Below are 56,528 nucleotides of genomic sequence, written 5' to 3' on the forward strand. Positions count from 1 at the left end.
GGCCCCGGTCGCACCCGACGGCGGCGTCCTGCCCTCGCCCGTGCCCGCGGGCGCGGTCACGCCGTTCTGCTCCAGACACGTGCGGAAGGCGGAGTCGTCGGACGTCGTTCCCGCGCTCGGGGTGCCCGAGCTCGCCGTCGAGCCGCTCGTCGTGGTGGTGGTTCCCGACCCGCAGGCGACCAGGCCGACGAGCGCGACGCCCGCGACCGGCAGCGCCGCGAGCCGGGTGAGCCGGCGGGAGGTGAGGGTGGACATGGTGGTCTCCGTTCCGGTCGCGGAGGGGAACGAGGGGATCGCGACCGGCGCCGACTGTGTCGGCGGCGCCTGTCCGCGGGCTGTGCGGAGGCCCGGTGGATCGTGTGACCGGAACCGCGCGTCATCACAGGAAACGCACAGGAGACCACCAGAGGAGACACAGGTGCGGGCGCGAGGCTGGCTACCATGACCGAGGTGAGCGAGCAGTCCGCACCCCTGCGCCGCGCGGACGGAAGCCCCGTGCGGGTGCTCGTCGTGGACGACGAGTCGACGCTGTCCGACCTGCTGTCCATGGCACTGCGCTACGAGGGCTGGGACGTGCGCACCGCGGCCGACGGTATCGGGGCGGTCCGGACGGCGCGGGACTTCAAGCCGGACGCGGTCGTCCTGGACATCATGCTGCCGGACCTGGACGGGCTCGAGGTGCTGCGCCGCATGCGGGCCGAGGCGTCCGAGGTGCCGGTCCTGTTCCTGACCGCGAAGGACGCCGTCGAGGACCGGGTCGCCGGGCTCACGGCGGGCGGGGACGACTACGTCACCAAGCCGTTCAGCCTGGAGGAGCTGGTCGCGCGGCTTCGCGGGCTGCTGCGCCGGGCCGGGATGGCCGCGGCGAAGCAGGGCTCGGAGCTCGTCGTCGGCGATCTCGTGCTGGACGAGGACAGCCACGAGGTCCGGCGCGGCGGCACGGACGTCGAGCTGACCGCCACCGAGTTCGAGCTGCTCCGCTTCCTGATGCGCAACCCGCGGCGCGTGCTGAGCAAGGCGCAGATCCTGGACCGCGTGTGGCACTACGACTTCGGCGGCCAGTCCAACGTCGTCGAGCTGTACGTGTCCTACCTGCGCAAGAAGATCGACGCCGGCCGCACGCCGATGATCCACACCGTCCGCGGCGCCGGGTACATGCTCAAGCCGGCCGCCGACGCGAGATGATCGCCCCCATGAGGACGACGCGCCGGTGAGCGCCCCGGGCCGACGTTTCCGGGACCGTGGGCACAGCCTGCGGGCCCGCCTCGTCGTGACCGTGCTCCTGCTGTTCGTGCTGGCCTGCGCGGTGATCGGGGTCGCGACGACGATCGCGCTGCGGCAGTTCCTCTACAACCGCCTGGACCAGGACATCCTCGGCGCCGCGGAGCGGTTCACGATGTCGCGGCAGTTCCAGGAGCGAGGCATCCCCCCGCCCCTCGGCGCCCCGGGCCGGGACGGCTTCCTCGGCCCGGCCCAGAAGCCGCGCACCCTCGGAGCCGTGATCGTCGGCGGCGTCGTCGTGCAGTCGGAGGTCACGGACCGGCGGGGCTCGTCGGCCGCTCTGCCGGCCCACGACGCCGCCACGATCGCCGCGCTGCCCGCGAACACCCGGCCGGAGAACGTGCAGCTTTCCATCGGGGAGTACCGGGTGGCGACGATCTCCGGTGCCTCCGGCGAGGTCCTGGCCCTGGGCCAGCCCGCTGACGAGGCCACCGGCATCCTCAACGGCCTCGTCGTGATCGAGCTGGTCGTGATCGGCGTGGCGCTCGGCGGTGCGGCCGTGGCGGCGACGCTCGTGGTGCGCCGCGAGCTGCGGCCCCTCGAGCAGGTCGCCTCGGTCGCGGCGAAGGTCAGCACGATGCCGCTGGACAAGGGCGAGATCGAGCTCGCCGAACGCGTCCGGGACCCGGACCCGCGCACCGAGGTCGGCCAGGTCGGCGGGGCGCTGAACCGCATGCTGGACAACATCGAGGGCGCGCTGGAGGCTCGGCAGGAGAGCGAGACCCAGCTACGCCAGTTCGTCGCGGACGCCAGCCACGAGCTGCGCACCCCGCTCGCCGCGATCCGCGGGTACGCCGAGCTGACCCGCCGCGACGGCACCGTCCTCCCGGAGAGCACCACGCACGCCCTGACCAGGATCTCCTCGCAGGCGATGCGGATGAGCACGCTCGTCGAGGACCTGCTGCTGCTCGCGCGTCTCGACGCCGGCCGCCCGCTCGAACGCGCCGAGGTGGACCTCACCCGCCTCGTCCTCGACGCCGTCGGGGACGCGCACGCCGCGGGTCCCGGGCACCGCTGGAAGCTGGATCTGCCGGACGAGCCGGTCACGGTCGTCGGCGACGCGTCGCGGCTCACCCAGGTGCTGGTGAACCTGCTGGCCAACGCCCGCACGCACACCCCGGCCGGGACCGAGGTGACCGTCGGGCTCGTCGCGGGATCGCCCGCCGAGCTCACCGTCACCGACACCGGCCCCGGCATCCCGCCCGCGTTGCTGCCGCACGTGTTCGAGCGGTTCGCGCGCGGGGAGAGGTCCCGGGTCCGGGCCGTCAACAACACGGCGAGCACGGGGCTGGGTCTCGCGATCGTCGACGCGGTTGTGTCCGCGCACGGCGGTTCGGTCTCGGTGGCGAGCGAGCCGGGCCGGACGGCGTTCACGGTCCGTCTGCCGGGCGTGCCGGCGAAGTCTCCGGTCCCGGTACCCACCCGCGTCTGACGGCCTCGCTCCGCCGGCCCCGGTCGTCGGGCCCCTCGGCGGAGCTCTGCTCTGCGTACACCGGCGCACCGCGAGAGGAACATGAGCGCGACAGTTCCATGATCGAAGGATGCTGATGTCTCTCTCACGGTGGACGAGGCGGCCGTCGGCGCGGCGGTGTGCGCAGGGCAGAGGTCGGCGGGGCAACCCCTGACCGGCGGGGCGGCGAGCCGGGCCCGCCTGCTCACAGCTCGCGCACAGGGTGGTCATCGGGCCGGCACAGGGCGCTGCCCGAGTCTCGGCGATCGTGATCCGCACCCTCACCACACGCCCCCTCGAACCCCCCGTTCACGGGGATCCCGGCGAGGCGGTGGGGCCGCCGGGCCGCTCCGGGGTGGTGGGGCGACGGATCTCGCAGGGGGTGCTGCTCGTCGGCACGGCGGTGCTCTATCTGTGGAACCTCTCCGCGTCCGGGTGGGCGAACGCGTTCTACTCGGCGGCCGCGCAGGCCGGCGGCGAGAACTGGACGGCGTGGTTCTTCGGCTCGTCCGACGCCGCCAACTCGATCACCGTGGACAAGACCCCCGCAGCCCTGTGGATCACGGGCCTGTCGGTGCGGGTCTTCGGGCTGAGCAGCTGGAGCATTCTGGTCCCGCAGGCGCTGATGGGCGTGGCGACGGTCGGCCTGCTCTACGCGACGGTCCGGCGGGTCTCCGGACACGGCGCCGGCCTGCTGGCGGGCGCGGTCCTGGCACTCACGCCGGTCGCCACGTTGATGTTCCGGTTCAACAACCCCGACGCGCTGCTCGTGCTGCTGCTCGTCGCCGCGGTCTGGGCGAGCATGCGGGGCCTGGAGAACGGCCGGACGCGCTGGCTGGTGCTGGCGGGCGTGTTCATCGGCGTCGGCTTCCTCGCGAAGATGCTGCAGGCCTTCCTGATCGTTCCGGCGCTCGCCGCGCTGTGGCTGGTCGCCTCGCCGACGACGATCCGGCACCGGGTCCGCGACCTGCTGCTCGCGGGCGTCGTGGTCGTGGTGAGCGCGGGCTGGTGGGTGTTGATCGCCGAGCTGTGGCCCGTGTCGTCGCGGCCCTACATCGGCGGCTCGCAGAACAACTCCGTGCTCGAGCTCGTGTTCGGCTACAACGGCTTCGGCCGGCTCACCGGTGACGAGACCGGCAGCGTCGGCGGTAGCGCGGGCGGCGGCTGGGGCCGGACGGGCCTCACCCGGCTGTTCAGCTCCGAGATGGCGCCCGAGGCGGGCTGGCTGATCCCGGCAGCGTTGATCCTGCTCGTCGGGCTGGTCTGGGTGACCGGACGTGCGCCCCGGACGGACCGGCTGCGCGCGGCGACGATCGCCTGGGGCGGCTGGCTGCTGGTCACCGGCCTGGTGTTCAGCTTCATGGCCGGGATCTTCCACAGCTACTACCTGGTGGCGATCGCCCCGGCGACGGCCGCGCTCGTCGGCATGGGCGCCACGGAGCTGTGGCGGCGCCGGGAGCTCGGTGGGGCGCGGGCGCTCCTCGCGGCCTCCGTCGCGGTGACGGCGATCTGGTCCTTCATGATCCTGGCCGACGACGCGAGCTGGCAGCCCTGGCTGCGCTGGGCGGTCCTGGGCGTCTGCCTGGTGGCCTCAGCGGCGCTGCTCGGCCTCACGCGGCTGCCGCGGCTCCTCGCGGTCGGCGTGGCGACGGCGGCGGTGCTGGCCTCGCTCGGCGGCACCGCCGCGTATTCGGTCGCGACGGCGGCCACGGCCCACACGGGTGCGATCCCCAGCTCCGGCCCGGCCGGCTCCGGGATGCGGGGCTCCGGCGGCCCGGGCGGTGCGATGCGCGCGGCTCCCCCGGCGGGCTTCGTCGGAACGGCACCGGGTGGCGCGGGTACAGGCGCGGCTGCGGGCGGCACCGGCACAAGCGCGACTCCCGGCGGCACGGGCACCCCACCGATCGGTACGGGCGGCACCGGAACCCGCGGCACGGGAACGTTCCCCCAGGCCGGCACCACTCCCGGCGGCGGGTTCGGCGGCCGGGGCGGCATGGGCGGCGCCGGGTCCCTGCTGAACTCGGCGGCCCCGAGCGCCGCAGTGACCGCACTCCTGCAACAGGACGCCGGGGCCTACACCTGGGTCGCCGCGGCCGTCGGCTCCAACAGCGCCGCCGGCTACCAGCTCGCCGCCGGCGCCCCGGTCATGGCCGTCGGCGGGTTCAACGGGACCGACCCGGCCCCGACGCTCGAGGAGTTCCAGGCTGACGTCGCGCAGGGGAAGATCCACTGGTTCGTCGACGGCGCCGGGTCGGACCGGGGCGGCTCGGACACGGGCGGCAGCGACGCGGCGGCGCGGATCGCCGCGTGGGTCCGGCAGACGTTCACGGCCACCGCCGTCGACGGCACGACCCTCTACGACCTGAGCACCGGGGCCACGGCATGACCGGCGCCACACCCGAGCCGGCCGCACCCACAGCCGGCCCACAGGTCGACCACAAATCCGCGACAGGCCCGGACCCGAGGGTGAGCGCCATGAGCACCGTCGTCAGCGACTTCACCGGCACCGGACTCCCGCCTGTCGGCGGCGGGCGTCACCGGCGCACCGTCCTGGACATCGTGGTCCCCGTCTACAACGAGGAGCGCGACCTCGAGTCCTCGGTCCGCCGGCTGCACGCGCACCTTCAGGGGAGCTTCCCCTACCCGTTCCGGATCACGGTGGCGGACAACGCCAGCACCGACGACACCCCGCGGATCGCGGCCCGGCTCGCCGCCGAACTGCCCGATGTGGCGAACGTCCGGCTCGAGCAGAAGGGCCGCGGGCGGGCGCTGAAGACGGTCTGGTCCTCCTCCGACGCGGCCGTGCTCGCCTACTGCGACGTCGATCTGTCCACGGATCTCAACGCCGTCCTCCCGCTCGTCGCGCCGCTGATCTCCGGACACTCGGACCTGGCGATCGGTACCCGGCTCGGGCGCGGGTCCCGGGTGGTGCGCGGGGCGAAGCGGGAGTTCATCTCCCGCTGCTACAACCTGATCCTGCGCGGCGCCCTGGCCGCCGGCTTCTCCGACGCCCAATGCGGCTTCAAGGCGATCCGGGGCGACGTCGCGCAGCGGCTGCTCCCGCTCGTCGAGGACACCGGCTGGTTCTTCGACACCGAACTGCTGGTCCTGGCCGAGCGGGCGGGCCTGCGGATCCACGAGGTCCCGGTCGACTGGGTCGACGACCCGAACTCGACCGTCGACATCGTCGCGACCGCGACGGCGGACCTGAAGGGCGTCGTGCGCGTCGGGCGGGCCCTGGCGACGGGTGCCCTGCCGATCCGGGAGATGCGGACCCAGCTCGGGCGCGAACCCCTGGAGGCCGGCGTGCCCGGAGTCCCGACCGGCATGACGTCGCAGCTGGTCCGCTTCGCCGCGATCGGGGTCGCGAGCACCCTGGCCAACCTGCTGCTCTACCTGCTGTTCCGGACGTTCATGGGGTCCCTCGCGGCCAACGTCGTCGCGCTGCTGCTGACCACGATCGCGAACACCGCGGCCAACCGGCGGCTCACGTTCGGCGTGCGCGGCCGCGACGGTGCCGCCCGCCACCAGTTCCAGGGCCTGATCGTCTTCGGTATCGGGCTCGGCCTGACGACCGGGGCGCTCGCGCTGCTCGGGGTCGTCGTGGCGAACCCGGGCACGGTCCTGGAGCTCGCGGTGATCGTCGTCGCGAACCTCGTCGCGACCGTCGTCCGGTTCGTCCTCTTCCGCTCCTGGGTGTTCCGCGGGCGGGCTCGCCCGGCGACGCCGACCACCGCCGACACCACCACCGAACTCGCCGCCTGAGCCGTACCACCCGCTCCCCGGAGGAACTCCCCCGTGACCACGACACTCCGCTCCGACCACGTCCGCCCGCCTGCGGACCCCGGCCCGGCCGAGCCGGCGACGACCGCGGGCCGGCCGCGCTGGGAACGTCCGGCGCTCGCGCTGCTGCTCGCCGGCACCGCCGCGGCCTACCTGTGGAACCTGGCGGCCTCGGGCTGGGCGAACTCCTTCTACGCGGCGGCCGTGCAGGCCGGGACGCAGAGCTGGACCGCGTTCTTCTTCGGCTCGCTGGACTCCGGCAACGCGATCACGGTGGACAAGCCGCCAGCGTCGCTGTGGGTGATGGAGCTGTCCGGGCGGATCTTCGGGTTCTCGTCGTGGAGCATGCTCGCCCCGCAGGCGCTGATGGCCGTCGCGTCCGTCGCCCTGCTGTGGGCGGCGGTGCGCCGGGTGGCGGGCCCCGGTGCGGGGCTGCTGGCCGGGCTGGTCCTGGCCCTCACCCCGGTCGCCGCGCTGATGTTCCGGTTCAACAACCCCGACGCGCTGCTCGTGCTGCTGATGGTCGCGGCCGCCTACTGCACGACGCGGGCGATCGAGAAGGCCGGCACCCGCTGGCTGCTGCTGGCCGGGCTGCTGCTCGGCCTCGGCTTCCTGACCAAGATGCTGCAGGCCTTCCTGGTGCTGCCCGGCCTGGCGGTCGCCTACTACTGGGCGGCGCCGACGACCGCGTGGCGACGCATCCGCCAGCTGGTCGCGGCGGGGGTCGCACTGGTCGTCGGGGCGGGCTGGTGGCTGCTGGCGGTCGCGCTCTGGCCCGTCGGCTCCCGGCCGTACATCGGCGGCTCGACCGACAACACCCCGTTGGAGCTGGCTTTCGGCTACAACGGCCTGGGCCGGATCTTCGGTGGCGCGGGCAACGGGGGCGCGGGCCGCACCGCGGCCGATGCCGGAGGCGGTCTTCCCGGCGGGACGGCCGGCGCGGAGGCGGCGGCCTCCGGCGGCGGGATGCCCGGCGGGGGCGGCCCCGGCGGCGGCATGTTCGGCGGCGAGACCGGGCTCTCCCGGCTGTTCAGCACGGCGTTCGGCACCCAGGTCAGCTGGCTGCTGCCGGCGGCGCTGATCCTGCTGGTCACCACGCTCCACCTCACCCGGCGCGCCCCGCGGACGGACCGGGTCCGCGCCGGCCTGCTCGTCTGGGGCGGCTGGACGCTGGTCACCGCGCTGGTCTTCAGCTTCATGAGCGGCACGATCCACCCCTACTACTCGGTCGCGCTCGCGCCGGGCATCGCGGCGCTGGTCGCGATCGGCGGCCGTGAGGCGTGGCGCGCCCGCGGCACCTGGCTCGGCCGCGGCACCCTCGCCGTGACGTCCGCGGTGACCGCGGTCTGGGCGTTCGTCATGCTGGGCTGGTCGCCCACGTTCCTGCCGTGGCTGCGCTGGGTCGTGCTCGCCGTCGGTCTGATCGCGGCGCTCGGCCTGCTGGTTCCGGCCGGACGCCGGCGCTGGGCCGGGGTCGCGGCGGGCGCGGCGGTGCTCGCGGGGCTCGCCGCCCCGACGGCGTACGCGGCGGAGACGATCGGGACCGCCCACACCGGCTCGATCCCGTCGGCCGGGCCGGCGGTCGCGGGGGCGACCGGCTTCGGCGGGGGCCCGGGCGGAGCCCGCTTCGACGGCGAGGCTCGAGGGGACGGCACCGGACAGGACGGGGCACCGGGCGGGACGGCCATGGGCGGGACAGCACCGGGCGGGAGCGCCACCACCCCCGGCGGCAGGGGCCAGGGCACTCCGTCGTTCGCCGGTGGCGGTGCGGGCGGGCCCGGCGAGGAGGTCACCGACACCGCCCTCGTCGACCTGCTCCGCAACGCCGGTGACGCCCGCTGGGCCGCCGCGACCGCCGGGTCCCAGGGCGCCGCGTCCATGGAGCTCGCCAGCGGGACGCCGGTGATGGCCATGGGTGGCTTCACCGGGTCCGACCCCTACCCCACGCTCCAGCAGTTCCAGGCCTACGTCGACGCCGGCGACATCCGGTACTTCGTCGCCGGCGGCGGCATGGGCGGTGGCGGCGGCCGTGGCGGCGCCTCCTCCGCGATCACCGTCTGGGTGCAGCAGAACTACACGCCCACGACGGTCGGCGGGCGCACGGTCTACGACCTGGCGGCGCCGGCCGGCTGACCCGCCGGGGACCCGGGCGGTGCGTCACGGCGCACCGCCCCTGCCCGGTGTCGATCTTCATCGAACGGGCAGACTGGGCCCCGTGAGCGATCTGCGCACCACGACCGGAAACGCCGTCGACGCGATCCTCGGCACCGCTCGCGCGCTGGGCGCGCTGACCCGTTCCGGGGTGGTGCGGCCGATCCGGCCGGACCGCCTGGCGGGTGTGGTGTCCGGGCTGATGCGCTACCGGCTGAGCCTCGCCGCGGGCTACGCGGTCGGGGCGGCCCGGCACCCGGACCGGCCGGCGATCGTCGACGACGACGGCACGCTGACCTACGCCGAGGTGCACGAACGCACGGACCGCCTCGCCCGCGGGCTCGCCACGCTCGGCGTGGGCGAGGGCACCCGGGTCGGGGTGCTGTGCCGCAACCACCGCGGCGCGATCGAGACGCTCGTCGGCGCCGGGAAACTCGGCGCGGACGTCGTGCTGCTCAACACCGGGCTCCCCGCGGGGCAGATGGCCGAGATCGCGGACGAGCTGCAGCTGCACACCGTCGTCGCGGACGAGGAGTTCGCCGGGGTGCTCCCGGACGGTGTGGCGGTGGTGACCTCCGGGGCCGGGGTCGACGAGCTCATGGAGCGGGGCGCCTCCGGCTCGCTCCCGTCCTCGCCGGGGCAGGGCCGCATGATCGTCCTGACGTCCGGCACCACCGGAACCCCGAAGGGCGCCAAGCGGCCCCACCTGTCCACGCTGGCGCCCGCCGCGTCGATCCTGTCGATCATCCCGTTCCGGGCCGGGGACCGAGTGCTGATCTCCGCCCCGCTGTTCCACACCTGGGGCAACGCGGGCCTGCTGATCTCGGTCCTGCACGGCGCGACCGTGGTACTGCGGCGCAGGTTCGACCCGCAGACGTTCCTGGAGACGGTCTCCCGCGAACGGTGCGACGTCGTCGTCGCCGTGCCGGTGATGATCCAGCGGCTCTGCGAGTACGCCGCCGAGAAGGACGTCTCCTGGGACGGGCACGGGCCGCGGATCGTCGCCGTCAGCGGGTCCGCGCTGCCCGCGGGGCTCGCCACGGAGTTCATGGACCGCTTCGGGGACCGCCTGTTCAACCTCTACGGCTCGACCGAGGTCTCCTGGGTGAGCATCGCGGGGCCGGCGGACCTGCGTGCCGCGCCCGGCACGGCGGGCCGTGCGCCGTCCGGCACCACGCTGATGATCCTGGACGAGAAGGACCGCCCCGTCCCGCCGGGCACCGACGGGCGGGTGTTCGTCCGCAACGACCTGCCGTTCGAGGGCTACACCCGCGAGGGCGCCGAGGTCGAGACGCTCGACGGGCTGATCGGCACCGGGGACGTCGGCCACCTCGACGACGCCGGGCGGCTGCACCTCACCGGCCGCGGCGACGACATGATCGTCTCGGGCGGGGAGAACGTCCATCCCGGACCGGTCGAGGAGATCATCGCCGCCCGGGACGAGGTGCGGGAGGTCGCGGTCGTGGGCGTCCCGGACCGGAAGTTCGGCCAGCGCCTCGCCGCCTACGTCGTGCTCGCGCCGGGGGCTTCGCTCTCCGCGGACGAGGTGAAGGCCTCGGTCAAGGAGAAGGCCGCGCGCTTCGCCGTCCCCCGGGACGTGGTCTTCCTGGAGAAGCTGCCGCGCAACGAGACCGGCAAGATCGCCACGCGGGAACTGCCCGCCACCGACGGCTGAGCCCGAGTCGCCCGATCGACTCAGCCTTACCTAATGCAAGGTCCGCCGATGGCTGGGCCACCGCACGAGACACGCTGCTCAGCGGTGTCCGCCGGGCTCGGGGAACCGTTGGCCGGCAACGCCTTCACGGACTCCCGGCTGCTCTGCGTCGAGCATCTCGGCCCCTGGCCTCGCTCCGTGGACCGGCACCCGGATCCGGCCCTGGCCGCCCTCGTCGCCCGGGCCCGGACTGCCGGGCGGCGCACGCGGCTCGTCCGCCGCCCCGGGCGGCGGCCCGGACCGGACTCCGGGCGCACCCTGCTGCTCGCCGACACCGCCCCGGGCCGGATGCGCGTCGGTGCGCTGCGGGTTCGCGGTCCCGGGGAGCTCGCCGACGTCCCGCTCGACCACGCCGGCGCCGGTGCTCCCGTCGACGCGCCGATGCTGCTCGTCTGCACGCACGGCACGCGGGACCTCTGCTGCGCGGTCGAGGCTCGCTCGCCGCGTCCGTCCTGGCCACGGAGCCCGAGGACCGGGCCGCCGGCCTCTGGGGGTGCAGCCATCTCGGCGGGCACCGGTTCGCGCCGACCGCGCTGGTCCTGCCCACCGGCTACCTCTACGGCCGGCTCGACGTGGCCACCGCCGTCGCGGCGCGGAAGGCCGCCGGGCAGGGCGAGGTCGAGACCGCGCACTGCCACGGCCGCATCGCGTGGGAGCCGGCCGGGCAGGTCGCGGAGCTGCGGATCCGCGAGGCAGAGGGCCTGCGGGCCGGGCTCGCCCGCGTCGCCCCACTCGTGGCGACCGGGGTCCGGGCGCTCGCGTAGCGTCGGGCGGGTGATCGCTCCGGCCCCCAGCCCGATCGACGCGTCCGTCGCGGACCTGTTCGCACCACCGGTCGAGGTCGCGGCGCATCCCGCGGTCGCCGCGGCCACCCGGATCTCGGACGACGTACTGGCCCCGCACGCCGCGGCGGCGGACGACCCGGCCCGCGGCGTCGAGCCCGCCCACCTCGCGGCACTGGCCGGGGCCGGGCTGCTGAGCGTCACGATCCCGGAGGCCGAGGGCGGCCTCGGGGCCGGCGCGGGGGTGGACGCCGAGTGCACCGAGCTCGTCGCCGCGGCCTGCGCGGCCACGTGGTTCGTCGTGAACCAACATCGGTCCGCCCAGCAGCTCAGCGGCGGCGGCCTGCCCGGCCTCGATCCCGCCGCCCTGGAGATCGGCCCGGCGGCCGCGCGGTACCGGGCGGGTCTGGCGTCGGCGCGGACGCGCGCGGGGATCGCGATCGCACACCTTCGCCGGCCCGGTCCGCCCGCGGTCCGAGCGGATCCGCGGCCCGACGGGAGCTGGCGGATCGACGGCACCGCGGACTGGTGCACCGGGTGGGGCCTCACCGACCTCGTCATGATCGCCGCCACCGCGCCCGGGGACCGCTACGTGTTCGTGCTGGTCCCGGCCGCGGAGGCGCCCGGGCTGCGGGCCGGGGCACCGCTGCCGCTGTCCGTGATGGGCGGGACCCGGACCGTCGCCCTGGAGCTCGACGGGTTCGTCGCCGGCCCCGGCGCCGTGCTCGCCGTCGCAGACGGTGGGCCCTACCGCGACCTCGACGCCGCCCGGACCGCGAACGTCACCCCGGCCTCGCTCGGGCTGCTCCGGCGCGTCCTGGTCGGGCTCGAGGCCGTCGGCCGGGAGCGGGACCGACCCGAGGCCGTCGAGCTGGCGTGGTCCCTGGGCGAGCACGCCGCCGCACGCCGGGCCGAGGCGTACGCGCTGGTCAGCGACATCCCGGGCACCGAGCGGATCCCGGAGCGGATCGCGCTGCGGGCCGAGCTGACGACGCTGACGGTGCGGGCGGCGTCGGCGCTGATCGCGGCGCGCTCGGGATCAGCGATGCTGCTCGACAGCCCCGAGCAGCGCTGGGCGCGCGAGGCGGCGTTCCACCTGATCCAGGCGCAGACGGGCCCGGTGCGGGCGGCCCAGCTCACGGCGTTCGGGCTCTAGAACCAGCGCTCCAGGACGAGCGCGAGGCCGTCGTCGACCACCGTGGCGGTGACCTCGTCCGCGTCCGCCTTCACCTCGGCGGGCGCCTGGCCCATCGCGACGCCGTGGCCGGCCCAGCGCAGCATCGCGCGGTCGTTGTCCCCGTCGCCGGCGGCCAGCACGTCCTCCCGGGCGATCCCGAGCTCCGCCGCGACGTCCGCGAGCGCGGAGGCCTTGGACACCCCCGCCGGGACCAGCGTCACCCAGGCCAGCTCGTGGTCGACGGTCAGCTCCGCGTCCGGGACGTTCAGCTCGACGGCCCGCTGCGCGGTCTCCGCCGGGGTGCGGCCGGGCCAGTAGGCGATGATCTTGGGGGTGGGCAGCGCGACCAGCTCCTCCTCAGGGACGACGGTCACGACGCCGGCGAGGATGCCGTCCGGGAACGGTTCGGTGACCCGCTGCCCGACACCGACGTGCTCCGAGCCCAGGTGCGCTCCCGGGAAGGTCTCGCGCAGCGCCGCGAAGGCCTTCGCCGGGTCGAACGTGCGGACGGCCTTCACCGAGCGGGTCGCGGTGTCCAGGACGACCGCACCGTTGGAGCAGACCGTCGTGCCCGAGGCGAGGCCCAACTCGTCGAGGACCGCGCCGACGCCGATCACCGTGCGCCCGGTGCAGATCATCACGACCGCCCGCTCCGCGGCGGCGCGCACGGCCGCGACGACCCGGTCCGACGGCGGGGAGTGCTGGTGGATCGTGGTGCCGTCGACGTCGAGGGCGATCAGACGCGGCTGCCATCCGGGAGGTCGCACACGTCCGACACTAACCCGGGCCTTCGCCCGGTCGGGCGGCCCGGGCGCGTCGACGGAGCGTCCTGGGCGCGGCGCGCGGCGGGGTTCGGCAGAGTGGACCCATGCACACTGCTGAGTCGGCGGGTCCGAACGTTCTCCCGCTCCGGCCGCCGGCGCATCAGGTGGACCCGCGCGCGGTCACCTGGTGGCGGCTGCGCGGGCTCGCGGTCGCACTCGTCGTCGCGCTGCCGCAACTCGTGGTCGCGCTGGTCCTCGGTGGGCCTGCCTGGCTGGTGGGGACCATGGCGGCGACGGTCGTCGCCGGGCTCGCCTACGCGGCCGTCGTCCCCGGGGTGCTGTTCCGCATCCACCGCTGGGAGGTGACCGGCGAGGCCGTCTACACCCTGTCGGGCTGGATCGTGCGGGAGTGGCGGATCGCCCCGATCTCGCGGGTGCAGACCGTGGACACCGAGCACGGGCCGCTGCAGCAGCTCCTCGGGCTGGCCAGCGTGACGGTGACAACGGCGTCGGCCCGCGGTCCCGTGACGATCCGCGGGCTGGCGGCCGGGGACGCCGCGGAGCTCGCCCGCCAGCTCACCGAGACCACGCAGGCCACGGCGGGCGACGCGACGTGACCCTGCCGGCCGCGTCCGCCGAGCCCGAGGTGGGGCGCCACGACGTGCCGTGGCGGCGGCTGGACCCGCGAATGCTGGTGGTCGGCCCGGCCGGGATGCTCCTGCGGCTGCTGCCGTTCCTGGTGATCGTCCTGGTCACCGGGCAGGGCGACACCCCGCGGCTGCTGATCACGGCCGGCATCGCGGTGCTCGTGGTGATCGGCGGCGCGATCCGCTGGCGGACCACGAAGTACCGGATCACGCCGGAGCGGGTGGAGCTGCACAGCGGGCTCGTCCGCAAGCAGCGGCGGTCCGTGCCGCGGGACCGGATCCGGACCGTCGACCTCACCTCGACGCTGCTGCACCGCGCGTTCCGGCTGTCGGTGGTCACCGTGCACGCGGCGGACTCGGCGAGCGCCGGGGAGAAGCACGGACTGGGTCTCGACGCCGTCAGCGCGGGGGAGGCGGAGCGGCTGCGGCACGAGCTGCTGGAGCGCTCGCCCGCTGCTCCCGTGGCCGACGCACCCACCGAGAAGTCCGAGTCGCTCGCCACGATGAACTGGGCGTGGCTCCGCTTCGCGCCGCTGACGTTCTCGTCGCTGGCCGGAGTGGGCGCCGTCGTCGCGGCGGGGTTCAACCTGCTCAGCGAGCTGCGTGTGGATCCGCGGAAGGTCCCGGGTGTCGACGACGCGGCCGAGCGGCTGGCGGCGGGGCCGCTGTGGATCGCCGTCGGGGTCGTCGGGGTGCTGCTCCTGGTGCTCGCCGTCGTCGGGTCGACCGCGCTGTTCACCGAACGCTGGTGGGGTTACCGGCTCACCCGGGAGTCCGACGGGACGCTGCGCGTGCACCGCGGGCTGCTCACCCGGCGTTCGCTGTCGGTGTCCGAGCACCGGCTGCGCGGGGTCGCGGTCACCGAGCCGCTGCTGCTGCGGGCCGGCCGGGGCGCCCAGACTCGGGCGCTGTCGACCGGCCTGGGCAAGGATGCGCAGGGCGGGGTCCTGCAGCCGCCGGCGCCCCGGGCGGAGGCCCACCGCGTCGCGGCCGCCGCCCTGCAGGAGGCGGCCTCGCCGACGCTGACCCCGCTGCTCCGGCATCCCCGGGTGGCGTTGCGCCGGAGGATGACCAGGGCCCTCGGTCCCGCGGCGGTGCTCGTGCTCGCGGCCTGGGTCGTCGCGGAGACGACCGGGCCCGCGCGGCTCGGGCCGCTCTCGCTGCTCCTGCTGCCCGCGGCCGCGCTGCTCGGCCGGGACCGCTTCCGCGGCCTCGGGCACGCGCTGACCCCGCGGTACCTGGTGAGCCGGCTCGGCGGGCTGAACCGCCGGACCGTCGCCCTACGCCGGGAGGGCGTGATCGGCTGGACCGTCCGGCAGAGCCCGTTCCAGCGCCGGGCCGGGGTGGTGACCCTCGAGGCGGTCACCGCCGCCGGCGAGGGCGGCTACCGCATCCTCGACGTCACCGGAGCCGACGCCGTGGCCCTCGCCGAGGCCGTCACACCGGAGGTGTGCGCCTTCGGCGCTCGTACGCGGTAATCGTCGCCAGGGCAACGCTTTTCGCGCACGGGCCGCGTCAGCGGCGGCGGGTGCCGAAGAGGCCGCGGGTGATCTCGCGGCCCAGGGAGCTCGCGGCGGAGCGTAGGAACGACTTCACCACGGGCGAGCCGAGGACCTCGGCGATCATGCCCGGCTCCTCCTTCTCCGCGCGGCGGCGCTCGGGCTCCGGCGCGGGGGCCGGGGCCTCCGGAGCCGCCTGCGGCGCGGGCTCGGCCATCTTCGCCGTCAGCTTCTCGTAGGCGGACTCGCGGTCCACGGTCTGCCCGTACTTCGGGAACAGCACCGAGCCCTTCGCCGCCTCGGTGACGGCCGGCTCCCCGATCGCCGCCATCAGCGATCGCGGCGCCCGCATCCGGGCCCAGGCGACGGGCGTCGGGGCACCCCGCTCGGAGAGCACGGTGACGATCGCCTCACCGGTCCCGAGGGAGGTCAACGCCTCCTCCAGGTCGTAGACCTTGGAGATCGGGTACGTCTTGACCGTCTTCGACAGGGCCTTCTGGTCCTCGGGGGTGAAGGCGCGCAGGGCGTGCTGGATCCGCGCGCCGAGCTGCGACAGCACGGCGTTGGGGATGTCCGTGGGCAGCTGCGTGCAGAAGAACACCCCGACGCCCTTGGACCGGACGAGCTTCACGGTCTGCTCGATGCGGGACAGGAAGGCCTTCGACGCGTCGGTGAACAGCAGGTGCGCCTCGTCGAAGAAGAAGACGAGCTTGGGCTTGTCCAGGTCCCCGGCCTCGGGGAGGTCCTCGTAGAGCTCGGCGAGCAGCCACATCAGGAAGGTCGAGAAGAGCTTCGGGTTGGCGGCCTGGTCCGCGAGCTCGAGCAGGGTGATGACGCCCTTGCCGTCGACCTGCCGGAGGAGGTCCGCCGGCTCGAACTCCGGCTCGCCGAAGAAGTCCTCGCCGCCCTGGGCCTCGAGGTTCACCAGCGCACGCAGGATCACCCCGGCCGTCGCGGGCGAGACGCCGCCGATGCCCTTGAGCTCCGCCTTGCCCTCGTCCGAGGTCAGGTGCTGGATGACGGCGCGCAGGTCCTTCGTGTCCAGCAGCGGCAGACCCTTCTGGTCCGCCCAGTGGAAGATCAGCCCGAGCGTCGACTCCTGGGTGTCGTTGAGGTCCAGGACCTTCGACAGCAGGATCGGCCCGAACTGGGTCAGCGTCGCGCGGATCGGCACGGCGGAGGACGAGCCGCCGAGGGACAGGAACTCGACGGGGAACCCGGTGGGCGTCCAGTCGTCCCCGGTGTCCTGCGCCCGGGACCGGATCCTGGGGCCGTCCTCGCCGGGCTTCGACAGCCCGGACAGGTCACCCTTGACGTCCGCGAGCAGCACCGGCACCCCGGCGTTGGAGAGCTGCTCGGCGAGCCCCTGCAGGGTCTTCGTCTTGCCCGTCCCCGTCGCGCCCGCGACCAGCCCGTGGCGGTTCAACGTGGCGAACGGGATGCGGACCTTCGCGGTCGGATCCACCTGGCCGTCGACGAGGACGGTGCCCAGCTCCAGGGCGATCCCCTCCGTGGCGTACCCGGCGGCGATCTGCTGTGCCGGATTCTCCTGGGCAGCGCTCGTGTTGTCCCCCACGCGGCGGAGCCTATTGCATCCGGCACGCGCCGAGGTCCCGGCGCGGCCGGGGCCGAGCGCTTACGCTGCAGCGATGAACGATCGTCTGGTGTGGATCGACTGCGAGATGACCGGCCTCGACCTCGTGAACGACGCGCTCATCGAGATCGCGGTGCTCGTCACGGACGGGGACCTCAACATCCTGGGCGAGGGCGTCGACGTCGTGATCCACGCCGACGAGTCCGCCTTGGCCGCGATGCCGGACGTCGTGCGGGAGATGCACGCGAAGTCCGGGCTGACCGAGGAGGTCCGGGCCTCCGAGGTGACCCTGCGCGAGGCCGAGGAGCAGGCGCTGGCCTACATCCGCGAGCACGTGCCCGACGCCGGGGCGGCCCCGCTCGCCGGGAACTCGATCGCCACGGACCGCAGCTTCCTCGCCCGGGACATGCCCGAGCTGGACAACCACCTGCACTACCGCATGATCGACGTGAGCTCGCTCAAGGAGCTGGCACGCCGCTGGTTCCCCCGGGTCTTCTACGCCAAGCCGGAGAAGGGCCTCGCCCACCGCGCGCTCGCGGACATCATCGAGTCCATCCGCGAGCTCGAGTACTACCGCAACACCCTGTTCGTCGCCCCGCCCGGACCGAGCACCGAACAGGCGCAGGCCGCGGCGGCCGCACTCCGGACCCCCGTCCCCCCTGCGGAATGACGATCACCCACCCGCCTGCAGAACCCGCTCGCGGTGGTGGTTAGACTCTCCCCAGAACGTCGGGCACGCCCGGCGGGCGATGGTGGGTGTAGCTCAGTTGGTAGAGCACCTGGTTGTGGTCCAGGGGGCCGCGGGTTCAAGTCCCGTCACTCACCCGGTGGCCAGACCCCACCGCGAGGCGCCTGAGGACGGCTGGTAAAGTTCTCCAGGCGCTGAGCGGAGGGGATCCGGTCAGCAGAGGAAAATTTCACATGCGTCGCTAGCTCAATTGGCAGAGCAGCTGACTCTTAATCAGCGGGTTCGGGGTTCAAGTCCCCGGCGACGTACCAGGTAGATCAGGCCCTCAGTCTCCGGACTGGGGGCCTGACAGCTTTCCGTGGCAGCAACGGCCCTCATAACAGCCGCTCGTCATGGTGGTTGAGCGCGGCTCGCTGTGCGTCGAGGTTCACAGGACGGCCGATGGGTCGCCGCGCCTACGTACGCCGCATGCTGGAGGAGGCGTCATGAGCGGGCGCGACCTCAGCGGCGAGGGCAGCGTCTGGGTGACGGTGTCGGGGACGCCCTTGCCGCTGGCGAGGCCGGCCTTGACGAGCTAGTAGGTGTCGGCGCGGTAGGTCTCGGCGCAGGAGAGGCAGACGACGGCGCGGCGGTTGTTGCAGGGCACGTAGATCACGCCGTCGGGCATGTCGGCGGTCGAAGTGATGGCGGTGATGCGGCCGGTCGAGGTTTCGACGGTGTGGATGTCCCCGCGCAGGCGGATGGGGTGCGGGCGGCCGGCGGCGACGCTGATGTGGTTCTGCCAGCGCTGGTGTTCCGCCGAGCCGGCCCGGCGGGCGACGGCGACGTAGGAGCAGCCCGTCTCGATGTCGCGGAGGTTGATTCCGGCGCGCGGGGGCGTTGATCGTGGGTATCAGAGGCTGGGCCGCTGGACGACGTTCTCCAGCCGCTCGACCTTCCAAGGACGGCCGGCCATAGGAGCTGAAGGTCCAGGTGGGCGATCTGCAGCCGAAGGAGCGCGCAGCTCGGCAGGCGTCGGCAGCACGGTCATGCCCAAACCCGACTCTGAACCCGCCCAGACCAAGTCCTGAGCCTTATCGATCACAAAGTCGGGGAGACGGTGCATCCGGGCTTAGCCCGCCGGTGGACGCGGTCGGCCTTTCGTCCGCACTGGTATCAGGAGACACGCCCTTTCGTCTGTTCCTGCAGACAGCCGCAGACGGTGGCGATCTCGGCGTCGCAGCGATCAGGACTGGGAGGATCCATGTCGGATACACGAATGGCTTCGGCAACCGGTGGTTCCCGGGGAGGCCCGCGTGCCGCGGCGGACGAGATCGTTGTCACCGGTCTGGGTGCCGTCACTCCACTCGGTGGAGACGTGAAGTCCTTCTGGGAGGGCCTGCTCGAGGGGCGCTCCGGGGTGGTGGCGCTCGACCATGAATGGGCGGCCGACTTCCCGGTGCGGATAGCGGCGCCGATGGCGATCGACCCGGCCGAGACCCTCTCCCGGGTACAGGCACGCCGGCTGGACCGGGCGTCGCAGGCGGCGCTGGTCGCGGCCCGGGAGGCATGGGCCGACGCGGGCTTCGTGGGGACGGCCGAGGAAACCCGCCTCGACCCGACCCGGGTGGCGGTGGTCATCGGTACCGGGATCGGCGGTGCGCGCACCATGATCAGGGAGTACGACATCCTGCATGCAAAGGGGCCGGGACGGGTGTCCCCGCTGCTCATCCCGATGACCATGGCCAACGGGCCGGCGGTGAACGTCGGTCTGGAACTGGGCGCGCAGGCGGGCGTGCACACGCCGGTGAGCGCATGCGCCTCGGGCTCGGAGGCGGTGGCCTACGGCCTGGACCTGCTGCACCTCGATCGGGCCGACGTCGTCGTGGTCGGCGGCACCGAGGCGTGCATCCACCCACTGACCATGGCCGGCTTCGCGCAGATGCGGGCGATGTCCACGCGGAACCACGAGCCCCAGCGGGCCTCGCGCCCGTGGGACAAGGGCCGCGACGGGTTCGTCATGGGCGAGGGCGCGGGAGTCCTCGTCCTGGAGCGGGCCGTCGACGCGGCCGCCCGCGGCCGAACCCCCTACGCGGTGCTCGCCGGCGCCGGGATCACCTCCGACGCCTACGACATCGTCCAGCCGGGCGGGGACGGCGGGGTGCGCGTGCTTAAGCACGCGGTCCAGCGCGCCGGCCTCTGCTTCGATGACGTCGTCCATATCAACGCACACGCCACCTCGACCCCGGTGGGCGACATGGGTGAGGCCGAGGTGATTGCCGAGTTGTTCGGCGAGGACACCGTCGTCACCGGCACCAAGTCGATGACCGGCCACCTGCTGGGCGCCGCCGGGGCGATCGAGTCGATCGCCACCGTGCTCTCCGTTCATCACGGCGTGGTGCCGCCCACGATCAACCTCGAGGACCCCGAGGACGGCCTCCGGTTCGACGTCCCCCGCGAGGCCCGGGAGATGCCGGTCGACGCCGCGATCTGCAACTCGTTCGGCTTCGGCGGACACAACGCTTCCGTGGTCTTCACCCGACTCCCGTGAGGCCCTTGACGAGAGCAACGACACCCACCGTCACCCCGGGCGGTGAACCCGGCGGGGCTCAGCGATCCCGATCCCGCGGCTCCCGACCGGAGAAGCAGCTGCACGGCGGTCGTGATGGTGCGCCACGGCGAGCAGCCCGGCGCAGCCCCCGCGCGGCCGAGGAAGCCGTCATGGCCGAACTTGACCTGACCGGCCCGCCGGTACCGCGGCTGCGGACGGGGGCCGGGCCCTGCCGGACGACGCCGACGGTGTCACGCTCACGGTGGTCCAGCCCGGAGACCGCTGACCCGCGGCCGCGGCGCGAGCCATGTGTGCCGCTGCGCCTCGGGGCGGGGCTGCTGAGAGGTCCAGGGGAGGAGTCTGCGCCGCGGCGCGGCGCCCCGCGCGTCCGGGACAGGAGGCCCACGTGCCGCGATTGAGCAAGGTCCTCGTCGCCAACCGCGGCGAGATCGCTGTCCGCGTCATCCGGGCCTGTCGCGACGCGGGGCTGGCGAGCGTGGCCGTGTACGCCGAACCCGACCGTGACGCGCCGTTCGTCCGGCTCTCCGACGAGGCGATCTCCCTCGGTGGCAGCACGGCCGCCGAGTCGTACCTGGACTTCGCGAAGGTGATCGGGGCGGCGGAGAAGACCGGCGCCGACGGGATCCACCCCGGCTACGGCTTCCTCTCCGAGAACGCCGACTTCGCCCAGGCCGTCATCGACGCGGGCATCACGTGGATCGGGCCGAGCCCGCAATCCATCCGCGACCTCGGCGATAAGGTGACCGCGCGCCACATCGCGATGCGGGTCAGCGCGCCGCTCGTCCCCGGCACGGCCGACTCGGTCTCGGGGCCGGAGGAGGTCGAGGCGTTCGCCGACGAGCACGGGCTGCCGATCGCGATCAAGGCCGCGTTCGGCGGCGGCGGGCGCGGGATGAAGGTGGTGCGGGAGCGCAAGGAGATCCGCGAGCTTTACGAGTCGGCGGTCCGCGAGGCCGTTGCGGCGTTCGGCCGCGGCGAGTGCTTCGTCGAGCGCTACCTGGACAAGCCGCGCCACGTCGAGGCGCAGGTGCTCGCCGATACCCACGGCAACGTGATCGTCGTCGGCACCCGTGACTGCTCACTGCAGCGCCGGTTCCAGAAGCTGGTGGAGGAGGCGCCGGCCCCGTTCCTCACCGATGAGCAGCGCTCCACGATCCACGAGGCGGCCAAGGCGATCTGCAAGGAGGCCGGCTACTACGGCGCCGGCACCGTGGAGTTCCTCGTCGGCCAGGACGGGCTCATCACGTTCCTCGAGGTCAACACGCGCCTGCAGGTCGAGCACCCCGTCTCGGAGGAGACGTCGGGCCTCGACCTCGTGCGCGAGCAGTTCCGCATCGCCGAGGGCGAGGTGCTCAACCTGCTGGAGGATCCGCAGCCGCGCGGGCACTCGATCGAGTTCCGCATCAACGGCGAAGACGCCGGCCGCGACTTCCTCCCGGCCCCCGGCACCGTCACGGCGATCGCCTTTCCGGCCGGGCCCGGTGTGCGGGTGGACGCGGGCGTCGAGGCAGGATCCGTGATCGGCGGCCAGTTCGATTCGCTGCTGGCCAAACTCATCGTCACCGGTTCGGACCGGGTGCAGGCGCTGGAGCGCTCCCGCCGCGCGCTGGCCGAGTTCCAGGTGGAGGGGATGGCTGCCGTGTTGCCGTTCCACCGGCTCGTCGTCGACGATCCCGCGTTCGTCGCCACCGACGCCGAGGGATTCACGGTCCACACCCGCTGGATCGAGACGGAGTGGACGGGCACCGTCGAACCGTTCCAGGGCGACGCGGCGGCCGAGGCGGACGACGACGACGCCCCGCGGCAGACCTTCGTTGTGGAGGTGAACGGGCGCCGGGTGGAGGTCTCGCTGCCCGGTGACCTTGCCCTGGGCGGCGGAGCCGGGCCGGCCCCGAAGGCGGCACCGCCGCGCAAGCGGGGCGGCAAGAGCGGGCAGAAGGCTTCCGGGGACGCCGTCACCGCCCCGATGCACGGCACGATCATCAAGGTCGCGGTCAGCGACGGCGACCAGGTTTCGACAGGCGACCTCATCGTCGTCCTCGAGGCGATGAAGATGGAGAACCCAGTCACCGCGCACAAGTACGGGACGATCACCGGTCTCACCGCCGTGCAGGGCGGCTCCGTGTCTCAGGGCAGCGTGATCTGCGAGATCAAGGACTAGCTACTTCGACCTGAAGTGGTGGCCTTTCAGGCTTCTGACCTGCGCGGATGTGACGCGCCTTCCGTGATCACGGTGGAGTGTCCGGTAGAACAGCGTCGTAGGGCCGACCACCCGCTGCGGGCCGGCGGCGGCGAACGGGCGCAACGAGGTGCTGCCGCCCATGCCAAACTGCTGCGCACGGCGCGGGTGCGCGCGGACACCACGGTGGTGGCGGCGGACGTGGAGTACCCGACCGACTCCGGACTGCTGGCCAAGGCGGTGCGGCGGATCGCCACGGCCGGGCGGCGGATCGCCACGGCCGGCGGCGACCCGCACCCGGCTGCGCGTTTGACCCCGGGTCCATCCGTCCGTCCAGTCCCTGTCGCGCGCCGCCGGCTCGACCGCCGCCCGGCTCCGGCGGGCGGTCGGCCTTTCGTCCTTCGCCGAGCACCTCGGGTTCTCGGTGTGGCTGCCGTGGAGCAGGGTCGCGGTGAGCCGCGCGTTGCGGTACATGGACAACATCCGCGATGCCGAGTCCGACTCTGCCGCCCAGGCCGCAGCGGTCCGCCGGCCCCAGACCTGGATCCTGTCGATGCTGTACATCGGTACCTTCGGCTCGTTCCTCGGCTGTGCGGCGGCGTTCCCATTGCCGATCAAGACGCAGTTCCCGCAGGTGCACGGCGCCGACTTCGCCTGGATGGCGCGCTGCTCGACTCGCTGGCCCGGCCCCTGGGCGGCTGGGCGGCCGACCGGTGGGCGGTCGTGCTGCCGGGCGGTCAGAGCGGGGTGGACCTCCAGCAGCGGCGCGATGCGCGACCAGGCGGCCGGGTTCTGATAGAGCGCGGTGAACGAGTCGATCAGGTTGTAGAAGGTGTACGCGTCGGCGACGAGATGGGAGACGAGCAGTGTCAGGTAGGTCCCGGCGGCGTTCAGCTGGAGCGCGACGACTGCCTCATGTCGCGCGGACGGCGGACGAAAGCGAGGCCCCCAGACGCGCCGGCGTGAGCTGCCCCGATCGACAGCGGGACGAACACGAGGGCCGCAGTCGGAATCTCGGCCTTCTCCACGCCGGCTTTACGAAGCTCGCGCCACGCCCACCAGGAGAAGGGCACGACGACGGTCGGAGTGGTGAGAAGACCCAGCGTGTATCCGCCTGTCACCGCCGCGGAGATGAGGTGGGGGACGACGGCGTGGGCGCCGAATCCGGTGAGGACCGCCTGGAAGAAGGGGTTGCGGCCGTTGCTGCGGTCACCTGCGACCGACGCAGCCGCGACGAGGCCGCCCATGATGCCGATGGCCAGGGAGCAGCAGCGGGTCCAGCGACAGGGAACAGACCGCGCTTACGATCATTCCCCGCGGGCTCCCGGAAGGCGCCACGTGGTGATCACGGTGACACCCGAGGGCAGCTGGGAGAATACTGATCGGAACGTCCGGCTGTCCGGTCTGCCGGAATGTCGCTTGTGGACGATACCGTGCCTTTTCGGTGCTGCGCCGAGACTAAAGTCGCCATGTCAGGCGCTCCTCGGCGAGACCGGCGGTTCTGCCGCGGCGGTGACCAGGACGGTGTTCTCCCCGAGCAGTCCTCGCAGGATGGCTTCGATGTTTTCCCGCAGGGTGCGCTCGGCGATCGGGTTGATCATGTCGGCGAGGCTGGGCATGCCCAGGTCGAACTCGGCGGTAAAGGCGACGCGGACGTCCTGGCCGGCGGGCGTCACCGTCCACTGCCCTGAGAGTTCGTCGAAGTCTCCGTCGAGCTGTTCGAACGTGATCACGCGCTGTGCGGGGTCGATGTGGTCTCGCTCGGACCAGCACAGGATTCCGTTGCGGAAGTTGACCGACCACTCCGACTCCACAACCCCGTTTCCCAGAGGACGCAGGGTGATCTCGCGGACGGCGTCGGTGTGGTGACTGTAGCTTTCGAAGTCGCTGATGCGGGCGAAGACGGTATCGGCGTCGGTGTCGGGGACGAGGGCTTGGACCTTGACCTGCGGCATGTCAGGCGCTCCTTTCCAGAGAAGTGGTGCGGTGAGTGGCGCGTCGGGCCGCCAGGGCGGTGGCGGCTTCGGTGAGGGCGTCGAGCAGCCAAGTAGTGTCCACATCGGACAGCGTGGCCGGCGGGGTGAGGCGGATGACGCGGTGGGCGTTGAGTGAGTGATTGACGAGAACGTGTCGTTCGAGCAGTTCCAGGGTGAGTTCGGCGGCGATTTCCTCGTCGCGCAGCTCGATGCCGATGAGCAGGCCAATGCCCCGTACGTCGGTCACAAGGTGGGGACAGAGCTCGGTCATGACGGCGCGGATGGCAGGCAGGATCGACTCGCCAAGTGTCTTGGCGCGCTCGACCAAGCCTTCTTCGCGGATCACCTGGACGGTAGCGGTCGCGGCTGCCATGGCTACGGGTGATGCGGCGAACGTTGAGGTGTGTAGGAACGGGTCGCGGTTGAACGGGGCGTAGGCGTGCGTGGTGGCGATCATTGCAGCCACCGGGACGACACCGCCGGAGAGGTTCTTGCCGACGAGCAGGATGTCAGGTTGGACTTCCTCGCGATCTGCTCCCCACCAGGAACCGAGCCGGCCGAGTCCAGTTTGGATCTCGTCGAGAACGAACAGTGCGCCGTGTTCACGGCACAACTGCTCGACCTTGCGCAGGTAGCCAGGCGGCGGGACGACCACGCCGCCCTCGCCCTGGACGGGTTCCACGACCACGCAATGGTTCTCGCCTTGGCTGAGCACCGCAGCCAGGGCGTCCGGGTCACCGTAAGGCACGTACTGGACGCCGGGGAGCAGCGGCTGGAATGGCTGTTGGTAGAGGGGTTTCGCGGTCAGGGTGAGGGCTCCCATGGTCTTTCCGTGGTAGCCGCCCATAGTGGAGATCAGGTTTGGTTTGCCGAGCGCTCGGGCGAGCTTGATCGCAGCTTCGGTGGCCTCAGCGCCGGAGTTGACGAAGTGCACGCGGTCGAGACCGGGTGGTGTCACCGAGGCGAGCTCGCGGGCGGCCTCGGCCGCGGTGGGTTCGAGCAAGATCCGGGTCGACAGCGGATGGCGCTGGATTTGCTCGATGACCGCCGCGGTGACCTTTGGGTGCCGGTGCCCCAGAAGGAATACCCCGTAGCCACCGCAGTTGAGGTACTCGGTGCCGTCGGCGGTGTAGATCCGGGTGCCCTGCGAGGAGATTTCCATTGCGCCGCCGGCCATTTCGGCCAGACGCGCCCGTCCACGGCTGAGATGCCGCTTGTAGAGGCCAATGATCTCAGCGCTTGTTGCCGTGCTCATGCCGCGGCCTCCTTCGAGCGCACCAGCCCGCGAGTCCGAGCCAGGTAGGACGTTGAGGTCACCAGGGCTTCAGCCAGCTCTTCCGAGGTGATCGCCGGCACGCCGAGAATACGATCCATAGTGGACGGAAAGGTTTTCGTATTGGTGAACAAGGCCGTCGTCGCGAGCAGGTCGTCGAACTGGCGACGGGCCCTCTCCGGCAATGGCTCGACGAACACGGGCCGGATCAGACGGTCGACCATCTCTGGTGCCACGAACCGGGGGGCCACGATGTCGATGCCCAGCTCCCGCCCGGCGGTGACGCCGACATCGATCATTTGCCGGGTGGTCAGCGCCGCCTCACCAGCTGTAATCCAGTGCTCGCCGCTGGTGATCCCGCCCTCGACCAGGCCGGCGATGGCACGGGCGAGAATGTCTTGGGGGATGAAGTCGATGCGGTCGGTCGGATCCAGGGGAAGCATCGGCAAGTTGTTCTTCAGCACCGACCAGGCGAGCGTGTGCAGGCCCTGGAACCGAGCGATCTCGCCGGTGGCAGAGTCCCCGATGACCACGGAGGGCCGCACGATCGTTGCCGGAACTCCGCTGTCGCGCACCAGTTGCTCGGCCGCGCGCTTGGAGTTCAGGTAGTCGGCAGGGTTCGCGGCCGCCGCCCCCAGACTGTCACGGGTCAGATCAGTGCGATCGACGAAGGCAGTGCTGATGTAGTGCAGGGACGCGTTGGCGTCCTCGGCGAATCTCAGGATGTTCGCGGTTCCGGCAAGATTCAGCGCCGCGGTCGCTTCGGTGCCCACGGTGAAGTCAGTGATTGCCGCCGCGTGGATCACGGTGTCGACCTGCTCGGCAAGGTTGTCGTAGACATCCGGGTCCATGCCCAAACCGAACTGGGTCAGGTCGCCCCGCACCTTTCGGATCTCAGCGGAAGGCGTTCTTCGATGAGTCAACGCGATCACCCGATGCCGTGCCAACTCGGGGATGAGGGCGGTACCGACGACTCCCGAAGCTCCGGTGAGCAGAATTGTCTTTTCCCGCGTGGATCTGAACATGGTGGTGTACCTCCGCAGTACAGGTCGCGGCGCGCCCTTGCGTGCGGTGGGCGCGACCGGTGCGAAATGTGGGTCAGGGCTTAGGCAATCGACAGCGGGCCGCCGGCGATGTAGCCGCACAGCGGTTCGGCCATCCGGCTGCGGGAAGGCGGGTGGAAGGCCAGGGCAGCCGAGGCGGCCGCGAGATAGGTGACGTCGTTGGAGGAGATGTAGGCCATCCCGCCGAGCGCTTCGACGCACTGGCGGACAACCAGGCTGATCGTGTCCTGGACGTGGTAGCGGCAGACGAGCGCATCGACAAGGGCTTCCTGCCCCGCGCGTTCCTGGCTGATCGCCCGGGCCACACCTTCCACGCCGCGCATCGCGGCCTCGATATCGGTGAATACTCCGGCCCGCAGCGAGGCGTTTACCTTGCCGGCAAGCAGGACCCGCTCGACCAGGGCGCTTGCCACACCGATGTAGCAGGCTGACATCAGCAACTCGAACCACACGAAACCGGCGGTCTGGAGGTCATCGAGTTGCTGGTCCGGGGTGATCTCGGTGCGGACAACGAGATCCATGGGCACCTCGACGTCGGTCAGGACCACTTCGTCGCTTTCCGCGCCGGCGAGGACGGCGTTGTTCCAGAACGGGCGCACCTGCAGGCCGGGGCTGTGCCTGCTGACTAGGGCCACTGCCATCTGCTCACCTTCGTCGGTAGGCAGGGCCACCGATGCGGTAAGCAGGTCCATGGAGTGTGCCAGGCTGCACGGCTTTTTGCTTCCGTTGATCACAACCTTGTCCCCGCGGACTTCCGCACGCATGGTCGGCGACAGAATCGCCTGCCCCGTGCGGCCTTCGGCGAAACCGGAAGCGACCAGCAAGCGCCCTTCGGCGATCGCCTGCAGCAGCATCCACTCCGGTCCCTGCACATTCACGCTGGCATCGGCCAGGCCGGCGATGGAAAAGTGGTGCATCGTGGTCCCGATTGCCAGCGACGGAGAGCGGGAGGCGATCGCCCGTTGCACCCGAACCGCGCAGACGGCGTCGGCACCGAGCCCCGAGTGCTCAACCGGAACGAGCAGCGCCGGCCCACCAGCGTCCTTGAACAGCTTCAGTCCCGGGCCACCGGCACACTCCAGATCACACAACGGCATGGCGGACAATTCAGCGTCCAAGCCCGGGAGAAACTCATTCAGGGTCGCTCGCTCTCGCTGCATGAAACGCATATCCGTTCCCCTTTCCTTTTGGGTCTGCCGTGTGTGACGGGCCGGGGTCTGCCGGAGATACATCGAAGGTTCGTGTCACAGCGGACAACCACCTGGCCGGCGTAATTTGCGCGATCGGGACGCTCGTCGGCCACGCCACCCGCTACACGATGTTGATCCACTTTCCGGCCGGGCGGAAGGCCCCGCAGTTCCGCGACGTCTTCCTCGCCGGCACCGCCGAGATCCCACCGCACCTGCGCCCGATGTTGACCTAGGGTCAGGCTCGTGAGATGGCGTTGCACGCCGAGATCGCGCGCCAACAACCGGCCGCGGATGGTCCTCGGGGATCTGACGCCCGCCCAGGCCATGAGGCGATCACTTACATCATCGACCAGTCATTGATTCGCGACCACCAGTGGAAACCGCCGGGTCTACCCGGTCATCTTCATCGACGCGATCGTGGGCAAGATTCGGGGCCTGGCGCACTCCGCGTGATCATGCCTTCGGCGTGTTTGCGCCTCCCTGATCGCGTTGTCCAGCGAGATCACCCGATGCGATCTTGCTGTGTTGTTGCCGCATCTCGGGTCGGCGGTTGATCGGCGCAGTGAACGTGGTGGCCGACGCGGACGGTCGGCCGGCAGATGGCGGGGAACACGCACGACGTTCGTGGGCAGATCCAGGTGGCTCGACGGGGAACGGCCGGGCACGTCGCCCCAACCCCAGGCCAGGGTGTTACGGGGGAAGACGTTGGCACGGCGGCGGGTTCTCCCTACCTCCGAAGTAGGGCAGGCACAGGCCCCTCCTAGGGACCGCACGGTCGTCCCCGGCGGCGATACGCAGCAGGCTGCTGCCAAGGGCAGGCATCGCAGCTGCACGAGCAGCCCGGACGAGAGAGAGTCGTATGACCATCCGCCCGACAGAGCAAGGCCGGCATAGTCACCTAGCGCACCGGCGTGAGGCCATCCGGTACCGGGAGCACCCGACGGCTGCGTCGAGGAGCCCGGAGGGTTCCGGCCGGACCAGCGACCTGACCCCGCATCCACGACAGTCGAGGCCCGCTCCCCGGCCGGGGAACGTGGCTGGACACCGGACGACCGGGCTGTCCGACACGAACTATCCGGGCCAGCGGTCCGCGGGCGCCGACGGCCGGATGACGGCCGCTGTCACCGCTCAGGCTCTCGAGGTCGGTGCGGGGACGGTCGACCCCGCTCCCCTCGCGGACGAGGATACGGCGCACCTGCTCCACCTTGCCGGACACGGGGACAAGGCGGCCCTGAGGGCCATCGTCGACCGGTTCGACGGGCTGCTGTGGTCGGTCGTCCGCGGTTTCCGGCTCGGGGACGCGCAGGCAGCCGATGCGGTACAGACGACCTGGCTGCGGCTGATCGAGAACCTCGGCACGATCCGCAACCCCGAGCGGTTGCCCGGTTGGTTGCGGACGACCGCGCGGCGGGCCTCCATCGAGACCATCCGCAGAACCCGCCGGGAATGTCAGCTGGATCTGCACGGGACGGACCTCGGCGCGCCCGAGAACCGGGACGGGGACCGGCACTACAACGAGCCGGAGGCTTCCGCCGTGCGGAAGGAGCGGGTGGCGATGGTCCGTCGCGCCGTCCAGGAGCTTTCGGAGCGGCACCAGGAGCTGCTCGGTCTGCTCGTCGCCTCTCCGCCGACGAGCTATGAGGAGATCGGCGCACGACTGGGCATGCCGGTCGGGAGTATCGGGCCAACCCGCGCTCGCCTCCTGGCGCGGCTGCGCACCGCTCTCGAGGCAACCGACATCCAGGGCCTCTGCGCGGGCTGACTTCGGCCGCGCACCTTGATCAGTCCGTCTGCGATGTCGGCCCGTGGTCCTCGGACTCGGCCGCGATGTCCGGCTCGCGGCAGGCCCCTCGTTCGGCGACCTGGACGTCCTCCTCGGAGGGCCGGAGCGGCTGCAGGGCTTCGGCCAGGAGGTCCATCAGATAGTCCTCGTCGTCGTACCAGCGGCTGTCTGGATCCCTCAACCGGCACCCCCGTCCACAGACCGAAACCCTCCTCGACCTTAGCGCCGCACCTGCGGTCGGCGTGGTCCCGGGCCGGCGCGGCGCAGGAGACCGCGGCAACAGGCGGCCCCGGACCTCCTCTGGTGACGACCGATGAAACGGCCCGGCCGGAGGCCGCTCGGCGCTCGGCGGCAGCGTCTTCTTCGACCAAGAGAAAGAGAAGGGGTGACCCCTTTGCGGATCGACCGCATCGGCCGGAAGCGGCACGGATGAGCGCGCGGCCGCCTAGCGAGCAGGAGCTCATGGACACAGTGGCCACTGTCCGTGGGGACGGCGGGGAGTCCCGCGCGGCGTCGTCCGCGACGGTGACGAGAACGGCGGCTCGTCGTGCTGATTACACCGAGGTGACGTCCGGGGTGAGAACGGCTCCGGAGCGACGCACGGCCGGCAGGAGACGGAGGAACGGTGAGAACTGAAACATGGCGCATCGCGGAGCGCGAGGGTATGGACCTTGAACCTCCTCGCCTGCACTGCGGGGAACGAGCCGGCCAGGCAGGCGGAAATTCCGTCACCCCGTTGTCCTCCCGTCGAGCGGGGCCGAGTTCGGTGAGCGCCCCGGCGCGAACCGCACCCGGATCCCTGCGGGAGGCGGCCGCCGAGGTGGCCGAACGCCGGCACCGGGCGATGAACGGGAGCGACCCCGAGGCCACGGCCCGGCAGTGGGCACTGGGCAAGCTGACGGCCAGGGAACGGATTGCCCTGCTGCTCGACGAGGGGTCCTTCGTCGAGCTCGACCCGTTCGCCCGGCACCGGGCGACCGGCTTCGGGATGGAGCACCGACGGCCGGACACCGACGGCGTCGTGACCGGATGGGGAACGGTCGAGGGCCGGCAGGTGTGCGTCTTCGCACACGATCCCCGGATCTTCGGTGGAGCGCTGGGGGAGGTCTTCGCGGCCAAGGTGCACAAGCTCATGGATTTGGCCGAGTCGACGGGCGTGCCGATCGTCGGACTCAACGACGGCGGTGGCGCGCGCATCCAGGAGGGCGTCAACGCGCTCGCGGGGTTCGGCGAGATCTTCAGGCGCAACGTGCGCGCCTCCGGTGTCCTGCCGCAGCTCTCGGTCGTCTTCGGCGCGTGCGCCGGCGGCGCCGTGTACTCGCCGGCCCTGACCGACTTCGTCTTCGCCGTGCAGGACAACGCGAAGCTGTTCATCACCGGTCCGGATGTGATCGCCGCGGTGACCGGTGAGCGGATCAGCCTGGAGGACCTCGGCGGAGCGGCGATCCACGCATCCCGTACCGGCGTGGCGACCTTCGTGGCCGAGGACGAGGCCGGCTGCCTGGAGGACGTGCGGTACCTGCTGTCCTTCCTGCCCTCGAACAACCAGGAGGAGCCGCCGACGGTGATCTCGTCGGATCCTTCCGACCGGGGTTGCGAGGCACTGCTCGATCTCGTCCCGGTCGAGCCGAACCGCTCCTACGACGTCCGTGACGTGATCACCGAGATTGTGGACGACGGGGAGTACCTCGAACTCCATGCGCGATGGGCCGGGAACATCGTCTGCGCCCTGTCCCGGCTCGGGGGGCACGTCGTGGGGATCGTCGCCAACCAGCCCTCGGTGCTCGCAGGCGTCCTGGACATCGACGCCGCCGAGAAGGCTGCCCGGTTCGTCCGGACCTGCGACGCCTTCAACATCCCGCTCGTGACGCTGGTCGACGTCCCCGGCTTCCTGCCCGGTTCCGGCCAGGAGCACGCGGGCATCATCCGACGCGGCGCCAAGCTGCTCTACGCCTACTGTGACGCGACCGTGCCCCGTATCCAGGTCATCCTGCGCAAGGCGTACGGCGGGGCCTACATCGTCATGGACTCCAAGTCCATCGGCGCCGACCTATCCTTCGCCTGGCCCTCGAACGAGGTCGCGGTCATGGGGGCGGACGCCGCAGCCAACATCATCTTCCGGAAGGAACTCGCCGCCGCTCCCGATCCGAGGGCGCGGCGAGCGGAGTTGGTGGCGGAGTACACCGAGCGGCTCATGACGCCGTACGTCGCGGCCGAGCGAGGACTCGTCGACGACGTCATCGACCCGCGCGTGACCCGGTCGGTTCTGATCCGGTCCCTCGCGCTCCTCCGCACGAAGCGGCCGGCGTTACCCCATCGCAAGCACGGCAACGTGCCCCTGTGAGGAGGAACCCGTGGTGGACCCGGTCATGATCTCCGTCCTCAAGGGCCAGCCGACCCCGGACGAGTTGGCCGCGCTCGTCATCGTGCTGTTGGCCCGGGCGCCTGAGCAGCGGGCCGCATGCGTTGCCCGCTCCCGTTGGCGCGCGTCGGGGCTCCGCGGCCGGTCCTGGCAAGCGCCGGCGACCTGGTCGGCCGGCATGCGTCAGTGGACCCATTCACGGCCGTGAACCCGCACGGGGGCGGGATCGGCACGACAACCCCGCGCACGTATCCCGGGCGCGTTCCGTCCGTCCCCAGTATCGACTCGACGTCCGCCCAGGAGGCGCAATGTTTGAACGGCTCGGCGCACTGGCGGTACGCCGACGACTGTGGATACTCGCGCTCACACTTCTCGGGGTGATTGGCGCGGGGATGATCGGTAGCGGGGTCCACGATCACCTCTCGAGCGGTGGGTACACCGACCCTGACTCGGAGTCGGCACGCGCAGCGACGATGCTCGATGAACGGTTCGGCCAGGGGCAACCGACCTTCGTCCTCATCGCCACCGTGCCGAAGGGGCAGACGGTCGCGGATCCCGCGGCCGCGCAGGCAGGGATGGAGCTCACCCGCCGACTGAGCACCGAACCGGGGGTGCTAAAGGTCCAGTCGTTCTGGAGCATGGACCAGCCCGTCTCCCTGCGCAGCAAGGACGGGCGCTCGGCACTCGCCCTGGTTCGGCTCGCCGGTGGCCCAGACGCCCGGAAACACACCGTTCAGGGCTTCATCGACCGTTACCGACAGCAGGGCGTGCTGACGCTGCTTGCGAGCGGCTCGGACGAGACCTCCCGCGAGATAACCGAGACCCTCAAAGACGACCTCGTCCAGGCCGAGAAATACGCCTTACCAATCACGGCGGTGCTCCTCGTGCTGGTCTTCGCCAGCATGGTGGCCGCCAGTCTGCCGCTCGTGATCGGCCTGGTCGCGATCGCCGGCACGCTGGCGGAACTGTGGATCCTGGCCAACCTGACCGACGTCTCGGTCTTCGCATTGAACGTGACGACCGCGCTGGGCCTCGGTCTGGGCATCGACTACAGCCTGTTCGTGGTGACCCGCTTCCGTGAGGAACTGGCGCGGGGGCTGTCCCCGGACCGTGCGGTGATCGAGACGGTGCAAACCGCCGGGCGGACCGTCGTCTACTCGGCGGCCACGGTCACGCTCTCGCTGACCGCACTGTTGGTCTTCCCGCTGTACTACCTGCGCTCGATCGCCTACGCCGGCATAGCCGTCGTCGTGCTCGCCGCCGTCAGCACGGTGGTCGTGCTGCCGGCCGTCCTCGCCCTGCTGGGCGAGCGGGTGAACAGGCTGGCGCTCTTCCGTCGCCCTCCGACGCGGCGCGCCCGGGTGCTCCCGAACTTCTGGGAACGACTGGCCAGCGCGGTCATGCGCCGCCCCGGATTGGTCGCTGTCGGCGTCGTCGCGATCCTGCTCGTGCTCGGCACTCCGTTCCTGCACGCCCAGTTCGGTCTGCCCGACGATCGCGCGCTGCCGCAGAGCGCGTCGAGCCGACAGGCCGGCGACATGCTGCGCGAGGACTTCGCGACACAGGAATCGGCACAGCTGTTCGTGGTCTCGAACCAGAGGACTGACGCCAGTACGCTGACCGGTTACGCCCTCGACCTGTCCCGGCTTCCGGGCGCCGCCCGCGTCGACGCGCTCACCGGCTCCTTTGCCAACGGTGTGCAGGTCGCCGCGCCGGACGGGTCCTCCGCCAGATTCGAGAGCGGCTCCGGTACCTGGCTCTCGATCGTCCCTGCCGCCGACCCGTCCCCGACCTCGGGGAAGGAGCTGGTGAACCGGCTGCGGTCGACCCCGGCGCCGGCCCCGGTGCTCGTCGGCGGGGAGTCGGCGGATCTCGTCGACACCTCCAACGCCATCGCCGACAATGTGCCGTGGGCTCTCGCGATCATCGCTGTGGCCGTGGGCATCCTGCTCTTCCTGTTCACCGGCAGCGTCATCGTGCCGTTGAAGGCCCTGGTGCTCAACCTGCTCAGCCTCAGCGCCACGTTCGGCGCGATGGTGTGGATCTTCCAGGAGGGGCATCTGCGCTGGCTCCTCGGGAACTTCACGGTCACCGGCCAGCTGGACGTCACCATCCCGATCCTCATGTTCTGCGTGGCGTTCGGCCTGTCGATGGACTACGAGGTCTTCCTCCTGTCGCGTATCCGCGAGGAGTGGGAGCGCACGGGGGACAACACCCTCGCCGTCGCACGAGGGCTGGGCCACACCGGACGACTGATCACCGCGACCGCCGCGATCATCGCGGTCGTGTTCCTGTCCTTCGCGACGTCCAGCGTGACCCCGCTGAAGTTGCTCGGCGTCGGCCTGGCGCTCGCGGTGCTGATGGACGCAACACTCGTCCGTGGACTGCTGGTCCCGGCGTTCATGAAGCTGACCGGGCGGATCAACTGGTGGGCGCCCCCGTGGTTGCGGCGCGTGCACACCCGCTTCGGGCTCCGGGAGGCCCCGGCGCCGTTGCCGGCTCACGCAGAGCCGCCGTTCGCGGGCCCGATATCTGAGCTGGTCTTGGTCGACCAGTACGAGCCACAGGGTTGGCGAGTGCGCCAGGACGAGCGCCTGGACCGCCTGTTGGAGGAGTGCTGTGACTGGGTGCGCCTGTACGGCCGGCCCGGCCAGCTCGCGGTGGACTCCGACGAGCTGTCGCTGACCTACGACGAGCTGGACGCCCAGGCCAACCAACTGGCCCGCTACCTGCGACTGCGCGGGGCCAATCCAGGCGACCGGATTGGACTGCTGTTCGACGAGCCGGCCCACGCCTACATCCCGATGCTGGCCGTGTTCAAGATCGGCGCCGCATACGTGCCGCTCGACACCGACTTCCCGACCGATCGGATGGCCTACATCGTCGAAGACGCCCGGGTGCGCACGGTGCTGTCGATGTCGTGGGTAGCCGGGCGCGCGGAGTGGATCGACCAGTTGAGCACCAGCGGCGCCCAACTGGTCCACCTCGACCAGGCCGCGCCGCTGATCGACGAGTTGAGCTCCCACCGGCTCACCCACATCGAGCGCGGCGCACACGCCGACCAGCTCGCCTACATCAGCTACACCACCGACCCCACCGGCCGCCCCGCCGGCGTGGCGATCGACCACCGCAGCATCTGCAACTTCATCAAGGTCGCCGCCGAGGTGTACGGCATCCGCCCCCGCGACCGTGTGTATCAAGGGCTGTCGCTCGCCTTCGACTTCTCGGTCGAAGAGATCTTGGTACCGTGGCTGTGCGGAGCCACCTTGGTGCCCAAACCGCCCGGCGTGCTCCCGTTGGGGGCTGACCTACACAAGTTCTTGGTCAGCCAGCGGGTCACCGCGATGTACTGCGTGCCGGTCCAACTCGCCACCCTCCAGGACGATCTGCCCGACCTGCGGTTCCTGCTGGTCTTCGGGCAAGTCTGCCCGCGGGATCTGATTGCGCGCTGGCACCGCCCCGGCCGGCGGATGCTCAACGTCTATGGCCCGGCCGAGGCTACGGTCACCGCCACCTGGACTGAGCTGCACCCGGACAAACCGGTCACGATCGGCGTCCCGCTGCCCACCTACAGCACGGTCGTCCTGGACGTCGAGGACCCTCACCGGGCGCTGCCGCACGGGGAAACCGGGGAGATCGGCATCGCCGGCCTCGGGCTGGCCTGCGGCTACCTCAACCGCGACGACCTGACCGACAACGCGTTCATCCCGGACTTCCTCGGCATCCCGGCTAACCCTTCCGGCCGGATCTACCGCACTGGCGACCTGGGCCGGGTCAACGAGGACGGCGAGATCGAATACCTGGGACGCATCGACCCGCGGGACAACTTTGGCGCCTACCGTATCGAGCTCGCCGAAATCGAATCAGCGCTGCTACGGCTCCCACGAGCGCCCATGCCGTGGTTGACTCCCCGACCGGCCCAAATCGTCAACCACCCACGGCGGCACTCGGGCAACGACCCCACTCCGCGCGCACTTCCCACCACGACTGCGTGATAACGACAGCCAGCCGAACGATTCGCAGGAGCATACGAGGGACCGGCAGACCCCGGGTACGTCGCGATCCGGGCCATTCCCGGGGTGGGAGGGACCTGGCCGCGGTGTTCGTAGCCGAGATCGGTGACGTGACGCGCTTCGCCCGGCCGGAGCAATTGGCCAGCTGGGCCGGGCTGACGCCCAGGCATCGCGAGTCCGACACCACCTGCCATCGTGGCCGGTTCACCAAGCAAGGCAGCCGGTTGGTGCACTGGGCCGCGGTCGAGGCCGTGCAACGGGTCCCCGCGCACCCGCCTCGGGCGGCACCGCGACCGGGTCGGCGAGCGGCGCGGCCACAACGCCGGTGTGGTCGCCGCCGGCCGGGAGGTGGTCGTGCTGGTGTTCTACGGCCTGCGCGATCACCGCATCCGCTACCTGCCCGCCCGGACCGGGGCGGCGAAGAAATGACCAGACAGCCCGCTTCCGGTGGCCTGTCTGACCGCCGGGGACCCCCGGCCGTGGGTCAGCACCAGATTCATCACCGCCGATCACAGGAGTCCCTGTCAGACACCTGATCCTCCGGCTCGAGCAGCGTGCGCCGACCGGCGAGCCCACCAATCAGCGGAGGAATCGAGAACAAATGATCAATTACGAGAACGGGGGTTGACCGGCCCCGCTCCTACAGGGGCGGGACGCACCTTCGATGTATTTCCGGCGGACCCGGTCCGTCAGAGGATCGCACATTAAAAGAGAAAGGGAACCACATGAGCAACGAAGAGATCCTCCCCGTCCTCGCCGAGATCATCGAAGAGATCGTCGGGGTGGATGCCGCCGAGGTGACACCGGAGAAGTCATTCGTCGCCGACCTCGACATCGATTCTCTGTCCATGGTCGAGATCGCGGTGCAGGCCGAGGACAAGTTCGGCATGAAGATCCCCGACGATCAGCTGGCCGAGCTGAAGACCGTCGGTGACGTGGTGGACTACATCGAGAAGAACCCCACGTCCCAGGAATTCGTCAACGAGGAGATGAGTCGGTGACGGACAGGCTGATCGGTTACACGCCTGACGGCACACCGGTGGTGATATGGATGCAGATAAACGCCTGGACCGGCCGCGAGGAGGCGTTCCTGGAAGCGGGTCGAGTCCAGATTCAGCTGGTCCACATCGCCCCTGGCCTGGAAACGGCGCTCCGCGCGTCGCTGAGGAATTCCTGATGGACCAGACGCTGAAGGGCTGCACGAGGTCATCGCCGGCGTCTTCACCGGCAAGGCTCGGATCATCCCGTTGGAATGACGGCCGGCGGGAGAGACAGCGGGTGAAGAAAATCGTCATATTGCTCGTGGTGATCACCGGCCTGCTAATTGCAGCCGATTACGGTGCCGCTGCCGTAGCTGAGCACCGGGTGGCGCAGCGGATGCGCAATACCCTCGACCTAACGAGCGACCCGATTGTCCAGATCCACGGCTTTCCGTTCCTCGCGCAGGCGGTCGCCGGTGACTACCCCGACGTTGAGGTCGCTGCGGATCGGGTCCGCTACGGCGTACTCCAGCTCTCGCTACGGGCGCACTTGCGCCATACCCGGGTGCCGGTACCGGCGCTGTTCGGTGGTGGCGCTCCGGTGATCCGAATCGACCAGGCGGAGGGGACCGTGCTCGTCGAGCCCGGCGGTCTAGGCGGGCTGCTCGGCATCCCCGACCTGCGGGTGGATCCGGTGAGCCCTGCGCAGCTGGCCAAGCTGCGGACCGACGGGGCGAGCGAACTCGTTGGCTCCGCCGCCGCAACATCGTCGGCGTCGACCGACCCGGCATCGATGGTGCAGTTGAGCGGCACGGCGCCGGGGCTGGGTGTGCCCGTGACCGTGATCGCGTCGGTGGACGTGGCCGACGGCCAGCTTCAGATCACGGGTCGCAACGTCCAGGTCGGATCCGGTGGGGCGCTCGACGATCTCCTCCCCGGATCGGTGCAGCAGACGATCCTACGGGCGTTGACCGTGAAGATTGACCCGGGCAGGCTCCCGTTCGGAGCGACACCGACGGCTGTCAGGGTCGACGGTGGAGCGCTGGCGATCTCCGGCAGCGCCCGGGACCTGACGGTGGACGGCTGAGGGCCCCGGCGGGGGCCGCGCGACAGAACGGGCCGGGACCCCGGGGTGGTGTGCGCCCCCAGACATGCAGGCAGCGAGACGCCTCCACACGGGGACGGCGAGCGTGGCGGGCGGCTTCCCGTCATCCGGCGCGGCGGCCCGCTCTGCGCGGGTGTGGGTCGAGCCGCCGCAAGCGGAGTCGGGTCGCGAACAGGAGGGCGAGGCCGAGGTTGGTGAGAAGGAGCAGGTCCGCAAGCCGGGTGGCCGCGGCGTGCTCCCACAGGGGCCCGCGGGGAGGTGACACCCGGTGGTGCTGGAGGCGCTGCGCCTCCGCGGCGTCACCGCGCGCGAGATGGAGGTCCTGCTACTCATGGCGCAGGGCCTGTCGAACCGGGAGATCGCGTACCGGCCGGTGCTGTCGAGGCGAACGATCGAGGAGCACGTCGAGCGGTTGCTCTCCAAGACCGGTTCGCCCAACCGATCGGAGCTGCGCGTGCGGACGGCGCAGAACACTGGTCATGCTGAACGGGGGGGATCGGCCGTGCATGCGGCGCCCTAGGCCAGCTCGTCGACGTGGCGCTGCGGCGGCGTTTCGAGCGCCTCCTACGAGACCGACGCCTTCCATGACGGGAGGGCACAGTCGTCGAGATCGAGGCGGGGCGGGGGCCTCGAGGTGCCTCTGTTCGTTTCTCGGGTGATCGAACCTGTCGTCGGCCCTCCCCTCGGCCCGCCACGGCCGTCCCCCGCTCGCTTTACTGCGCCGGCTCGGTGTGAATCAGGCCCTGCCTGTGGGGAAGCCCCAGGGCATGAGTGGTTGGTTCCTCAACGCGTTCCTCGTGTTGCTGTTCGTCGTGGTCGGCGGGTACTTCTCCGCGTCGGAGATCGCCCTGGTCTCGCTGCGCGAGGGGCAGGTCCGCCGCCTCGCCGAGCGGGGCAAGCGGGGCCTGGCGGTGGCGCGACTACGGGAGGACCCCGGCCGCTTCCTGTCTGCCGTGCAGATCGGTGTCACCTTCGCCGGGTTCTTCGCCGCCAGCTACGGCGGCGCGACGCTCGCGGTCGAGCTGCAGCGGGTGCTGGTGCACACGGGACTCTCCGACGGGGCGGCCGGCACGGTCGCGCTGGTGGTCGTGACACTGGCCGTGGCCTACATCTCACTGGTGCTCGGCGAGCTGGTGCCCAAGCGGCTGGCGATGCAGCGTCCCGAGGCGGTCGCACTGTTCGTGGCGCCGGTGCTGGACCGGATCGCCACGCTCTTCCGCCCGGTGATCTGGCTGCTCACCGTGTCGACCAATGCGGTGGTCCGGCTGGTGGGAATCGATCCGCACGCCAGGACCGCCCAGGTCAGCGAGGAGGAGCTGCGTGATCTGGTCGGCAGTCACGAGGAGCTCACGCCGGAGGAGCGCCGGGTGCTGGCCGATGTCTTCACCGCGACCGACCGGGTGCTGCGCGAGGTGATGATCCCGCGGACCGAGGTCGACTTCCTGCCCGGTTCGATGAGCGTCGAGGAGGCGGCGGAGTACGTCTCGGACCGGCCGCACTCCCGGTATCCGGTCAGCGGGCGCTCGTCCGACGACGTCCTCGGGGTGGCCCACGTCCGGGACGTGCTGACCGCCGCGCATCGCCGCGACCACGGCCGGCAGGCGCCCGCCACGGTGGCCGAGCTCGCCCGGGAAGCACCGGTGCTGCCCGGCAGCCTCCCCCTGATCCAGGCGCTGTCCCGGATGCGCCGCCGCGGCCACCTGGCGATCGTCGTCGAGGAGTACGGCGGCACGGACGGCATCGTGACCCTCGAGGACCTCGTCGAGGAACTGGTCGGCGACATCGAGGACGAGTACGACCCCCGAGACCGGCCCGCCCGGCGCCAGGCCGACGGCAGCATCGAGGTGGACGGCCTGCTGCACCGCGACGACGTCAAGGAATCGACCGGGATCGAGCTGCCGGAGGGCCACTACAACACCCTCGCCGGATTCGTGGTCGACCAGCTCGGCCGCGCCCCGCGGCTCGGCGACGCGATCGACGCCCTCGACCATCGGTTCACCGTGCTGGAGATGGACGGCCGCCGGGCCGCCCGCGTCCGCATCACCCCGAACGGGGATGACGCGGATGCCGAGCGGACCACCGCCGACGACCGGGACGCGGACGAGCAGCAGGCCTGAACGGGGGGCGCTCCCCGCCGGTGAGGGACGCCGTTCCCCCACCGCGGAGCGCGGTACCGGCGGGCCCGGCGGGGTCGAGATCAGGGAGCCTCTGGCGATCACCGTCGCCCGGCCTCATGCTGGAGGCGTGACGCAGACCGATCCCGGACGCCGGTAGCCATGCGCCCCGGACGCGTGATGCTCCCGGCCGCCCGCTCGACGCGCCGGGCCGCTCCCCTGCCCGAACGCGGCGATGGCGCACCGCCGCTGCGGAAGCGGCTGAGCTCGGTGCCCGCGGTGAACCCGGCGATCGCCCGGACCGAGGGGCCGGAGCGGCCGAGCGAGCGGCAGCGCCTGCAGAGCGCCCGCCTGGCCGAGCTCGGCGTCCGCAGCCCCGCCGAACTGGGCGCAGCCCCCTGGGCAGGCTCGGCGGACCTGGAACGCACGCCCGAGGTCGCGCCGCAGGACCTGGACGAGACCTAGGAGAGTGCTCTAGCCGGCGTGCCGGACGCGGTCCCGCTGCTCGGCGTACCGGACCGTCTCGTAGGCGACGAGCGCCACCAGCACCACCGCGAGCACCAGGAGTGCCACCAGCGCCGGCAGGTACGCCACCACCGGGATCAGGACGAGCAGCAGCGCCGCGACCACGATCCGTTCCACGTTCAGCGTCCCGATCACATACCGCTTGAACCCGACGTGGGCGAGCAGGTACAGCGCGGCCCCGCCGTAGAGCGCGGCGAGCGGGACACCGTAGATCGGGTCGGTCAGCGAGTGCTCCTCGCCGCCGCCGACGTAGAGCAGCACCTTCTTCAACCCGAGCGACATCATGATCACGCCGACGACCATCGGCAGGTGCAGGAACGAGTACCCGCCGCGGGCGAGCCGGATCCGGTGCTCACCCCGGGCCTCGGCCAGCGCGTGCTCGGTCAGGATCGACGTCACGTCGAAGTAGGCCCACCACAGCGCCCCCGCGACGGCCAGGCCCAGGGCCGACGCCGCGATGATCGGCCAGGAGACCGGCAGCGCGGCCACGCCGATGCCGATCGAGACGATGGACTCGCCCAGCGCGACGATCACGATCAGGCCGTGCCGCTCGGCGAAGTGCGCCGCGGAGCGCAGCCGCCAGTCCGTGCCGGCCAGGACCGTGCCGAGGTAGTCCCCGACGATCGCCGCGAACCAGAGCAGGGTCTGCACCCAGCCGGAGGTCTGCGACGCCACGAGCAGCAGCACAGTGCCGATCAGCATCGACGGCAGGAACCGGAGGACCTGTTTGCGCAGTATCGGGTCGTCCCGGCTGGCGAACCAGAACATCACGATGTGCACGGCCCGCACGAAGAAGTAGGCCGCCGCGAACACCGCCGGGCCGTAGAGGCCGCCGGGCAGGTCGTCGAAGGCCTCGGGGATCGTGATCGCGCCGACGAACACGCCCACCATCGCGACGAACATGCCGACCCGGATGACGCCCTCGTCCGCCTTCGCGACGTTCCCGATCCACGCGTACCCGACCCAGGTCCACCACATCACGGTGAGGATCAGGGCGCCGCGCACCACCGACTCGACGGTCGGGGCGTCGGCCATCCAGTCCGTGACCCGGGTGAGGGCGAACACGAACACCAGGTCGAAGAAGAGCTCCAGCGGGGTGACCGCCGCCTTCTCCGCCACCGCTTCGATCCGGCCGCGCCGGGGTGCAGTCATGCGCCGATGCTGCCAGGGCGGTGGAGACGGGACCAGCCGTTCTCCGGGGTCGCCGCAGGAGACGTGGTCAGACGGCGGGGAGGGGCTCCCGCTCGTGCCTGCGCTCCGTCACCGTCAGCACGGCCGCGACGACGCTCTGCCCGACCAGCCACGATGCGCCGACCCCGACCAGCCCCCAGGCCGGCATGAGGATCCACGAGCCCGCGATCACGATGACCGAGATCGTGGCCGGCACGACGATCAGCACGGCCATCCGCCGCTGCACCCGGGCCATGGCCAGCGCCGACGCCGTGATGATGTTCGGCAGGGCCGACAGCGCACAGAGGACGAGCGCCCAGGTGCCCGTCTCGGCGTAGTAACCGCCGAAGATCGAGAGGATCGGGTGGGCGCCGAGGGTGAGGATCGCGACCGCGGGGACCGTGAGCATCAGGGCCCGCCTGCTCGTCGCGCGGCGGGCCTCCCGGGCTCCGGCGGGATCGTTCGCGGCATGCGCGACCATCGACTGCGTCATGCCCGTGACCACGAGGTACAGGGCCATCGCCATGGTCCAGACGATCTGGTAGGTCGCGGCGTAACCGGCGCCGATCCGGCTCAGGGCCAGCAGCGGGATGCCGTAGATGGCGCACTGCCAGAAGATCGAGCCGGTGTAGTCCGCGCCGGCGAACCGTGCGATGCCCTTGATCGTGATCGGCTCGACCGCGGTCGGTTTGGCCGCGTGCCGGGGCACCAGCTTCACGAAGACCCAGCTGCTGATCGCGAGCACCGCGACGGCCGTCGCGATCACCCAGGACAGTGCGATCCCGCCGGGTATTGCGACCGAGGCGGCCAGCACGAGCAGGCCGATCTTCAGCAGCGCGAAGACCAGGTTCTCGACCGGGACGACCATCGCGCGGCCGAGGCCGGTGAGCAGGTTGTCCTGGACGTCGAAGATCGACATGAGTGGCGTCCCGATCGCGAAGAACACGACCAACGCGCCCAGCCCGGCGACCGCCACCATCTCCGGCGCCCACACCGGCGCGCCCAGGGCGAACACGATCCCGGTGAGCGCCGCCGCGGTGATCGCGGCGGCGTACGCGCCGGCGACCAGGCGTTTGGTGCCCGTGCCCGCGACGGGGACGAAGCGCAGCAGCGCGTTCTGCATGTTCAGGTGCGCGATCGCGCCCAGCATGTTCAGCGTCGCGAGCGCGGCCGAGTTCACGCCGGCGACCTCAGGGGTGAACAGCCGGGCGACCAGGACCCAGTACAGGAGCCCGATCGCCGAGCTGAGCCCGGAGCTGAGGACGAGCGCGAGGCCGTCCCGGTGCACGGGTGCGGTCCAGGCGGAGAGAGCGCCGAGGCCCTTGCGCGGCGTGCTCTCGATCTGCTGGGACAAGAGGGATCCTTCCCGGAACGCCCGCGGAGACGGCGGGTGTCCGAATTGCCACGTTCTGCGAGAAACCGCCCTCGACCAGGGCCGATGGCGTCGTCATCTCGGTAGGGGAGCGCGTTCTCCGCGTCGGTCGGAGGGTACAGAGGGCACCCGATCGGGTGACTGCGGCCCTCGCGGCCCGGGATCTCCGCAGAACTGCTGATCCTCTTCCGGGGCGCCTTTCGTGGATAGTGCATCCACGCCATCGGCGAGCTCCGCCCGGCCCCGCAACCCGTTCACCTGGTTCGCGCAGGGCGGGTGGTACTTCGCGCTGGTGCTGATCACGATCGGCATCTTGTCCCCGCTGCCGTTCGCGCACGCCGCCACGCTTCCCGCTCCCTGGGTCTGGGCGGTGCTCGACACGGCCGCCACGGTGGGGATCCTGGCGATGGCGAACGATCCGGACGACAACACTCGGCGACCTCACCATCGGGTTGATCGTCGTCGCTCTCGTCCACCTGACCTTCCTGCGCCGCAAGTCCCGTCGGATCGTCGCGACGGACCCGCTGCTCGCCCGCGAGCTGCGGATCGGCCGCTCGGACCTTCCCCGGACCTACGACGACGACGGCGGGATCACCCACGAGGCCGCCCAGCGCATGGTCGACGCGCGGGCGGCGGCGGGCATCCCGTTCGTGCAGGTCGAGGACGCCTTCACCTGGACGCACGTGCCGGTGGAGATGTGGGACCGGATCCGCGACCGGGGCATCGTCTTCCGAGCGGTCCGGCCCGAGCGGTCCGGCCCGACTCCCGATACCGGGGAGCCCGCTCTTCCGGGACAGTGGTGCCATGACCACGGCGCCGTCCCACCCGCCCCGCCGGGCCCCCGCCCCCACCGGCGGCGCCTGGTACATCGCGCTCGCGCTGCTGTCCTGGGGCACCCTCGCCCCGGTCGCGTTCCTCCACGCGGCAGCACGCCAGCGGAGCCGGGCGGCCGTGGCCCGGGCCGCGGCGTACACCGCGGCCGTCCCGGCGGCATACGTCCTGGGCTGGGCCGGTCTCGGCGGCAGCGGGACCGTCGTCCTGCTCGTCGGCATCATGATCGTGGCCCTGGTGCACCTCGGCCGGATCCGCCGCGAGATCTGGCCGCCCGGGCCGCAGTTCCCGGTCCGCCTCGGGATGCCCGGCCCCGGCCAGGACCCGGCCGTCGCCGCCGCACTGGCCGGGCGGGTCCGCCGGGAGGAGTCCAGGCGGATCGCCGCGACGGACCGGTTGCTCGCGCGTGAGCTGCGGATCGGGCGCCCGGACCTGCCCCACGCCTACGACGACGGCGGCCTCGTCGACCTCAACCACGCGCCGGCCGCGGCGATCGCGAGCGTCTGCGGCCTGGACCCCGCCACCGCCCGGCGGATCGTCGAGGTCCGCGAGGCCGCCGGGGTGCCCTTCACCGGGGTCGACGACGTCTTCGCCTGGACCGAGATCCCCCTCGACCTGTGGGATCTGGTCCGGGACCGCGGCATCGTCTACTGACCGGCCGACCGGCCGGCGCCCGATCCCGCGGTACTGCTCGACGCCAGAGGGTGATCCCCGCCGCGCCGCGCGGCGTTGACGCCCCGGCGGCTACCGTCGCCGCCCGTGACGATCGAGCAGCACGCGGTGCCCCTGGCGCGGGTGGTCCGGAACGGTGTCGTGGAGTCGGTGCACCTCGGACACCTGGTCGGCCTGGACGGGAGCGGCGCGACCGTCGTCCGGGAGGGCGCTCCCGGCGTCACGTTCTTCCCCCGCTCGTCCCTCAAGCCGGTCCAGGCGGCCGCGATGCTCCGCGCCGGGCTCGACCTCGACGGCGAGCTCCTCGCGTTGGCCGCGTCGAGCCATTCCGGCGAGCCCGCCCACCGCGAGGGGGCCGCCCGCATCCTGTCGCGGGCCGGACTCGGGCCGGACGCCTTGCAGAACACGCCCGATCTGCCCCTGGACCCGGACGCCGCCGCAGCCTGGCGCGCGGCCGGCAGCCCGCCGTCGTCGCTCGCGCAGAACTGTTCGGGCAAGCACGCGGCGATGCTCGCGACCTGCGTCGCCAACGGCTGGGACACCGCCGGCTACCGGGACCCGGACCATCCGCTGCAGCAGGCGATCCGCGGGCACGTCGAGGCGCTGACCGGGGACGCCGTCGAGCACGTCGCCGTCGACGGGTGCGGCGCGCCGCTGTTCTCCTGCACGGTGACGGGACTCGCCCGCGCGTTCGCCGCGATCGCCGTCGCCGCGCCGGAGACCCCGGAGGGCCGGGTCGCGGCGGCGATCCGGGCGAACCCGTGGTGGCTCGGCGGCACGAACCGCGAGGTCACCCGGTTCCTGGAGGCGGTGCCGGGGCTGATCGCCAAGGACGGCGCGGACGGCGTGTTCGCCGCGGCGCTACCGGACGGCCGCGCCCTCGCATTGAAGATCCTCGACGGCTCGGCGCGGCCGGTCCCGCCGCTGGTCACGGCCACGCTGACCGCGCTCGGCGCCGGATCGCCCGAGCTCGCGGAGGTGGGCCGGGTGGTCGTGCGCGGTCACGGGGCAGCGGTCGGCGCCGTCGAACCGTCGATCGGGTCCTCGGCCGGGGTCTGAGTCTCCAGCTCGGCCATCATGCGGTTCGTGCGCCGCCGGACGACCAGCGTGACGACCAGCCCGGCGATCACCGCCACGATCAGGCCGACCCAGGAGAAGCGGGACAGCCACTTCTCGGCGGCGAGCCCCAGGTAGTAGACGACGGCGGTGGTGCCGCCCGCCCAGAGGATCCCCCCGGTCACGTTGGCGACCAGGAACCGGGGGTACGGCATCTTCAGCGCCCCGGCCAGGGGTCCCGCGAAGATCCGCAGCAGCGCGATGAACCGGCCGACGAACACCGCCCACACGCCCCAGCGCGCGAAGAGCCTCTCGGCGAGGGCGACGTGTCCGGGCCCGAAGTGCTTCGGGAACTTGGTGCCGAGCCAGCTGAACAGGTTCATCCCGTAGCGGCGGCCGATGCTGTAGCCGATCGAGTCCCCGATCACCGCACCGACGATCGCGGCCACGGCCACGCCGAGCGGGCTCACCGCGAGCTCGTGGTGCGACGCCAGCAACGCGGCACTGACCAGCACGATCTCTCCGGGCAGCGGGATCCCGAGGCTCTCCACCCCGATGACACCACCGACGATGAGGTAGACCGCGAGTGGCGGGATCGCCTGGAGCAGGGCATCGACCGTCATGGGGCACAGCCTGCCCGATGTCTCCGCCGCCGGACACGGGGATAACCCCTACTTCTTCGGGGGTGTTCACACCCCCCGCCCATGCTCATGCCCGGGAGTCCTTTCCGCGCCGGCCGGACCGGACGTCGATACCGTTGCGGGGTGCGCCCCCTCGCTCGGACCGCCCTGCTCACCGTCGCCGTGCTGGCCGGTGCCGTCGCGTGCTCGGCCACCGCGGCACCGGCGCCGTCGGCCGGGGTCGCCTCCCCCGCGCCGACCGTGGCGGTGCAGCGGACCGCCGGGGAGGCCCGCACGCTCGTCGGCGGGCTGGAGGTGCCGTGGTCGCTCGCGTTCCTGCCCGACGGCGCCGCGCTGGTCACCGAGCGGAACTCGGGGCGGCTGCTGCGGGTGACGCCGGACGGCACAGTGACGCCGGTCGGCACGGTCGCCGGCGTGCGGCCGGCGGGCGAGGGCGGGCTGCTGGGCATCGCGGTCTCGCCGGGCTACGCGACGGATCGGGCCGTCTACGTCTCCTACACCGGCGCGGACGACAACCGCGTCGTCCGGCTCACCGCCGAGCCCGACGGGACGATCGACGGCGCCGCGCAGCAGGTCGTCGTCGCCGGGATCCCGAAGGGCACGATCCACAACGGCGGCGGCCTCGCGTTCGGCCCGGACGGGTTCCTCTACGTCGCGACGGGCGAGGCCGGGCGGCGCGACCCGGCCCAGGACAGGAACGACCCGGGCGGCAAGATCCTCCGGGTCACCCCCGACGGCGCCCCGGCTCCGGGCAACCCGTTCGGCACCGCGGTCTACAGCTACGGCCACCGCAACGTCCAGGGTCTCGCCTGGGACCCCGCCGGCCGGCTCTACGCCACCGAGTTCGGCCAGAACACCTACGACGAGGTCAACGCGATCATCTCCGGTGGGGACTACGGCTGGCCGGCGGTGGAGGGGGTGGGCGAGCGGCAGGGGTTCATCGATCCCCTGCTGACCTGGTCCACGGACGAGGCCTCCCCCAGCGGCATGGCCTACGCCGGCGGCTCGCTGTGGGTCGGGGCGCTGCGCGGCGAGCGGCTCTGGCGGGTCCCGCTCGGGACGGACGGCGGGGTCGGGACGCCCGAGCCGCTGCTGCAGGGCGAGTACGGCCGGATCCGCGGGGTGACCGCGACGCCGGACGGCAGCGCGCTCTGGATCACCACCAGCAACCGGGACGGTCGCGGCGAACCGGGCGCGGACGACGACCGGATCCTGGTCATCCCGCTCACCTGACCGGTAGACCTACAGGGTGACCGAGAACCCTGTCGTCGACACCACCGCCGGGCGAGTCGAGGGCACCACGGCGGACGGGGTGAGCCGGTTCCTCGGCATCCCGTTCGCCGCGCCTCCGGAGGGCGCCCTCCGGTTCGCCGCGCCCGTCCCCGCCCCGACCTGGGAAGGCGTCCGGGACACGACGAAACCCGGCCCGAACGCCCCGCAGAACTCCCGCGCCTTCCCCGGCCTGGACCTCGCCCCGATCATCGGGACGGGCTGGCGGGAGGGCTCGGACTACCTGACCGTCGATGTCTGGACGCCCGACCCGTCGGCGAGCGGCCTGCCCGTGATGGTCTTCGTCCACGGCGGCGCGTTCGTCGCGGGCGAGCCCGGCGCCCCCACCTACGACGGGACCGCGCTGGCCGGGGCGGGCGTCGTCCTGGTCTCGGTGACCTACCGGCTGGGTGTCGAGGGGTTCCTCCCGCTGCCCGGCGGCGCCACGAACATCGGCCTGCGGGACCAGATCGCCGCGCTCGAGTGGGTCCGGGACAACGTCGCGGCGTTCGGCGGGGACCCCGGCCTCGTGACCGTGTTCGGCGAGTCCGCGGGCGCGATGAGCATCGGCGCCCTGCTCGGCTCGCCGCTCGCCCGGGGGCTGTTCCGGCGCGCGATCGTGCAGAGCGGCGGCGCCGAGATGGTCCGCACCGCCGAGCCGTCCGCCCGGTACGCGCGGGTCGTGACGGACGCGCTGGGCGTCGACTTCTCGGCCGACGGGATGCGCGGCCGCTCGATCGCCGACGCGCTCGCCGTGCAGGAGACGCTCGCGGACCCGCTCAAGCGCGGTGACCTGCGCGAACCCGACGGCACCGACCCTGGGCTGGGCCTCGGGGCGTTCCTGCCGGTCCTCGGGGACGACGTCCTGCCCGAGCACCCGCTCGACGCGCTGGCGGCCGGCTCGGCCGCGGACGTCGACCTGCTCGTCGGCGCCAACGCCGAGGAGATGAACCTCTACCTCGTCCCCACCGGCGCGATCGACGCGATGACCGCGGACCAGGTGCGCCGGGCGCTGGCCATGGTCCGGCCGGACTCGGCCGCGCTGCTGGCGTCGGCGGGTCTCGACGAACCGGGCGCGCACGCCGGGCAGGTGTTCGCGGCGGTGATGACCGAGCTCGTCTTCCGCGGCCCGGTGCGACGGCTGGCCGACGCCCACACCGGACGCACCCACGTCTACGACTTCACCTGGCGCTCCCCCGCGTTCGGCGGCCGGCTCGGCGCCTGCCACGGCCTCGAGCTGCCGTTCGTCTTCGGCACGCTCGGCTCGGCGACCGGCCCAACCGGGCTGCTCGGCGAGCCGCCCACCCCGCACGCGGTGTCGGACCTGATGCGCGACGCCTGGGTGGCGTTCGCGCGGACCGGGGATCCCGGCTGGCCCGCTTTCGACGCGTCGCGCAGGTCCCTGCGCATCGACGTCGACCCCGAGGTGGTGACCCTGGAGGGGCCCTGATGCACCGGGGCCCACTACCGTTGCCGACCGTGACTTCCAGCGAGAACGCACGGGTCGGCAGGTACGTCCGGATGGTCTCCGTCCCCGGATCCGGTGACGAGCTCGCGACGAACCTGCTCAAGGTCGCCGAGGGCATGCGCAGCGCCCCCGGCTGCGAGCTCTACATCGTGAACCGGACACCGGACGACGAGGACGCCGTGTGGGTCACCGAGGTGTGGGCCGACGAGGAGTCGTCCGACGCCGCGCTGAACCGGGACCTCGGAGAGGCCGGGCTCGGTTCGGTGCTGCCGCTGCTCGCGGGGCCGCCGGAGTTCATCGAGCTCGTCCCGCTCGGCGGCCCGGGCCTGACGGCGGGAGCGGGGTTCAGCCAGACCCGCTGATCACCCGGGCCCGATGATCACGCGGGCCCGATGATCACGCAGCGGCGGCCAGCACCGACGGGAGCCTGCGCAGCCGTTCCAGCAGCAGCGCGGTCTCGTCCGGGGTGACCAGCAACGTCACGTCGAGGGTGCCGCGGCGCAGGTCCACCGACATCCCGCGGACCTCGTAGCCGCGCCCCCGGAGCAGGGTGACGACGCGGTGGACGGCGTCCATCCCGCCGTCGAGGCGCGTGCGGACGAGGCGCTGGCGGCGGCCGGGGTCGGTCGCACGGGGCGGATCGAGCAGGGCTGCGTCGGGGACGGCGGGATCGAGGACTGTGGCGTCGAGGACGGCAGGGCTCACGGGAGCGCTCCTGGAATCGGTGCGGGTGATCCGGACCGAGCCAGGCCTCGGAAGAGGGCGGCGAGCGACAGGAGGGCGCTGCCGAAGGGGCGCGCCGGCGACCTGGCTAGCCGACGCGCCGGATAATGATCTCCCGCGGGAGCGTTACGACGAGGCGCACGGGCCGACCGTACCTCGCGCCGCCGCGGCCCACCACTACCGGTCCTGCTCGGACGGCGCCTTCCGGTTCGCCCGCAGCGATCCGGCGTGCGCCTTCGCGGACGTGTCGCCGCGGGTCTTGATCAGGCTGGCGACCGTCACGACCGTCAGCACCACCACGATCACGCCGAGGCTCACGGGCGTCGAGATCTCCGGGACGGAGTTCGAGATGTCCACGTGCAGCCAGTGCAGGATCAGCTTCACGCCGATGAAGGCGAGGATCAGCGAGAGCCCGACCGACAAGTAGACCAGCCGGTCCAGCAGGCCCTTGACCAGGAAGAACAGCGCGCGCAGGCCGAGCAGCGCGAACGCGTTGGCGGCGAAGACGATGTAGGGCTCCTCGGTCACGCCGAACACCGCGGGGATCGAGTCGAGCGCGAACAGCAGGTCGATGCCGCCGATCGCCACGAGCACGATGAACAGCGGCGTCACCATGCGCTTGCCGCCGAGGCGGGTGACGAGCTTGCCGCCGTCGTACTCGTCGCTGACCGGGAAGAGCTTGCGCGCGCCCTTGACGACGGCGTTGTCCTCGACGTCGGGGTCCTCGTCGCGGTGGCGGAAGAGCTGCACCGCGGTGAAGAGCAGCAGCAGGCCGAAGACCAGGAACATGAACGAGAACAGGTTCAGCAGCGTCGCGCCGACGGCGATGAAGATCGCGCGCATGATCAGGGCGAGCACGATGCCGAAGGTCAGGACCTTGTGCTGATGCTCCTCGGGCACCGCGAACGTCGTCATGATGATCACGAAGACGAACAGGTTGTCGACCGAGAGGCTCTTCTCGACGATGTAGCCGGCGAAGTACTCCGTGCCGAACTCGGCGCCGGCGATCATCCACAAGACGATGCCGAACGCGATGGCCACCGCGATGTAGAACACGGACCACGCCGCGGCCTCGCGGAACCCGACACGGTGCGGGCGCACCGACGCGAGGATCAGGTCGAGCGCGAGCAACAGCACGATCAGGCCGATCGTGACGGTCCAGGCGAGACCGGTGACCTCGAGCACGCGTTCCTCCGGAGGTGTCGTTCGTGTGGACTGGCTCTGGGCAGCCTAGGGTGCCCACGGTCCGACCGGGTAATCGGGACGAATCGGACAGATTCCAGCTGTACCGGAGGACGGGGGGACGGTGCCGGTGATCACTGCGGGCCGGCGGGCCTCAGCGGGTCCGTGCGACCCGGCAGGTTCCGGACACCGTCCGTGTGCCGGCCGGCATCTCCGCCCGCAACGGGTCCCAGGTCGCGTCGGCCTCGTGGCGGTGGTTCTCCTGCAGCACCCGGTCCGCGTCCGGGGCCGCCTCGGCGACGAAGAGGCTCCACGCGGACCCGATCGGGGACGCGGACCGCAGCACGACGGACATCGGTCCGAGGGTGGCCGGGACGGGGGCCTCGGCGACGTACGGGCTGTCGTCCGCGGGCGGGAGCAGCATCAGCCAGTAGGTGTTGCCGGGCTGCGGTTCCCGGACGACCAGCAGGTCCACCCGGACGTCGCTGCCCACGCCCGGCTGCCCGTCGACGGCGGCGACCCGCACGAACTCGACCGCGGGATCGCCATCCGGGACCACGCAGTGCACCCCCGGCGTGTCCGCCACGCCCGCCGGGACCGGCGCCGCGGACGCGACCGACGTGGCGTCGACCGGCTCGGCGTTCAGCGCGAATGCCGGTCCGGCGGCACGCGGCGGGAGCGCGCGGCCGATCAGGATCCCGACACCGACGAGCGCGAGGGCCGCGACCGCCGCTCCGGCCACGAGCAGCGGACGGCGGCGCCCCGAGGACACGGGAGCGGGAGCCGGCTGCGGCTCGTCGACGTCCGGCGCGGGGCCGGCCCCGGGCGACGGCTGGGTCCCGCTCCCCGGGTCCGGAGCCGCCCCGGCGGGCTCGGGGAGCTCGGGGGGCTCGAGACGTTCGGGATCGTCGCCGGCGGCCGGGTCCGCCGGGACCCCGTCGGTCCGCGGGCCGTCCTGCGCCACCCAGGCCGCCCGGGCCGCCTGCCACCGCTCCTCGTAGGCGGCCGGGTCATGCCCGTGCACGACCAGGAACGCCAGGACCGACGGCCAGCGCGGCAGCGCCGTCCGGCCGCCGCCGCTCGTCCGGCGGGGGCTCAGCATGCGCGAGCAGGTCGCCGAGGACACCGTGACCAGCTCCGGCCGTCCGGTCCGCACGGCCACGATCGCGTCCTCGACCTGCTTGAGCCGTTCGTACGGTCCGTCGGTGTAGATCTCGCGGAGTTCGGCCACGAGCTCCACCACGGCGGCCGGCAGCCCCTCCTGCAGCGGGTCGAGGCCCTTCTGCGGCATTGTCCCGAATCCTTCCGTCGCGGTCCCGCCAGCAGGCTGCTCGCTGCAACGTTGCGGTTGGTTACACCTCCCGGGTCGGCGGTGGACGTATCACGGGCGTCCGGCAGACCGTCTGCAGTCCAGGGCGCTGCCCCGTTCGGCTCCCCACCCCGCGGCCACAGGCCCGGGCCCGGATCGGGACGCACCCTTCTGCCGAGGCCCCCGCCCCGATCCGCCCTGCCGGAGGTGATCCGACGTGCCGACCGCCGAAGAGCCCCGCACGCCCGACACCACGACGCCGGCCGGCCCGGCCGGCGTCCACGCCCGGATCGAGGCCCCGGTCGGGACCTTCGTCCAGCTCGGCATTTTCGCGGTACCGCTGCGGTCGCGGCGGCCCCGCCCGGCCGAGCTGCCCCCGCGCCCGCTCCGGTTCGTCGGCCGGGAGCGGGAGGCGACCCTCGTGGCCCACGCCGCCGTCGGGTCCGGGGACGTGCGGGGGGTCCTCCTCGGCGGGCGTCCCGGAGCGGGCAAGTCGGCGCTGGCCGTCGAGAGCGCCCACCAGATCGGCGGACTCTTCCCGGACGGCGTCGTGTTCGCCGAGCTCGGCGCCGCGGACGGACGCGGACCGTCGGCGCACGAGCTCACCGGACGCCTGCTGCGCTCGCTCGGCGCGCGGGTCCCGGAGCGGGCCGGGGACCGCGCCGTCGCCTGGCGCCGGCTGTTGCGGGAGCGCCGGGTCCTCGTCGTCCTCGACGACGTGCAACGCGCCGCCCAGGTCACGGCCGTGCTGCCCGAGGGCCCGGACCGCGCCTTCGCCGTCCTGACCGCCCGGTCCGGGTTGATCACGCTGCCCGTCCCCCTGCTGCGGCTGCGGCTCGGCGACCTGGACGTCCCGTCGTCGCGGGCCCTGCTCGGCCACGCCGAACCCGGCGCTGACCCCGCCGTCCTGGACGAGCTCGTCGGCCTCTGCGCCGGCCTGCCGCTCGCGCTGCGCATCGTCGCCGCCCGGCTCGCCGGGGAACCGGGGCTGACCCCGGCGCGCCTCGCCGCCCAGCTCCGCCGCCGCCACCGCACCATCGACGAGCTGCGGGCCGGGGACCGCGCGGTCCGCGCGTCCTTCGAGGCCTCGCACGCCGGCCTGGGCGAGCCGGAGCGCCGGATGTTCCGGAGGCTCGCCGCCGTGCCCCTGCGGGACGTCACGGTGCCCGGCGCGGCCGCGCTCGCCGGCGTCGCACCGGAGCGGGCCGCCGAGCTGCTCGCGACCCTGTACGACGCCCAGCTCCTGGACCGCAGGCCCGGGCGCGTGCCGCGGCACCGGATGCACGACCTGCTGCGCCGCTACGGCGAGGAGAAGCTGCGGGCGCGGGGGCCGGGCGAGGCCGCCGCCGCGGCGGAACGGCTGGTCGGTCACTACCGGCGCGCGCTGGACCGGGCGCTGCAGGACCCGCGTCGGTCCTGGTTCGCCGACGAGTGGGACAACCTGGCCGCGCTCGCCGCGCACCTCGCCGAGACCGGCACCCCGTGGTCCCGGGACGCCCTGGACCACCTGGCGGACGCGGTGGCCCCCCAGTACGACCCGCACGTGTCGAAGGACGGGTGGAACCGGATCCAGGGCCTGGCGCTCGCCGCCGCGGCCGACGGCCCGGCCGGGCGGCGCGCCGAGCTGCAGGTCCGGATCAGCACCGGGCCGCGCGGGAGCGGGCGCCCGGACCGCGCCCCCGCCGTCCCGCCCGGTCCGCGCGAGCGCCACCCCGAGACGGGCCTGCCGGTGGAGGCCGTGGTCGCCCTTCGCGCCAGGGCCGAGGTCCTGCGGGCCACGGGCGACCTCGACGGCGCGGCGGGCGGCTACCGGGACGCGATCCTCGCCCTGCGCCGGCTGCCACCCGGTGCGGCCGTCACCGAGGCGCTGGCCTGGGCCCTGCACGCGCTCGGGAACGTCGAGTGCCTGCGGGGTGACCCGTGGTCCGCACTCGGCCGCCAGCGCGCGGCCCTGCGCAGGTTCGGCGAGGCCGGTTCCCGGCCCGGCCGGGCCTGGGCGTGGCACGGGATCGGGGACGCCCGCCGCGGTGCAGGCGACGCCGACGGCGCGGCCGCGGCCTACCGCACGGCGCTGGACCTGCACGACGAGCCGGGCGGCGTTCCAGGCTCCGGCCGGACGCGGCAGTGCCTCGGTGAGCTCCTGGCGTCGCAGGTTCGGCCGCGCGAGGCCGCGGTGGAGTTCGAGCTGGCCCGGCGGGCTGCGGTCCTGCGGTCCGACGCGTGGGCGGAGGCCCGGGCGCGACGCTGGCTGGCCGCCACGTCCACCGGCCCGGACGGGCCCGGGCCCGGCGGCACGGCCCCGGAGCCGGGGCGCGGCGCCGCTCAGCTGCGGCCGAGGCGCTCGCCCGCCGGGCCGTAGACCGTGCCGTCACTCGCGAACCAGCACCCGGCGACTCCTCGATGACGCCCGGTACGCCCGCAGAACCGCAGGGTCCCCGCCCCCCCGATCAGGTCCCCCGGCTCGACCGGCGGGAGCTGCCCGCCGCGGCGGGCGCGCGGGACCGGCAACGAGGCACCGTCGTGCCCGAGCAGGGCGAGCATGTCCTCGTCCAGCTCGCCGTCCGCCCCGATATCGGGCTCTCGGAGATCCTGCTCGGGTGGGTCGTGCTCGGCTGCCATCACGGACCTCACGTCGTGCGTCGCCGTGGTCACGGCCGGACGACGGCGATGCTCTCCCGGATCAACCGGGGTGATGGCGCATGAATGCGACATCCGGCGGGCCGCCGAAAGGCGGGTCGTCGGCGTCGGCCTCCGTCAGGCGTCGCAACCCGCCCGGGTCCAGCACCGTGAGCCGGCGCGGCGTGGAGCGGTACCCCGTGTCCACGAGCCCCAGTTCCTGCAGCCGGGACAGCTCGGCGCCGACGATCCGCGGTTTGGCCCCCACCAGGTCCGCGATCCGTGTCTGGGACAGCGGGACGTCGATCCGGCGGGCGGGGCCGCCGCCGAGCGGCCGGCCGAACTGCGTGGAGTGGTCCAACAGGACCCGCACGACCCGGTGGCCGATGCGGCCCCGGGAGTAGCGGACGCGACGGTCGGTGACCGCGCGCATCTTGGCGACGATCGCGGTCGTCAGCGCCCGCGACGCGTCCGGATGCGCGGCGAGGAACCGGTCCAGGACCGGGCCGGGGAACACCCGGCACCGGGTCGGGGCGACGGCCCGGACCATCGCCGAGCGCGGCCGGCGGTCCAGGAAGCCGAACTCCCCGAGCAGGTCACCGGCCCGGCGGAAGGCGAGGAACACCTCGTGCCCGGACTCGTCCGACGCGCTGACGGCCACCAGCCCGGACTCGATCACCAGCATCGCGTCCGAGGGGGAGCCCTGCAGCAGGACCATCGCGCCCTGCGGGTGCTCGACGGCGTGGCCCAGGGCGCGGAGCTCGGCCCAGTCCCCCGGGTCCAGGTTCGCGGGCCCGGCATGGGGCGGTGCCTTCATCAGCGTCCCTCCCCTCGGGGGTGCCGCAGCCATACGAGCGTGTACGGAACCTACCGCCGAACGGCACCGGGCTCGTAATGTCGCAGGTTCACCTTCGATCAGGCCACCGGGGGATCGACGACCGGGAGGGGGCCGATGACCAGGACGGGCCGGTTGTGCGTGGCGGTCGACCTCGAGGGCTACAGCCGGCGCTCGCACGCGGGGCAGGAACACGCGCAGGACGTCCTCCGCACGCTGCTGGACCTGCTCTGGCAGCGGGTCGCGCCGGGTGCGGTGGAACGCCAGCCGAACGGCGACGGGGAGGTCGCGCTGCTCGACGAGACGGTCGGGATCGGCGTCGTCCCCGAACTCCTCCGTGTGCTGCGGAACGGGCTCCGCCGCGCCAACCCGGACGACCGCGTGGGCGAGCGGTACCGGCTGCGGGCCGCCGCGGACCACGGGCCCGCCGGGCGGGCCCGCAACGGCTTCGCCGGGGACGCCGTCGTCCGGACGTGCCGGCTGCTGGACTCCGCCCCCGCCCGCGACGCCCTGGACACCCGGCCCGGTTCGGACCTCTCGGTCGTCCTCTCCGGTTCCCTGTTCGACGCGCTGGCGGCCGATCCCGCTGCCCGCGCCGCGCTCCCGGCGGCGGAGTTCGTGCCGGTCCGGGTGGTCGATCCGGCCAAGTCGTTCGCCGCGCCCGCGTGGGTGCACGCCGGGGCACCGTTCCCCGCGCCGCGCGGGGCCGCGGGGCCCCGGCCCGCGGCGCCCACCGGGG

At 72.4% G+C, this 56,528-nt stretch carries 50 protein-coding genes, 2 tRNA genes and 2 pseudogenes; 35 read left to right on the forward strand and 19 right to left on the reverse strand.

Going from position 1 to position 56,528, the window contains the following annotated elements:
* Positions 1-255: pseudogene (locus tag JWP64_RS20940) on the reverse strand (hypothetical protein); the annotation flags it as partial.
* Between the two features lie 186 nt (positions 256-441).
* Here JWP64_RS20940 and JWP64_RS20945 point away from each other — a divergent pair.
* The 6 genes from JWP64_RS20945 to JWP64_RS20970 all read left to right on the forward strand — a co-directional run bounded on the left by JWP64_RS20945 (position 442) and on the right by JWP64_RS20970 (position 10,340).
* Positions 442-1,185 carry a response regulator transcription factor gene (locus JWP64_RS20945; protein WP_297499753.1) on the forward strand — a complete coding sequence of 248 codons (744 nt, stop codon included), beginning with the start codon at positions 442-444 and terminating at the stop codon, positions 1,183-1,185.
* A 25-nt stretch (positions 1,186-1,210) separates the two neighbouring features.
* The gene (locus JWP64_RS20950; RefSeq protein WP_297499755.1) at positions 1,211-2,713 is read left to right on the forward strand and encodes a cell wall metabolism sensor histidine kinase WalK; all 1,503 of its coding nucleotides are present in this window, start codon (positions 1,211-1,213) and stop codon (positions 2,711-2,713) included.
* 349 nt (positions 2,714-3,062) lie between these two features.
* Entirely contained in the window at positions 3,063-5,117 is a 2,055-nt protein-coding gene (locus tag JWP64_RS20955; RefSeq protein WP_297499844.1) for a glycosyltransferase family 39 protein, read from the forward strand.
* 89 nt (positions 5,118-5,206) lie between these two features.
* Positions 5,207-6,496: a bifunctional glycosyltransferase family 2/GtrA family protein gene (locus tag JWP64_RS20960; protein WP_297499757.1), complete on the forward strand. Its 1,290-nt coding sequence runs from the start codon at positions 5,207-5,209 to the stop codon at positions 6,494-6,496.
* Positions 6,497-6,529: 33 nt separating this feature from the next.
* Positions 6,530-8,647 (forward strand): glycosyltransferase family 39 protein, encoded by a 2,118-nt coding sequence (locus tag JWP64_RS20965; RefSeq protein ID WP_297499759.1) that lies wholly within the window; start codon positions 6,530-6,532, stop codon positions 8,645-8,647.
* 82 nt (positions 8,648-8,729) lie between these two features.
* Entirely contained in the window at positions 8,730-10,340 is a 1,611-nt protein-coding gene (locus JWP64_RS20970; protein ID WP_297499761.1) for an AMP-binding protein, read from the forward strand.
* 78 nt (positions 10,341-10,418) lie between these two features.
* Here the strand turns inward: JWP64_RS20970 and JWP64_RS20975 are convergent, their stop codons facing one another.
* A complete protein-coding gene (locus tag JWP64_RS20975; protein WP_297499763.1) occupies positions 10,419-10,781 on the reverse strand; it encodes a hypothetical protein in 363 nt (120 codons plus the stop codon).
* Between the two features lie 170 nt (positions 10,782-10,951).
* Here JWP64_RS20975 and JWP64_RS20980 point away from each other — a divergent pair, with 170 nt between their 5' ends.
* Both JWP64_RS20980 and JWP64_RS20985 read left to right on the forward strand, forming a co-directional pair.
* Positions 10,952-11,143: a hypothetical protein gene (locus JWP64_RS20980; protein WP_297499764.1), complete on the forward strand. Its 192-nt coding sequence runs from the start codon at positions 10,952-10,954 to the stop codon at positions 11,141-11,143.
* Between the two features lie 10 nt (positions 11,144-11,153).
* On the forward strand, positions 11,154-12,317 hold the full coding sequence (locus tag JWP64_RS20985; protein WP_297499766.1) for an acyl-CoA dehydrogenase family protein: 1,164 nt from the start codon (positions 11,154-11,156) through the stop codon (positions 12,315-12,317).
* Here the strand turns inward: JWP64_RS20985 and JWP64_RS20990 are convergent.
* Positions 12,314-13,105: an HAD family hydrolase gene (locus JWP64_RS20990; RefSeq protein ID WP_297499768.1), complete on the reverse strand. Its 792-nt coding sequence runs from the start codon at positions 13,103-13,105 to the stop codon at positions 12,314-12,316. The genes JWP64_RS20985 and JWP64_RS20990 overlap by 4 nt on opposite strands.
* 101 nt (positions 13,106-13,206) lie before the next feature.
* On the opposite strand from JWP64_RS20990, the gene JWP64_RS20995 reads away from it, so the two are divergent.
* Entirely contained in the window at positions 13,207-13,719 is a 513-nt protein-coding gene (locus JWP64_RS20995) for a PH domain-containing protein (RefSeq protein WP_297499770.1), read from the forward strand.
* Positions 13,716-15,227 carry a PH domain-containing protein gene (locus JWP64_RS21000; RefSeq protein ID WP_297499772.1) on the forward strand — a complete coding sequence of 504 codons (1,512 nt, stop codon included), beginning with the start codon at positions 13,716-13,718 and terminating at the stop codon, positions 15,225-15,227. The genes JWP64_RS20995 and JWP64_RS21000 overlap by 4 nt, the downstream gene beginning before the upstream one ends.
* A gap of 37 nt (positions 15,228-15,264) precedes the next feature.
* Here the strand turns inward: JWP64_RS21000 and JWP64_RS21005 are convergent, their stop codons facing one another.
* Positions 15,265-16,824: a helicase HerA-like domain-containing protein gene (locus JWP64_RS21005; protein WP_297499774.1), complete on the reverse strand. Its 1,560-nt coding sequence runs from the start codon at positions 16,822-16,824 to the stop codon at positions 15,265-15,267.
* Between the two features lie 73 nt (positions 16,825-16,897).
* Between JWP64_RS21005 and orn the strand changes: the two genes are divergently transcribed.
* From orn to JWP64_RS21020, 3 genes are all read left to right on the forward strand, one after another.
* A complete protein-coding gene (orn, locus tag JWP64_RS21010; RefSeq protein ID WP_297499776.1) occupies positions 16,898-17,512 on the forward strand; it encodes an oligoribonuclease in 615 nt (204 codons plus the stop codon).
* Positions 17,513-17,594: 82 nt separating this feature from the next.
* A tRNA-His gene (locus JWP64_RS21015) sits at positions 17,595-17,667 on the forward strand.
* Positions 17,668-17,765: 98 nt separating this feature from the next.
* Positions 17,766-17,841: transfer RNA gene (locus JWP64_RS21020), tRNA-Lys, on the forward strand.
* Positions 17,842-18,104: 263 nt separating this feature from the next.
* Here JWP64_RS21020 and JWP64_RS31645 read toward each other — a convergent pair.
* On the reverse strand, positions 18,105-18,272 hold the full coding sequence (locus tag JWP64_RS31645) for a replication initiator (RefSeq protein WP_366890344.1): 168 nt from the start codon (positions 18,270-18,272) through the stop codon (positions 18,105-18,107).
* On the opposite strand from JWP64_RS31645, the gene JWP64_RS21025 reads away from it, so the two are divergent.
* The 4 genes from JWP64_RS21025 to JWP64_RS21040 all read left to right on the forward strand — a co-directional run bounded on the left by JWP64_RS21025 (position 18,196) and on the right by JWP64_RS21040 (position 23,056).
* A complete protein-coding gene (locus JWP64_RS21025) occupies positions 18,196-18,360 on the forward strand; it encodes a hypothetical protein (protein WP_297499778.1) in 165 nt (54 codons plus the stop codon). The genes JWP64_RS31645 and JWP64_RS21025 overlap by 77 nt on opposite strands.
* 428 nt (positions 18,361-18,788) lie before the next feature.
* A complete protein-coding gene (locus JWP64_RS21030; protein ID WP_297499780.1) occupies positions 18,789-20,060 on the forward strand; it encodes a beta-ketoacyl-[acyl-carrier-protein] synthase family protein in 1,272 nt (423 codons plus the stop codon).
* Between the two features lie 406 nt (positions 20,061-20,466).
* On the forward strand, positions 20,467-22,242 hold the full coding sequence (locus JWP64_RS21035; protein WP_297499782.1) for an acetyl/propionyl/methylcrotonyl-CoA carboxylase subunit alpha: 1,776 nt from the start codon (positions 20,467-20,469) through the stop codon (positions 22,240-22,242).
* 490 nt (positions 22,243-22,732) lie between these two features.
* Positions 22,733-23,056 (forward strand): hypothetical protein, encoded by a 324-nt coding sequence (locus JWP64_RS21040; protein WP_297499847.1) that lies wholly within the window; start codon positions 22,733-22,735, stop codon positions 23,054-23,056.
* A 94-nt stretch (positions 23,057-23,150) separates the two neighbouring features.
* On the opposite strand, the gene JWP64_RS21045 is transcribed toward JWP64_RS21040, so the two are convergent.
* The 5 genes from JWP64_RS21045 to JWP64_RS21065 all read right to left on the reverse strand — a co-directional run bounded on the left by JWP64_RS21045 (position 23,151) and on the right by JWP64_RS21065 (position 27,742).
* Positions 23,151-23,522: an HXXEE domain-containing protein gene (locus JWP64_RS21045; RefSeq protein ID WP_366890346.1), complete on the reverse strand. Its 372-nt coding sequence runs from the start codon at positions 23,520-23,522 to the stop codon at positions 23,151-23,153.
* A 210-nt stretch (positions 23,523-23,732) separates the two neighbouring features.
* A complete protein-coding gene (locus JWP64_RS21050; protein WP_297499786.1) occupies positions 23,733-24,215 on the reverse strand; it encodes an SRPBCC family protein in 483 nt (160 codons plus the stop codon).
* A 1-nt stretch (position 24,216) separates the two neighbouring features.
* Complete coding sequence (locus JWP64_RS21055) at positions 24,217-25,491, reverse strand: aminotransferase class III-fold pyridoxal phosphate-dependent enzyme (protein WP_297499787.1); 1,275 nt, start codon at positions 25,489-25,491, stop codon at positions 24,217-24,219.
* Complete coding sequence (locus JWP64_RS21060) at positions 25,488-26,534, reverse strand: SDR family oxidoreductase (protein WP_297499789.1); 1,047 nt, start codon at positions 26,532-26,534, stop codon at positions 25,488-25,490. The genes JWP64_RS21055 and JWP64_RS21060 overlap by 4 nt, the downstream gene beginning before the upstream one ends.
* 80 nt (positions 26,535-26,614) lie before the next feature.
* The gene (locus JWP64_RS21065) at positions 26,615-27,742 is read right to left on the reverse strand and encodes an acyl-CoA dehydrogenase family protein (RefSeq protein ID WP_297499792.1); all 1,128 of its coding nucleotides are present in this window, start codon (positions 27,740-27,742) and stop codon (positions 26,615-26,617) included.
* A 1,129-nt stretch (positions 27,743-28,871) separates the two neighbouring features.
* On the opposite strand from JWP64_RS21065, the gene JWP64_RS21070 reads away from it, so the two are divergent.
* Entirely contained in the window at positions 28,872-29,525 is a 654-nt protein-coding gene (locus JWP64_RS21070; RefSeq protein WP_297499794.1) for a sigma-70 family RNA polymerase sigma factor, read from the forward strand.
* A 19-nt stretch (positions 29,526-29,544) separates the two neighbouring features.
* Here the strand turns inward: JWP64_RS21070 and JWP64_RS21075 are convergent, their stop codons facing one another.
* Positions 29,545-29,727, reverse strand: a complete 183-nt coding sequence (locus tag JWP64_RS21075) for a hypothetical protein (RefSeq protein WP_297499796.1) — start codon at positions 29,725-29,727, stop codon at positions 29,545-29,547.
* Positions 29,728-30,390: 663 nt separating this feature from the next.
* Between JWP64_RS21075 and JWP64_RS21080 the strand changes: the two genes are divergently transcribed.
* From JWP64_RS21080 to JWP64_RS21120, 10 genes and pseudogenes are all read left to right on the forward strand, one after another.
* The gene (locus JWP64_RS21080) at positions 30,391-31,890 is read left to right on the forward strand and encodes an acyl-CoA carboxylase subunit beta (RefSeq protein WP_297499846.1); all 1,500 of its coding nucleotides are present in this window, start codon (positions 30,391-30,393) and stop codon (positions 31,888-31,890) included.
* 10 nt (positions 31,891-31,900) lie between these two features.
* A complete protein-coding gene (locus tag JWP64_RS21085; RefSeq protein ID WP_297499798.1) occupies positions 31,901-32,116 on the forward strand; it encodes an acyl-CoA carboxylase subunit epsilon in 216 nt (71 codons plus the stop codon).
* Positions 32,117-32,216: 100 nt separating this feature from the next.
* The gene (locus tag JWP64_RS21090; RefSeq protein WP_297499800.1) at positions 32,217-35,903 is read left to right on the forward strand and encodes an amino acid adenylation domain-containing protein; all 3,687 of its coding nucleotides are present in this window, start codon (positions 32,217-32,219) and stop codon (positions 35,901-35,903) included.
* Positions 35,900-36,190 (forward strand): annotated as a pseudogene (locus tag JWP64_RS31650) (IS110 family transposase); the annotation flags it as partial. The gene JWP64_RS21090 and the pseudogene JWP64_RS31650, both read left to right, overlap by 4 nt.
* 456 nt (positions 36,191-36,646) lie before the next feature.
* Positions 36,647-36,922 (forward strand): acyl carrier protein, encoded by a 276-nt coding sequence (locus JWP64_RS21095; protein ID WP_297499802.1) that lies wholly within the window; start codon positions 36,647-36,649, stop codon positions 36,920-36,922.
* The gene (locus tag JWP64_RS21100; protein WP_297499804.1) at positions 36,919-37,098 is read left to right on the forward strand and encodes a hypothetical protein; all 180 of its coding nucleotides are present in this window, start codon (positions 36,919-36,921) and stop codon (positions 37,096-37,098) included. The genes JWP64_RS21095 and JWP64_RS21100 overlap by 4 nt, the downstream gene beginning before the upstream one ends.
* Positions 37,098-37,988 carry a DUF2993 domain-containing protein gene (locus JWP64_RS21105; protein WP_297499805.1) on the forward strand — a complete coding sequence of 297 codons (891 nt, stop codon included), beginning with the start codon at positions 37,098-37,100 and terminating at the stop codon, positions 37,986-37,988. The genes JWP64_RS21100 and JWP64_RS21105 overlap by 1 nt, the downstream gene beginning before the upstream one ends.
* A 286-nt stretch (positions 37,989-38,274) precedes the next feature.
* Positions 38,275-38,526, forward strand: a complete 252-nt coding sequence (locus tag JWP64_RS21110) for a LuxR C-terminal-related transcriptional regulator (RefSeq protein WP_297499807.1) — start codon at positions 38,275-38,277, stop codon at positions 38,524-38,526.
* A 247-nt stretch (positions 38,527-38,773) separates the two neighbouring features.
* Complete coding sequence (locus tag JWP64_RS21115; protein WP_297499809.1) at positions 38,774-40,123, forward strand: hemolysin family protein; 1,350 nt, start codon at positions 38,774-38,776, stop codon at positions 40,121-40,123.
* Positions 40,124-40,282: 159 nt separating this feature from the next.
* On the forward strand, positions 40,283-40,585 hold the full coding sequence (locus JWP64_RS21120) for a hypothetical protein (protein WP_297499811.1): 303 nt from the start codon (positions 40,283-40,285) through the stop codon (positions 40,583-40,585).
* Between the two features lie 9 nt (positions 40,586-40,594).
* Here JWP64_RS21120 and JWP64_RS21125 read toward each other — a convergent pair whose 3' ends face one another.
* Together JWP64_RS21125 and JWP64_RS21130 are read right to left on the reverse strand one after the other, a co-directional pair.
* Positions 40,595-41,797 carry a low temperature requirement protein A gene (locus tag JWP64_RS21125; protein WP_297499814.1) on the reverse strand — a complete coding sequence of 401 codons (1,203 nt, stop codon included), beginning with the start codon at positions 41,795-41,797 and terminating at the stop codon, positions 40,595-40,597.
* A 67-nt stretch (positions 41,798-41,864) separates the two neighbouring features.
* A complete protein-coding gene (locus JWP64_RS21130) occupies positions 41,865-43,169 on the reverse strand; it encodes a hypothetical protein (RefSeq protein ID WP_297499816.1) in 1,305 nt (434 codons plus the stop codon).
* An 822-nt stretch (positions 43,170-43,991) separates the two neighbouring features.
* Here JWP64_RS21130 and JWP64_RS21135 point away from each other — a divergent pair.
* Together JWP64_RS21135 and JWP64_RS21140 are read left to right on the forward strand one after the other, a co-directional pair.
* Complete coding sequence (locus JWP64_RS21135; RefSeq protein ID WP_297499817.1) at positions 43,992-44,672, forward strand: helix-hairpin-helix domain-containing protein; 681 nt, start codon at positions 43,992-43,994, stop codon at positions 44,670-44,672.
* A 105-nt stretch (positions 44,673-44,777) separates the two neighbouring features.
* Positions 44,778-45,749, forward strand: a complete 972-nt coding sequence (locus JWP64_RS21140; protein ID WP_297499819.1) for an asparaginase — start codon at positions 44,778-44,780, stop codon at positions 45,747-45,749.
* Here JWP64_RS21140 and JWP64_RS21145 read toward each other — a convergent pair.
* Positions 45,692-46,369: a DedA family protein gene (locus tag JWP64_RS21145; protein WP_297499821.1), complete on the reverse strand. Its 678-nt coding sequence runs from the start codon at positions 46,367-46,369 to the stop codon at positions 45,692-45,694. The genes JWP64_RS21140 and JWP64_RS21145 overlap by 58 nt on opposite strands.
* A 141-nt stretch (positions 46,370-46,510) precedes the next feature.
* Between JWP64_RS21145 and JWP64_RS21150 the strand changes: the two genes are divergently transcribed.
* Genes JWP64_RS21150 through JWP64_RS21160 form a run of 3 tightly spaced genes read left to right on the forward strand, consistent with a single transcriptional unit; the run spans position 46,511 to position 49,486 of the window.
* Positions 46,511-47,620, forward strand: a complete 1,110-nt coding sequence (locus JWP64_RS21150) for a PQQ-dependent sugar dehydrogenase (protein WP_297499823.1) — start codon at positions 46,511-46,513, stop codon at positions 47,618-47,620.
* Positions 47,621-47,636: 16 nt separating this feature from the next.
* Positions 47,637-49,106, forward strand: coding sequence for a carboxylesterase family protein (locus tag JWP64_RS21155; protein WP_297499825.1), 1,470 nt, complete (start codon positions 47,637-47,639; stop codon positions 49,104-49,106).
* 29 nt (positions 49,107-49,135) lie between these two features.
* Entirely contained in the window at positions 49,136-49,486 is a 351-nt protein-coding gene (locus tag JWP64_RS21160) for a putative quinol monooxygenase (RefSeq protein WP_297499827.1), read from the forward strand.
* 34 nt (positions 49,487-49,520) lie between these two features.
* Here JWP64_RS21160 and JWP64_RS21165 read toward each other — a convergent pair whose 3' ends face one another.
* The 3 genes from JWP64_RS21165 to JWP64_RS21175 form a co-directional block, all read right to left on the reverse strand.
* On the reverse strand, positions 49,521-49,829 hold the full coding sequence (locus JWP64_RS21165; protein WP_297499829.1) for a hypothetical protein: 309 nt from the start codon (positions 49,827-49,829) through the stop codon (positions 49,521-49,523).
* A gap of 195 nt (positions 49,830-50,024) precedes the next feature.
* The gene (locus tag JWP64_RS21170) at positions 50,025-51,032 is read right to left on the reverse strand and encodes a TerC/Alx family metal homeostasis membrane protein (RefSeq protein WP_297499831.1); all 1,008 of its coding nucleotides are present in this window, start codon (positions 51,030-51,032) and stop codon (positions 50,025-50,027) included.
* A 151-nt stretch (positions 51,033-51,183) separates the two neighbouring features.
* Entirely contained in the window at positions 51,184-52,320 is a 1,137-nt protein-coding gene (locus JWP64_RS21175; RefSeq protein ID WP_297499833.1) for a hypothetical protein, read from the reverse strand.
* A 235-nt stretch (positions 52,321-52,555) separates the two neighbouring features.
* On the opposite strand from JWP64_RS21175, the gene JWP64_RS21180 reads away from it, so the two are divergent.
* A complete protein-coding gene (locus JWP64_RS21180) occupies positions 52,556-54,697 on the forward strand; it encodes a tetratricopeptide repeat protein (RefSeq protein ID WP_297499835.1) in 2,142 nt (713 codons plus the stop codon).
* On the opposite strand, the gene JWP64_RS21185 is transcribed toward JWP64_RS21180, so the two are convergent.
* Both JWP64_RS21185 and JWP64_RS21190 read right to left on the reverse strand, forming a co-directional pair.
* Positions 54,661-54,957, reverse strand: coding sequence for a hypothetical protein (locus tag JWP64_RS21185; RefSeq protein ID WP_297499837.1), 297 nt, complete (start codon positions 54,955-54,957; stop codon positions 54,661-54,663). The two genes, JWP64_RS21180 and JWP64_RS21185, sit on opposite strands and share 37 nt — an antisense overlap.
* Positions 54,958-55,018: 61 nt before the next feature.
* Positions 55,019-55,771 carry a Crp/Fnr family transcriptional regulator gene (locus tag JWP64_RS21190; protein WP_297499839.1) on the reverse strand — a complete coding sequence of 251 codons (753 nt, stop codon included), beginning with the start codon at positions 55,769-55,771 and terminating at the stop codon, positions 55,019-55,021.
* A 135-nt stretch (positions 55,772-55,906) separates the two neighbouring features.
* Here JWP64_RS21190 and JWP64_RS21195 point away from each other — a divergent pair.
* Positions 55,907-56,528, forward strand: a 622-nt coding sequence (locus JWP64_RS21195; protein ID WP_297499842.1) for a hypothetical protein, incomplete at its 3' end; no start/stop codon positions are given.

Source organism: Pseudonocardia sp. (assembly GCF_025465255.1).
Lineage (GTDB): Bacteria > Actinomycetota > Actinomycetes > Mycobacteriales > Pseudonocardiaceae > Pseudonocardia.

Coding starts and splice junctions, on each gene's coding strand:
- JWP64_RS21185 (WP_297499837.1), bottom strand. CDS start 54,957: ATGGCAGCCGAGCACGACCCACCCGAGCAGGATCTCCGAGAGCCCGAT.
- JWP64_RS21175 (WP_297499833.1), bottom strand. CDS start 52,320: ATGCCGCAGAAGGGCCTCGACCCGCTGCAGGAGGGGCTGCCGGCCGCC.
- JWP64_RS21065 (WP_297499792.1), bottom strand. CDS start 27,742: ATGCGTTTCATGCAGCGAGAGCGAGCGACCCTGAATGAGTTTCTCCCG.
- JWP64_RS21025 (WP_297499778.1), top strand. CDS start 18,196: ATGTCGGCGGTCGAAGTGATGGCGGTGATGCGGCCGGTCGAGGTTTCG.
- JWP64_RS21040 (WP_297499847.1), top strand. CDS start 22,733: ATGGACAACATCCGCGATGCCGAGTCCGACTCTGCCGCCCAGGCCGCA.
- JWP64_RS21060 (WP_297499789.1), bottom strand. CDS start 26,534: ATGTTCAGATCCACGCGGGAAAAGACAATTCTGCTCACCGGAGCTTCG.
- JWP64_RS21080 (WP_297499846.1), top strand. CDS start 30,391: ATGAACGGGAGCGACCCCGAGGCCACGGCCCGGCAGTGGGCACTGGGC.
- JWP64_RS21105 (WP_297499805.1), top strand. CDS start 37,098: ATGGACCAGACGCTGAAGGGCTGCACGAGGTCATCGCCGGCGTCTTCA.
- JWP64_RS21095 (WP_297499802.1), top strand. CDS start 36,647: ATGAGCAACGAAGAGATCCTCCCCGTCCTCGCCGAGATCATCGAAGAG.
- JWP64_RS21050 (WP_297499786.1), bottom strand. CDS start 24,215: ATGCCGCAGGTCAAGGTCCAAGCCCTCGTCCCCGACACCGACGCCGAT.
- JWP64_RS21030 (WP_297499780.1), top strand. CDS start 18,789: ATGGCTTCGGCAACCGGTGGTTCCCGGGGAGGCCCGCGTGCCGCGGCG.
- orn (WP_297499776.1), top strand. CDS start 16,898: ATGAACGATCGTCTGGTGTGGATCGACTGCGAGATGACCGGCCTCGAC.
- JWP64_RS20995 (WP_297499770.1), top strand. CDS start 13,207: ATGCACACTGCTGAGTCGGCGGGTCCGAACGTTCTCCCGCTCCGGCCG.
- JWP64_RS21070 (WP_297499794.1), top strand. CDS start 28,872: ATGACGGCCGCTGTCACCGCTCAGGCTCTCGAGGTCGGTGCGGGGACG.
- JWP64_RS21135 (WP_297499817.1), top strand. CDS start 43,992: ATGACCACGGCGCCGTCCCACCCGCCCCGCCGGGCCCCCGCCCCCACC.
- JWP64_RS21115 (WP_297499809.1), top strand. CDS start 38,774: ATGAGTGGTTGGTTCCTCAACGCGTTCCTCGTGTTGCTGTTCGTCGTG.
- JWP64_RS21145 (WP_297499821.1), bottom strand. CDS start 46,369: ATGACGGTCGATGCCCTGCTCCAGGCGATCCCGCCACTCGCGGTCTAC.
- JWP64_RS21055 (WP_297499787.1), bottom strand. CDS start 25,491: ATGAGCACGGCAACAAGCGCTGAGATCATTGGCCTCTACAAGCGGCAT.
- JWP64_RS21120 (WP_297499811.1), top strand. CDS start 40,283: ATGCGCCCCGGACGCGTGATGCTCCCGGCCGCCCGCTCGACGCGCCGG.
- JWP64_RS20945 (WP_297499753.1), top strand. CDS start 442: ATGACCGAGGTGAGCGAGCAGTCCGCACCCCTGCGCCGCGCGGACGGA.
- JWP64_RS21090 (WP_297499800.1), top strand. CDS start 32,217: ATGTTTGAACGGCTCGGCGCACTGGCGGTACGCCGACGACTGTGGATA.
- JWP64_RS20960 (WP_297499757.1), top strand. CDS start 5,207: ATGAGCACCGTCGTCAGCGACTTCACCGGCACCGGACTCCCGCCTGTC.
- JWP64_RS21125 (WP_297499814.1), bottom strand. CDS start 41,797: ATGACTGCACCCCGGCGCGGCCGGATCGAAGCGGTGGCGGAGAAGGCG.
- JWP64_RS21190 (WP_297499839.1), bottom strand. CDS start 55,771: ATGAAGGCACCGCCCCATGCCGGGCCCGCGAACCTGGACCCGGGGGAC.